This window comes from Micrococcus sp. EWR3.9.1 (genome assembly GCF_052615555.1).
In genome coordinates this window covers 1-57,671 of the sequence record NZ_JBQXFD010000002.1, presented here as the reverse complement: position 1 = coordinate 57,671, position 57,671 = coordinate 1, and the positions used below count along the sequence as shown (strand labels likewise).

At 72.5% G+C, this 57,671-nt stretch carries 46 protein-coding genes, 1 tRNA gene and 1 pseudogene (1 of these 48 running past the window's edge); 9 read left to right on the top strand and 39 right to left on the bottom strand.

Going from position 1 to position 57,671, the window contains the following annotated elements:
* The 5 genes in view from ACUJ8O_RS01860 to uvrA are tightly spaced (at most 40 nt apart) and all read right to left on the bottom strand, a layout consistent with a single transcriptional unit that may run on beyond the window.
* Positions 1-66: the beginning of a gluconeogenesis factor YvcK family protein gene (locus ACUJ8O_RS01860; protein WP_049147872.1), read on the bottom strand. The gene continues 981 nt to the left of window position 1, outside the view; 66 of the gene's 1,047 nt are visible here — the first part of the coding sequence; it begins with the start codon at positions 64-66; its stop codon lies off the left edge, out of view.
* On the bottom strand, positions 63-959 hold the full coding sequence (gene rapZ / locus ACUJ8O_RS01855; protein ID WP_036338578.1) for an RNase adapter RapZ: 897 nt from the start codon (positions 957-959) through the stop codon (positions 63-65). Before rapZ ends, ACUJ8O_RS01860 begins: the two co-directional genes overlap by 4 nt.
* On the bottom strand, positions 956-2,881 hold the full coding sequence (uvrC, locus tag ACUJ8O_RS01850) for an excinuclease ABC subunit UvrC (RefSeq protein ID WP_201749632.1): 1,926 nt from the start codon (positions 2,879-2,881) through the stop codon (positions 956-958). Before uvrC ends, rapZ begins: the two co-directional genes overlap by 4 nt.
* A complete protein-coding gene (locus ACUJ8O_RS01845; RefSeq protein ID WP_036315306.1) occupies positions 2,874-3,545 on the bottom strand; it encodes a lysophospholipid acyltransferase family protein in 672 nt (223 codons plus the stop codon). The genes uvrC and ACUJ8O_RS01845 overlap by 8 nt, the downstream gene beginning before the upstream one ends.
* Before the next feature lie 40 nt (positions 3,546-3,585).
* Positions 3,586-6,570, bottom strand: a complete 2,985-nt coding sequence (gene uvrA / locus ACUJ8O_RS01840) for an excinuclease ABC subunit UvrA (protein ID WP_144820062.1) — start codon at positions 6,568-6,570, stop codon at positions 3,586-3,588.
* 114 nt (positions 6,571-6,684) lie between these two features.
* On the opposite strand from uvrA, the gene ACUJ8O_RS01835 reads away from it, so the two are divergent.
* Positions 6,685-7,365, top strand: coding sequence for an MBL fold metallo-hydrolase (locus ACUJ8O_RS01835; RefSeq protein WP_036315309.1), 681 nt, complete (start codon positions 6,685-6,687; stop codon positions 7,363-7,365).
* Positions 7,366-7,395: 30 nt separating this feature from the next.
* Here ACUJ8O_RS01835 and ACUJ8O_RS01830 read toward each other — a convergent pair whose 3' ends face one another.
* Complete coding sequence (locus tag ACUJ8O_RS01830) at positions 7,396-8,319, bottom strand: methyltransferase domain-containing protein (protein ID WP_145950710.1); 924 nt, start codon at positions 8,317-8,319, stop codon at positions 7,396-7,398.
* Between the two features lie 42 nt (positions 8,320-8,361).
* Between ACUJ8O_RS01830 and ACUJ8O_RS01825 the strand changes: the two genes are divergently transcribed.
* Together ACUJ8O_RS01825 and ACUJ8O_RS01820 are read left to right on the top strand one after the other, a co-directional pair.
* On the top strand, positions 8,362-10,995 hold the full coding sequence (locus tag ACUJ8O_RS01825; protein ID WP_069941289.1) for a DEAD/DEAH box helicase: 2,634 nt from the start codon (positions 8,362-8,364) through the stop codon (positions 10,993-10,995).
* Positions 10,996-11,027: 32 nt separating this feature from the next.
* Complete coding sequence (locus tag ACUJ8O_RS01820; protein WP_036338593.1) at positions 11,028-12,494, top strand: alpha/beta fold hydrolase; 1,467 nt, start codon at positions 11,028-11,030, stop codon at positions 12,492-12,494.
* Positions 12,495-12,547: 53 nt separating this feature from the next.
* Here the strand turns inward: ACUJ8O_RS01820 and ACUJ8O_RS01815 are convergent, their stop codons facing one another.
* From ACUJ8O_RS01815 to coaE (ACUJ8O_RS01785), 7 genes are all read right to left on the bottom strand, one after another.
* The gene (locus tag ACUJ8O_RS01815; protein ID WP_036338596.1) at positions 12,548-13,807 is read right to left on the bottom strand and encodes a TerC family protein; all 1,260 of its coding nucleotides are present in this window, start codon (positions 13,805-13,807) and stop codon (positions 12,548-12,550) included.
* Positions 13,808-14,047: 240 nt separating this feature from the next.
* Complete coding sequence (locus ACUJ8O_RS01810) at positions 14,048-15,091, bottom strand: TerC family protein (protein ID WP_036338599.1); 1,044 nt, start codon at positions 15,089-15,091, stop codon at positions 14,048-14,050.
* 76 nt (positions 15,092-15,167) lie between these two features.
* Entirely contained in the window at positions 15,168-15,932 is a 765-nt protein-coding gene (locus ACUJ8O_RS01805; RefSeq protein ID WP_036338602.1) for a hypothetical protein, read from the bottom strand.
* A complete protein-coding gene (locus ACUJ8O_RS01800; protein WP_036338605.1) occupies positions 15,929-16,567 on the bottom strand; it encodes a SatD family protein in 639 nt (212 codons plus the stop codon). Before ACUJ8O_RS01800 ends, ACUJ8O_RS01805 begins: the two co-directional genes overlap by 4 nt.
* Before the next feature lie 77 nt (positions 16,568-16,644).
* On the bottom strand, positions 16,645-18,774 hold the full coding sequence (gene uvrB, locus ACUJ8O_RS01795; RefSeq protein WP_036338608.1) for an excinuclease ABC subunit UvrB: 2,130 nt from the start codon (positions 18,772-18,774) through the stop codon (positions 16,645-16,647).
* Positions 18,775-18,811: 37 nt separating this feature from the next.
* Entirely contained in the window at positions 18,812-19,459 is a 648-nt protein-coding gene (gene coaE / locus ACUJ8O_RS01790) for a dephospho-CoA kinase (protein ID WP_036315330.1), read from the bottom strand.
* Positions 19,456-21,825: a dephospho-CoA kinase gene (gene coaE / locus ACUJ8O_RS01785; RefSeq protein WP_036338611.1), complete on the bottom strand. Its 2,370-nt coding sequence runs from the start codon at positions 21,823-21,825 to the stop codon at positions 19,456-19,458. The genes coaE (ACUJ8O_RS01790) and coaE (ACUJ8O_RS01785) overlap by 4 nt, the downstream gene beginning before the upstream one ends.
* A 154-nt stretch (positions 21,826-21,979) precedes the next feature.
* On the opposite strand from coaE (ACUJ8O_RS01785), the gene ACUJ8O_RS01780 reads away from it, so the two are divergent.
* Both ACUJ8O_RS01780 and ACUJ8O_RS01775 read left to right on the top strand, forming a co-directional pair.
* Entirely contained in the window at positions 21,980-22,681 is a 702-nt protein-coding gene (locus ACUJ8O_RS01780; RefSeq protein WP_036338614.1) for an IMPACT family protein, read from the top strand.
* Complete coding sequence (locus ACUJ8O_RS01775; protein ID WP_235188161.1) at positions 22,674-23,891, top strand: class I SAM-dependent methyltransferase; 1,218 nt, start codon at positions 22,674-22,676, stop codon at positions 23,889-23,891. Before ACUJ8O_RS01780 ends, ACUJ8O_RS01775 begins: the two co-directional genes overlap by 8 nt.
* A 135-nt stretch (positions 23,892-24,026) precedes the next feature.
* On the opposite strand, the gene rpsA is transcribed toward ACUJ8O_RS01775, so the two are convergent.
* From rpsA to polA, 3 genes are all read right to left on the bottom strand, one after another.
* The gene (gene rpsA / locus ACUJ8O_RS01770) at positions 24,027-25,484 is read right to left on the bottom strand and encodes a 30S ribosomal protein S1 (protein ID WP_036315338.1); all 1,458 of its coding nucleotides are present in this window, start codon (positions 25,482-25,484) and stop codon (positions 24,027-24,029) included.
* A 142-nt stretch (positions 25,485-25,626) separates the two neighbouring features.
* Positions 25,627-27,000: a GNAT family N-acetyltransferase gene (locus ACUJ8O_RS01765; protein ID WP_036338617.1), complete on the bottom strand. Its 1,374-nt coding sequence runs from the start codon at positions 26,998-27,000 to the stop codon at positions 25,627-25,629.
* Positions 26,984-29,797 carry a DNA polymerase I gene (polA, locus tag ACUJ8O_RS01760; protein WP_095346668.1) on the bottom strand — a complete coding sequence of 938 codons (2,814 nt, stop codon included), beginning with the start codon at positions 29,795-29,797 and terminating at the stop codon, positions 26,984-26,986. The genes ACUJ8O_RS01765 and polA overlap by 17 nt, the downstream gene beginning before the upstream one ends.
* Before the next feature lie 67 nt (positions 29,798-29,864).
* On the opposite strand from polA, the gene ACUJ8O_RS01755 reads away from it, so the two are divergent.
* Positions 29,865-30,383, top strand: coding sequence for a PaaI family thioesterase (locus ACUJ8O_RS01755; protein ID WP_010078745.1), 519 nt, complete (start codon positions 29,865-29,867; stop codon positions 30,381-30,383).
* Between the two features lie 31 nt (positions 30,384-30,414).
* Here ACUJ8O_RS01755 and ACUJ8O_RS01750 read toward each other — a convergent pair whose 3' ends face one another.
* The 7 genes from ACUJ8O_RS01750 to ACUJ8O_RS01720 all read right to left on the bottom strand — a co-directional run bounded on the left by ACUJ8O_RS01750 (position 30,415) and on the right by ACUJ8O_RS01720 (position 36,680).
* On the bottom strand, positions 30,415-30,792 hold the full coding sequence (locus tag ACUJ8O_RS01750) for a cation:proton antiporter (RefSeq protein WP_445373099.1): 378 nt from the start codon (positions 30,790-30,792) through the stop codon (positions 30,415-30,417).
* A 13-nt stretch (positions 30,793-30,805) separates the two neighbouring features.
* Entirely contained in the window at positions 30,806-31,090 is a 285-nt protein-coding gene (locus ACUJ8O_RS01745; RefSeq protein WP_010078747.1) for a monovalent cation/H+ antiporter complex subunit F, read from the bottom strand.
* Positions 31,087-31,563, bottom strand: a complete 477-nt coding sequence (locus tag ACUJ8O_RS01740; protein WP_141117357.1) for a Na+/H+ antiporter subunit E — start codon at positions 31,561-31,563, stop codon at positions 31,087-31,089. Before ACUJ8O_RS01740 ends, ACUJ8O_RS01745 begins: the two co-directional genes overlap by 4 nt.
* Positions 31,560-33,230, bottom strand: a complete 1,671-nt coding sequence (locus tag ACUJ8O_RS01735; RefSeq protein ID WP_010078749.1) for a monovalent cation/H+ antiporter subunit D family protein — start codon at positions 33,228-33,230, stop codon at positions 31,560-31,562. The genes ACUJ8O_RS01740 and ACUJ8O_RS01735 overlap by 4 nt, the downstream gene beginning before the upstream one ends.
* The gene (locus tag ACUJ8O_RS01730; protein ID WP_010078750.1) at positions 33,227-33,658 is read right to left on the bottom strand and encodes a cation:proton antiporter subunit C; all 432 of its coding nucleotides are present in this window, start codon (positions 33,656-33,658) and stop codon (positions 33,227-33,229) included. The genes ACUJ8O_RS01735 and ACUJ8O_RS01730 overlap by 4 nt, the downstream gene beginning before the upstream one ends.
* The gene (locus ACUJ8O_RS01725) at positions 33,655-36,528 is read right to left on the bottom strand and encodes a DUF4040 family protein (protein WP_445373098.1); all 2,874 of its coding nucleotides are present in this window, start codon (positions 36,526-36,528) and stop codon (positions 33,655-33,657) included. The genes ACUJ8O_RS01730 and ACUJ8O_RS01725 overlap by 4 nt, the downstream gene beginning before the upstream one ends.
* Before the next feature lie 70 nt (positions 36,529-36,598).
* Positions 36,599-36,680: transfer RNA gene (locus ACUJ8O_RS01720), tRNA-Leu, on the bottom strand.
* Positions 36,681-36,856: 176 nt separating this feature from the next.
* Here ACUJ8O_RS01720 and ACUJ8O_RS01715 point away from each other — a divergent pair.
* A complete protein-coding gene (locus tag ACUJ8O_RS01715) occupies positions 36,857-37,453 on the top strand; it encodes an ANTAR domain-containing response regulator (protein WP_010078752.1) in 597 nt (198 codons plus the stop codon).
* An 18-nt stretch (positions 37,454-37,471) separates the two neighbouring features.
* Here ACUJ8O_RS01715 and pyk read toward each other — a convergent pair whose 3' ends face one another.
* The 14 genes from pyk to ACUJ8O_RS01645 form a co-directional block, all read right to left on the bottom strand.
* The gene (gene pyk / locus ACUJ8O_RS01710) at positions 37,472-38,959 is read right to left on the bottom strand and encodes a pyruvate kinase (RefSeq protein ID WP_036338629.1); all 1,488 of its coding nucleotides are present in this window, start codon (positions 38,957-38,959) and stop codon (positions 37,472-37,474) included.
* Positions 38,960-39,035: 76 nt separating this feature from the next.
* Complete coding sequence (locus ACUJ8O_RS01705) at positions 39,036-40,496, bottom strand: glutamate synthase subunit beta (RefSeq protein ID WP_158183747.1); 1,461 nt, start codon at positions 40,494-40,496, stop codon at positions 39,036-39,038.
* Positions 40,489-45,141 (bottom strand): glutamate synthase large subunit, encoded by a 4,653-nt coding sequence (gene gltB, locus ACUJ8O_RS01700; RefSeq protein WP_036338633.1) that lies wholly within the window; start codon positions 45,139-45,141, stop codon positions 40,489-40,491. The genes ACUJ8O_RS01705 and gltB overlap by 8 nt, the downstream gene beginning before the upstream one ends.
* Before the next feature lie 203 nt (positions 45,142-45,344).
* Positions 45,345-46,328, bottom strand: coding sequence for a prolipoprotein diacylglyceryl transferase (gene lgt / locus ACUJ8O_RS01695; RefSeq protein ID WP_069941449.1), 984 nt, complete (start codon positions 46,326-46,328; stop codon positions 45,345-45,347).
* 2 nt (positions 46,329-46,330) lie between these two features.
* On the bottom strand, positions 46,331-47,137 hold the full coding sequence (gene trpA / locus ACUJ8O_RS01690) for a tryptophan synthase subunit alpha (RefSeq protein ID WP_073116851.1): 807 nt from the start codon (positions 47,135-47,137) through the stop codon (positions 46,331-46,333).
* The gene (gene trpB / locus ACUJ8O_RS01685; RefSeq protein WP_371506554.1) at positions 47,134-48,459 is read right to left on the bottom strand and encodes a tryptophan synthase subunit beta; all 1,326 of its coding nucleotides are present in this window, start codon (positions 48,457-48,459) and stop codon (positions 47,134-47,136) included. The genes trpA and trpB overlap by 4 nt, the downstream gene beginning before the upstream one ends.
* Positions 48,460-48,488: 29 nt before the next feature.
* Positions 48,489-49,295 carry an indole-3-glycerol phosphate synthase TrpC gene (gene trpC / locus ACUJ8O_RS01680; protein ID WP_049146874.1) on the bottom strand — a complete coding sequence of 269 codons (807 nt, stop codon included), beginning with the start codon at positions 49,293-49,295 and terminating at the stop codon, positions 48,489-48,491.
* Positions 49,296-49,300: 5 nt separating this feature from the next.
* Positions 49,301-49,624, bottom strand: coding sequence for an HGxxPAAW family protein (locus ACUJ8O_RS01675; RefSeq protein WP_010078761.1), 324 nt, complete (start codon positions 49,622-49,624; stop codon positions 49,301-49,303).
* Between the two features lie 125 nt (positions 49,625-49,749).
* Complete coding sequence (locus ACUJ8O_RS01670; RefSeq protein ID WP_044658968.1) at positions 49,750-50,355, bottom strand: Trp biosynthesis-associated membrane protein; 606 nt, start codon at positions 50,353-50,355, stop codon at positions 49,750-49,752.
* Positions 50,355-51,905 carry a chorismate-binding protein gene (locus ACUJ8O_RS01665; protein ID WP_049146872.1) on the bottom strand — a complete coding sequence of 517 codons (1,551 nt, stop codon included), beginning with the start codon at positions 51,903-51,905 and terminating at the stop codon, positions 50,355-50,357. Before ACUJ8O_RS01665 ends, ACUJ8O_RS01670 begins: the two co-directional genes overlap by 1 nt.
* Complete coding sequence (gene hisI / locus ACUJ8O_RS01660) at positions 51,902-52,282, bottom strand: phosphoribosyl-AMP cyclohydrolase (protein WP_095346679.1); 381 nt, start codon at positions 52,280-52,282, stop codon at positions 51,902-51,904. The genes ACUJ8O_RS01665 and hisI overlap by 4 nt, the downstream gene beginning before the upstream one ends.
* A gap of 44 nt (positions 52,283-52,326) precedes the next feature.
* Complete coding sequence (gene hisF, locus ACUJ8O_RS01655) at positions 52,327-53,097, bottom strand: imidazole glycerol phosphate synthase subunit HisF (RefSeq protein WP_049146869.1); 771 nt, start codon at positions 53,095-53,097, stop codon at positions 52,327-52,329.
* Positions 53,098-53,143: 46 nt separating this feature from the next.
* Positions 53,144-53,992 (bottom strand): ATP phosphoribosyltransferase, encoded by an 849-nt coding sequence (hisG, locus tag ACUJ8O_RS01650; protein ID WP_049146867.1) that lies wholly within the window; start codon positions 53,990-53,992, stop codon positions 53,144-53,146.
* Between the two features lie 48 nt (positions 53,993-54,040).
* Entirely contained in the window at positions 54,041-54,304 is a 264-nt protein-coding gene (locus ACUJ8O_RS01645; protein ID WP_010078767.1) for a phosphoribosyl-ATP diphosphatase, read from the bottom strand.
* A gap of 1,166 nt (positions 54,305-55,470) precedes the next feature.
* Here ACUJ8O_RS01645 and ACUJ8O_RS01640 point away from each other — a divergent pair.
* Positions 55,471-55,668, top strand: a complete 198-nt coding sequence (locus ACUJ8O_RS01640; RefSeq protein WP_083908063.1) for a hypothetical protein — start codon at positions 55,471-55,473, stop codon at positions 55,666-55,668.
* A 74-nt stretch (positions 55,669-55,742) separates the two neighbouring features.
* Here the strand turns inward: ACUJ8O_RS01640 and ACUJ8O_RS01635 are convergent, their stop codons facing one another.
* Positions 55,743-56,003, bottom strand: coding sequence for a hypothetical protein (locus ACUJ8O_RS01635; RefSeq protein WP_020627976.1), 261 nt, complete (start codon positions 56,001-56,003; stop codon positions 55,743-55,745).
* Positions 56,004-56,049: 46 nt separating this feature from the next.
* Here ACUJ8O_RS01635 and ACUJ8O_RS01630 point away from each other — a divergent pair, with 46 nt between their 5' ends.
* A complete protein-coding gene (locus ACUJ8O_RS01630; RefSeq protein ID WP_020627977.1) occupies positions 56,050-56,904 on the top strand; it encodes an abortive infection family protein in 855 nt (284 codons plus the stop codon).
* Here the strand turns inward: ACUJ8O_RS01630 and ACUJ8O_RS01625 are convergent.
* Positions 56,901-57,671, bottom strand: a pseudogene (locus ACUJ8O_RS01625) (IS5 family transposase); the annotation flags it as partial. The gene ACUJ8O_RS01630 and the pseudogene ACUJ8O_RS01625 overlap by 4 nt on opposite strands.

Genomic DNA, 57,671 nt, shown 5'->3' with positions numbered 1-57,671 from the left:
CACCCCGCGCCCTTCCGAACCCATCCCGGGCGGCAGGGGCAGCTGGCCGGTGAGCGGGGACGTCATTCGCGCCCCATGTCCCGGTGCTGGACGTGCACCGTCACGTGGGGCACCTGGGCCAGGCGCCGGGCCAGCTCCTCGGCGACGGCCACGGAGCGGTGCTTGCCGCCCGTGCAGCCGATGGCGAGCGTGGCGTAGTGCTTGTTCTCCCGCCGGTAGCCCTCGAACACCGGCCCCAGCATGGCGACGTACGCGCGCAGGAAGTCCTCGACACCGGGGCGGGAGAGCACGTAGTCCGCGACCGCGGCCTCCGTGCCCGTGTGCGGACGCAGCGCCGGCACCCAGTGGGGGTTGGGGATGAAGCGCATGTCCGCCACGAAGTTCGCGTCCGCCGGGACGCCGTACTTGAACCCGAAGCTCATGATGGTCAGGCGCAGCGTGACGGGGCCGGACTCCGAGAACAGCTCGGTGATCTCCGTGGCCAGGCCGTGCACGTTCAGCTCGGTGGTGTCCACCACGACGTCGGCACGCGCCTTGAGCGGCTCGACGACGTCCCGCTCCGCGCGGATGCCGTCCAGCAGCCGGGCGTTGCCCTGCATCGGGTGGGGGCGGCGGCCGGCCTCGAAGCGTTGCAGGAGGACGTGGTCCTCCGCATCGAGGAACACGGTGCGATACTCCACTCCGCTGTTGGCCAGGTGCTGCAGGGCGGCGTACAGCTCCTCGAAGTAGGAGCGCGAGCGCACGTCCACCACGATCGCCAGGCGCGGGAACGCCTCCGGCGAGCGGGCGATGAGCTCGGCCAGCGTGCCGAACAGGGCCGGCGGCATGTTCTCCACCACGTCCCAGCCGTGGTCCTCGAGCGCGTGCGCGGCGGTGGTCCGTCCGGCGCCGGACATCCCGGCGATCACGAGCACCTCGGATGTCGGCGGCTTCTCCGGCTGGAGGGTCTCCTCGGTCATGACTCCACTGTATCCGCGGGCGTGTCGGCCGTGAGCGCCGTGTGGACGGCCTCGGCCAGCCGCGGCCCGATGCCGGCGACCTCGGTCAGCCGGTCCACGCCGGCGGCCCGGATCTCGGCGACGGAGCCGAAGTGGTTCAGCAGCGCGGTGCGCTTGGCCGGGCCCAGGCCCGGGATCCCGTCCAGGGCGGAGACGGTCATCGCCTTGGACCGCCGGCTGCGGTGGCCCGCGATCGCGAACCGGTGCGACTCGTCACGGATGCGCTGGAGCAGGTACAGGCCCTCCGAGGTGCGCGGCAGGACCACCGGGAACTCGTCGCCCGGCAGCCACACCTCCTCGAGCCGCTTGGCCAGCCCGACCACGGGCAGGTCGTCCAGGCCCAGCTCCGCGAGGACCGCCGCGGCCGCGGCCACCTGGGGCGGGCCGCCGTCGACCACCACGAGCGAGGGCGGGTACGCGAAGCGGTGCCCCGCCTCCTGATCGTCCCCCTCGACCTGACCGGAGAGCGGGGCGCCCTCCGCGCGCTCCTTGGCCAGGCGGGCGAAGCGGCGCCGCAGGACGTCGCGCAGGGACGCCGTGTCGTCCCGGGCGGCCTCCCCCGTGACGTTGAAGCGGCGGTAGTCCTTCTTCTTCGGCAGCCCGTCCTCCATGACGACCATCGAGCCGACCACGTTGGTGCCCTGGGAGTGGGAGATGTCGTAGCACTCGATGCGCAACAGGGGCTCGGTGACCTCCAGGGCCTCCTGCAGCTCCCGCAGGGCGGCGGAGCGGGTGGTGAGGTCCCCGGACCGCCGCGACTTGTGCAGCTTGAGGGCCATCTCCGCGTTCTCCCGGACGGTCTCCATGAGGTCCGCCTTCGAGCCCCGCCGGGGCACGCGCACGGCGACCCGGGACCCGCGCAGGCCCGAGAGCCACTCGGTGAGCTGCGCGGCGTCGTCGGGCTCGACCGGGACGAGGATCTCGTGCGGGATGCGCTCCGGCCCCTCGAGGTCGCCGTAGACCTGCTGGAGCAGGTGCGCGACCATCTCCGGCTCGGCGACGTCCTCCACGCGCTCCATGACCCAGCCGCGCTGGCCGCGGATGCGACCCTGCCGGACGTGGAACACCTGCACCGCGACCTCCAGCTCGTCCGCGTGCAGGGCGAAGATGTCCGCCTCCGTGTTCTCCGGCAGCACCACGGCGTTGCGCTCGAACACGCGGCGCAGCGCGGCGATGTCGTCCCGCAGCCGGGCCGCGTCCTCGTAGCGCAGCTCCTCGACGGCGCGGGCCATGGCCTTCTCCAGCTCGCGGATGAACCGGTTCGCATCCCCGGCCATGAAGTCGCAGAAGTCCTGGGCCAGCGCGCGATGGTCCGCCGGGCTGATCCGGCCCACGCAGGGCGCCGAGCACTTGCCGATGTAGCCGAGCAGGCACGGCCGGTCCTGGGCGCGGGCCCGCTTGAACACGCCGGCCGAGCACGTGCGGACCGGGAAGACGCGCAGCATCAGGTCCACGGTCTCCCGGATCGCCTTGGCCGGGTGGAACGGGCCGAAGTACTTCACGCCGGGCTTCCGGTCGCCGCGCATCACCTGGACGCGCGGGAACTGCTCGTTCATGGTCACGGCCAGGTAGGGGTACGACTTGTCGTCCCGGTACATGATGTTGAACCGGGGGCGATACTCCTTGATCCACGTGTACTCGAGCTGGAGCGCCTCCAGCTCGGAGCCGACGACGGTCCACTCGACCGCGGCCGCCGTGAACACCATGGCCCGGGTCTTGGTGGCCAGCCGGGCGGGGTCCTGGAAATAGGAGCTCAGGCGGGCGCGCAGGTTCTTCGCCTTGCCGACGTAGACGACGCGTCCGTCCGCGTCGCGGAAGCGGTAGACGCCGGGCGACGTGGAGATCTCGCCCGGAGCCGGGCGGTAGGAGGCCGGATCAGCCACGGGCACCCGGGGCGGCGTTGTAGGCGTCCACCCGCTCCTGCCCCGAGAGCGCGCCGATGGCGTCCATGATCGCCGCCGTCGCGTCGCGGCGCTGCGGCAGGGTGTGTCGACGCCCGGGGTGGCCGAAGTCCAGGGGCGCGCCCACGCGCACGGAGAACCGGTGGGGACGGAAGCCGTTCGTGTCCGGCGGCTGGAGGTGCTGCGTGCCGACGAGGCCCACGGGCACCACGGGTGCGCCGGTGGCCAGGGCCAGCCAGGCCGCACCGGTGCGGCCGCGGTAGAGGCGGCCGTCGCGGCTGCGGGTGCCCTCCGGGTAGATGCCGACGCCCTGGCCGGACTCGAGCAGGCCCACGAGGGACTCGAGCGCGGCCACGGAGGCGGCCTGCTCGCCCCGGCGGACGGGGACGGAGCCCACGGACTCGAAGAACCGCCGCCGGACGCGGCCCCGCAGGCCCGTGCCCGTGAAGTACTCCTCCTTGGCGAAGAAGTGGACCGGGCGGGGGGCGAGGGCCTGGAGGATCACCGAGTCGACGAAGGACAGGTGGTTGGAGGCCATGACGAAGGGGCCCCGCGCAGGGACGTGCTCCATGCCGACGACCTCGGGGCGGCAGGTGAGCCGCAGGAGCGCGGCGGCGCTCCTGCGCACGGGCTCCGACGTCGCCATGGCTCTCCTTCGTCCGCGTCCTGCGTGGGCGGGGTCCATGCTACGCGAGCAGTTCCGCGAGGAACCGGCCCGTGTGGCTCTCGGCGGCGCGCGCGACCTCCTCCGGCGTGCCCGTGGCCACGATCGTGCCGCCGCCGGAGCCGCCCTCGGGGCCGAGGTCGATCACGTGGTCGGCACTCTTGATCACGTCGAGGTTGTGCTCGATGGTGAGCACCGTGTTGCCCTTGTCCACGAGGGACTGGAGCACGTGCAGGAGCTTGCGGATGTCGTCGAAGTGCAGCCCCGTGGTCGGCTCGTCCAGCACGTAGATGGTGCGGCCGTTGGAGCGCTTCTGGAGCTCGGCCGCCAGCTTCACGCGCTGGGCCTCGCCGCCCGAGAGCGTGGTGGCGGGCTGGCCCAGGCGGACGTAGCCCAGACCGACGTCGACGAGCGTGTCCAGGTACCGCGAGATGCGGGTGTACGCGCTGAAGAAGTCCGCGGCCTCCTCGATCGGCATGTCGAGGACCTCGGCGATGTTCTTGCCCTTGTAGGTGACCTCGAGCGTCTCCCGGTTGTACCGGGCCCCGTGGCACACCTCGCACGGCACGTAGACGTCCGGCAGGAAGTTCATCTCGATCTTCAGCGTGCCGTCGCCCGCGCACGCCTCGCAGCGCCCGCCCTTGATGTTGAAGGAGAACCGGCCCTGCTGGTAGCCCCGGACCTTCGCCTCGGGGGTCTCCGCGAAGAGCTTGCGGATCGCGTCGAACACGCCCGTGTAGGTGGCGGGGTTGGAGCGTGGCGTGCGCCCGATGGGGCTCTGGTCCACGTGGACCACCTTGTCCAGGTGCTCGAGTCCCTCCACGGACCGGTGCCGGCCGGGCACGAGCTTGGCGCCGTTGAGCCGGTTGGCCAGGACCTTGTAGAGGATCTCGTTGATCAGCGTGGACTTGCCAGAGCCGGACACGCCCGTCACGGCCGTGAGGACCCCGAGCGGGACCTCCACCGAGACGTCCTTCAGGTTGTTCTCCTGGGCGCCGCGGACCGTCAGCACGCGCCCCTTCTCCGGGACGCGACGCCGCTCCGGCACCGCGATGGAGCGGCGGCCGGAGAGGTAGTCGCCGGTGACGGACCGCGTGTTCGCCTTGAGATCCGCCAGGGAGCCCGAGTGCACGACCTCGCCGCCGTGCTCGCCCGCGCGAGGGCCGATGTCCACGATCCAGTCCGCCTCGGCGATCGTGTCCTCGTCGTGCTCGACGACGATGAGGGTGTTGCCGAGGTCCCGCAAGCGCAGGAGGGTCTCGATGAGGCGGCGGTTGTCCCGCTGGTGCAGGCCGATGGACGGCTCGTCGAGGACGTAGAGGACGCCGACCAGCCCGGAGCCGATCTGTGTGGCCAGGCGGATGCGCTGGGCCTCGCCGCCGGAGAGGGTGCCGGCCGGCCGCTCGAGGTTGAGGTACTCGAGGCCGACGTCCAGCAGGAACGCCAGCCGGGCCAGGATCTCCTTGAGCACCTGGTCCGCGATCTGCCGCTCCCGGTCCGTCAGCCGCAGCCCCGAGAAGAACTCCATGGCCTCGCGCATGGGCAGGCGGGTGGCGTCCGCGATGGACAGGCCGCCCACGAGCACGTTCAGGACCGTGGGGTTGAGGCGGGCCCCGTGGCACGCCGGGCACGGGATCTCCCGCATGAACGACTCGTAGCGCTCGCGGGCGCCGTCCGACTCGGTCTCCCCGTGCTTGCGCATCACGTAGGGGATGACGCCCTCGAAGCCCGTGGTGTAGCGGCGCTCGCGGCCGAACCGGTTGCGGAACGTCACCTCCACCTTGAAGTCCTTGCCGTTCAGGACGGCGTCGCGCTCCGCCTCCGTCAGGTCCTTCCACGGGGTGTCCAGGGAGAAGCCCATCTCCTTGCCCAGCCCGCCGAGCACGCGCAGCCAGTAGTCCGAGGTGGACTTGCCCAGCGACCACGGCACGACGGCGCCCTCGCGCAGGGACAGCTCGTCGTTGGCGACGACGAGGTCCGGGTCCACCTGCAGGCGGGAGCCGATGCCGGTGCACTCGGGGCACGCGCCGAACGGGTTGTTGAAGGAGAACGAGCGCGGCTCGATCTCGTCCACGGTCTGCTCGTGCCCGTTGGGGCAGGAGAGCTTCTCGGAGAACGAGCGGTACCGGGGGTTGCCCTCGGCGTCCCGCCCGCCGAACTCCGCGGTGTTCTTCCTGCCCTTCTCGGCGACCGGCTCCACGTCCACGAACTCGGCGACGACGAGGCCGTCCGCCAGCTTCAGGGCGGTCTCCACCGAGTCGGTGAGGCGCTGGCGGATGCCCTCCTTCATGGCCAGGCGGTCCACGACGACGGCGATGGTGTGCTTGACCTGCTTCTTCAGCACGGGCGGGTCCGAGAGCTGGACGGTCTCCCCGTCCACGACGGCGCGGGCGAAGCCCTGCGTGGACAGGTCCTGGAACAGGTCCACGAACTCGCCCTTGCGGCCGCGGACCACGGGCGCGAGCACCTGGAAGCGGGTGCGCTCGGGCAGCTCCTCGAGCTGGTCCACGATCTGCTGCGGGGTCTGCCGGCTCACCGGCTCGCCGCACTGCGGGCAGTGCGGCACCCCGACGCGCGCCCAGAGCAGGCGCATGTAGTCGTAGATCTCGGTGATGGTCCCCACCGTGGAGCGCGGGTTGCGGTTGGTGGACTTCTGGTCGATGGACACGGCCGGGGACAGGCCCTCGATGAAGTCCACGTCCGGCTTGTCCACCCGGCCCAGGAACATGCGGGCGTAGGAGGAGAGCGACTCGACGTAGCGTCGCTGGCCCTCGGCGAAGATCGTGTCGAAGGCCAGGGAGGACTTGCCCGAGCCGGACAGGCCCGTGAACACGACCATGGCGTCCCGCGGGAAGCTGACGTCCACGTCCTTCAGGTTGTGCTCGCGGGCGCCCTGGACGACGATGCGGTCCCGCTCGCCCGAGCGCGCGCCGCCGGGGCCGGAGGCGAGGCCGCCGGGGTGGGCCTCGACGGCGGAGGAGACGGTGGTGGAGGAGTTCTTGGGCACGCGGCCAGCATAGGGGCGGGTACGGACACGACACCGGGGTCTCGCCTGTGGGCGAACCCACCGCGGGCCGGGCCCGCCCTGGCGCCTCACCGCCCCGTCCGTACACTGTTGCGCATGCCCGAGACCGCCCGGAACCGCCTCCTGCACGATCTGCCCGCCGTCACGGTGCGCACCTGCTCCGTGTCGGAGATGGACAACAACGTGTACCTGCTCACCTCCAAGACCACGGGGGCGCAGGTGCTGATCGACGCCGCCGCCGAGGCCGAGGCCATCCGCGACCTCATCGCCTCGGCCGCGGACGACACCCCGTGCGAGCCGCGCCTCGAGATGATCGTCACCACGCATCGACACTGGGACCACGTGCGCGCGTTGCCGGCGCTGGCCTCCCTGACCGGGGCCCGCACGGCGGCCGGCGAGGACGACGCCGACGCGATCGCCGAGGCCACGGGGGTCGCCCCCGACGTGCGCCTGCGCCACGGGGACACCGTGGGGGCGGACGGGCTCCGGCTCGAGGTGGTGGCCCTGCGCGGCCACACGCCCGGGTCCATCGCGCTGGTGTGCCGCCCCGAGGCGGACGAGCCGGCCGTGCTCTTCACCGGCGACTCCCTCTTCCCGGGCGGGGTGGGCAACACCGAGGGCGACGACGGCCGGTTCCGTCAGCTGTTCACGGACGTGAGCGATCGGATCTTCGACGCGTTCGACGACGACGTGGTGGTCCACCCCGGCCACGGCGCCTCCACGACCCTGGGCGCCGAGCGCCCCCACCTGCCGGAGTGGGCCGAGCGCGGCTGGTGACGGTGCGCCCGGGCGGTCCCGGGCCCGGCGTCAGGCCGGCTTCTGCCCCGCCATGAACAGGCGCCGGGCCGGGAAGATCGTGACCGGGCCGCCGTCGTCGGCCGTGACACCGGGCACCGGCGGGTACGCCTCGCGCATGGCGGCGCGGTACCGGTCCACGAACGCCTCGAGCAGCCCGGCGCCCTCGGCGGCGCCCTCCTCGGCGTCCCAGCGGGCCAGGGCCTGCAGGCTCGGTCGCAGGGCCGCGCTGGAGGTCCACCGGAACACCGGGTCCTCGCCCGTCAGCACCTGCTGGTACTCCGTCTCCCAGACGACCGGGGACCACCCCGCCTCGAGGAACAGCCGCGTGTACTCCTCGGGCGGCGCCACGGTGCGGGTCGTCGCCACCCCGTGCAGCGGCTCGGAGAAAGCCGGGTCCTCCGCCAGCGCCACGATCGCCGCGTGGGAGGGCTGCTCGTAGGGCCGCGGGATCTGCGCCGCGAACCACGCCCCCGGCGTGAGGTCCCCGAGCCAGCGCCGGATCAGGCGACGGTGCGTCGGGATCCACTGGAGCATCGCGTTGGACACCACGACGTCCGTCGCCCCCGACGGGCGCCACTGCGAGGCGTCGACCGCCTCGAAGCGCAGGTTGGCGGGGGCGCCCGTGCGGGCCGCCTGCTCCCGGGCCCGCTCCAGCATGGCGGGCGAGTCGTCCAGACCGATCACCTCGGCGTCCGGCCAGCGCTCGGCCAGCGTCCGGGTCAGGGTCCCCGGGCCGCAGCCCAGGTCCACCACGACGCGCGGGGCCTCGGCGCGCACGCGCCCCACCAGGTCGTGGAAGGGGCGGGCGCGGTGTTCGGCGAAGCCCTCGTACTGCGCGGGATCCCAGGTGAACCCCCCGCCCTGTCGGCCGGTGACGTCCCCCACGACGGCGTCGGTGTCCGGGTGCGGGCTCTCGGGCGCGATCTGACTCATGGCGGCACCGTATCGCGCGGAGCGGCCGATACCCTGGGGGCGATGACTTCTGCCGCCACGAACCCGCCCTCGCTGACCGACCGCATCGACGCGCTCCCGCCGGCCCCGGACGCCGACGACGTCTTCGGGGCCTTCGCGGCCTGGACCGAGGACCGCGGGATCTCGCTCTACCCCGCCCAGGAGGAGGCCGCCCTCGAGCTCGTCCAGGGCCGGCACGTGATCCTGGCGACGCCCACCGGCTCCGGCAAGTCCCTGGTGGCGCTGGCCGCGCACGCCGACGCGCTCGCCCACGACGCCGTCTCCTATTACACGGCGCCGATCAAGGCGCTCGTCTCGGAGAAGTTCTTCGCGCTGGTGGACGTGTTCGGCGCGGAGAACGTCGGCATGGTCACGGGCGACTCCACCGTCAACGGTGACGCGCCCATCATCTGCTGCACCGCCGAGATCCTCGCCAACCGCGCGCTGCGCGAGGGCTCGGGCATGGAGATCGGCACCGTGGTGATGGACGAGTTCCACTACTACGCAGACCCCTCCCGCGGCTGGGCCTGGCAGGTGCCCCTCCTCGAGCTGCCGCAGGCCCGGTTCCTGCTGATGTCGGCCACCCTCGGCGACACCGCCCGCCTCGAGGCGGACCTGACCGAGCGCACCGGGCGCGAGGTCGCCGTCGTCGCCCACGCGCAGCGCCCCATCCCGCTGACGTTCGAGTGGTCCGAGGTGCCGCTGCAGGAGAAGGTCGAGGAGCTCGTGAGCACCCACCAGGCACCGGTGTACATCGTGCACTTCTCGCAGCTGGACGCCGTGGAGACGGCCCAGGGTCTGTCCTCGATCTCGGTGACGTCCAGGGAGGAGAAGGAGGCGATCGCCGCGCGGATCGCCGGCTTCCGCTTCTCCGCGGGCTTCGGGCACACCCTGAACCGCCTTGTCCGGGCGGGCATCGGCGTGCACCACGCGGGCATGCTGCCCAAGTACCGCCGCCTCGTGGAGAAGCTGGCCCAGGACGGGCTGCTCAAGGTCATCTGCGGCACGGACACGCTCGGCGTCGGGATCAACGTGCCGATCCGCACCGTGCTGCTCACCGCGCTGTCCAAGTTCGACGGCGAGAAGACCCGTCTGCTCCAGGCCCGCGAGTTCCACCAGATCGCCGGCCGGGCGGGCCGGGCCGGCTTCGACACCTCCGGCACCGTGGTGGTCCAGGCCCCCGAGCACGTGATCGAGAACAAGGCGGCCGAGCGCAAGGCCGCGGCGAAGTTCGCGAACGTCAAGGACGAGGCCGAGCGGGCCAAGCGCATGAAGCAGTCCGTGAAGTCCGGCAAGCGCAAGACCCCGCCGGCCGGCTTCGTCTCGTGGGGGCCGGCGACGTTCGAGCGCCTCGTCTCCGCCGAGCCGGAGCCGCTGGTCTCCCGCATGCGGATCACGCACTCGATGCTGCTGAACATCCTCGACCGGCCCGGCGACCCGGTCATCGCGGTCCGGCGCCTGCTGCGCGGCACCCACGAGACCCCGGCCCGCCAGGCGGTGCTCATGCGCCGCGCGCTCGGGATCTTCCGGGAGCTGCTGGCCACGGGCGTCGTCGAGCGTCTGCCCGAGCCGGACGCCGAGGGCCGCACCGTGGACCTCACGGTGGACCTGCAGCCGGACTTCGCGCTCAACCAGCCGCTCTCCCCCTTCGCCCTCGCCGCGCTCGACCTGCTGGACCCGGCCGATCCCGACCACGCGCTCGACGTGGTCTCCGTGATCGAGGCGACCCTCGACCCGCCGCGCCAGGTGCTCTCCGCCCAGGTCAAGCACGCCAAGGGCGAGGCCGTGGCCGCCATGAAGGCCGAGGGCATGGACTACAACGACCGCATGCGGGCCCTCGACGAGATCACCCACCCGCGGCCGCTGGCCGAGCTCCTCGAGCAGCAGTTCGAGCTCTACCGGCAGGACGCCCCGTGGCTCGCGGAGTTCGAGCTGACCCCCAAGTCCGTGGTGCGCGACATGTTCGAGCGGGCCATGGGCTTCGGCGACTACGTGCGGTTCTACGGGATCGCCCGGTCCGAGGGCGTGCTGCTGCGCTACCTCACGGACGCGGTCAAGGCGCTGCGCCACACGGTGCCCGAGGCGGCCCGCACCGAGGATCTCCAGGTGCTGCTGGACTGGCTCGACGAGATGGTGAAGCAGACCGACTCGTCCCTCCTGGAGGAGTGGGAGGACCTGGTGGCCGGGGACATCGACGAGCTGCGCCGGGACATGGAGGCGCTCGAGCCGCCGGCGCCGCCTCGCCTGACGGACAACGAGCCCGTGTTCCGGGTGATGGTCCGCAACGCGATGTTCCAGCGGGTGCGCCTGTTCGGCGACGAGCGGGACGAGGCGCTCGCGCGCCTGTCCGGCGAGCTGTCCGCCGACGACTGGGCCGACGCCCTCGACGCCTACTTCGACGACCACGAGGACATCGACGACGGCCCCGCCGCGCGCGGCCCCGAGCTGTTCCGCGTGGCCGCGGCCCCCGACGTCGCCGCCCCGCTGGAGCTGGCCGGCCCGCGCTGGTGGGCGGTGCGGCAGGTCCTGAAGGACCCGGACGGGGACCTGGACCACGGGATCAACGCCGTGGTCGACCTGGACGCCTCCGACGAGGCGGGCCATCCCGTGATCCGGGTGGTCTCCGTGGGCGCGCCCGAGTCCGGGTGGGGCCTGTGAGCGCCGGGGACGCTCGGGCGGCAGGACGGCCCGTGGCGGGCGACCCGCGCGGCTTCGCTCCCCTCGAGCCGGCCCGCCACCGCGTGGGCGAGCGCACCGAGCTCTACGACGGCACCGTCACGGTGGACCACTGGTTCTCGGTGCCGATCGACCACGCGCTGGGCCTCGCCGAGGCCGAGGCGCAGGACGCGGCGGGCACCGGCGTCGGGCCGCACGGGCGCGGCACGCTGACCGTCTTCGCCCGCGAGATCCGGGCGAAGGACGACCCCGAGGGCGAGCGCCCCTGGGCCCTGTACCTCCAGGGTGGCCCCGGCAGTGCCGGGCCCCGCCCGGCGCGCCTGAGCGGCTGGCTCGGCGCGCTGGCCGAGAGCCACCGCGTGCTGCTGCTGGACCAGCGCGGCACGGGGCGTTCGACCCCGGCCACCGTGGCGACCCTGACCGCCCCGGGCGCCTTCGCCACGGACGAGGCGCGCGCCGAGCACCTGGTGCACCTGCGGGCGCCCTCGATCGTGCGGGACGCCGAGATGCTGCGCCTCGCCCTCGGCGCCGGGCCGTGGACCACACTGGGCCAGAGCTTCGGCGGGTTCTGCACGCTGAGCTATCTCTCCTTCCACCCGGAGGGCCTGCAGCGCAGCCTGGTGACCGGCGGCCTCGCCCCGCTCACCGGCCACGCCGACCGGGTCTACCGGGCCACCTACGCCCGGATGCGCGCCCGCACCGAGGAGTTCTTCGACCGGCACCCGGCCGACCGCGACGCGTGGTCGGAGGCCGTGGGGCTGATCCGCGCCGCCGAGGCCGCGGGCGCCCCGATCCCCCTGCCCGGCGGCGGGCCGCTCACCGTGGGACGGGCCCAGGGTCTGGGCATGCTGCTGGGCGGCAACACCCGCGTGGACCGCCTGCACTGGGTCCTCGCCGAGGCCGTGGACCGCACCGGCCCCGCGCCGCGCCTGTCCGAGACGTTCCTGGCCGCCGTCGCCGACCAGGACGACCGCCTCGTCAACCCGCTCTACACCGTGCTGCACGAAGCGATCTACGCGCAGCCGGCGGACCTGGCCGGCGGCCGGGCGGACACCGGCTGGTCGGCATCCCGGATGCTCGTCGAGCACCCGGACTTCGACCCGGAGGCGACCGCGGTCCCGCTGCCCACGGGCGAGCACGTCATGCCCTGGTCCGTCGAGGTCGACCCCCGACTGCGACCCCTGGCCGGCACGGCGCGGCTGCTCGCCGAGCGCACGCAGTGGGGCCCGCTGTACGACGTGGCCGCCCTGGCGCAGAACACCGTCCCCGTGGCCGCCGCCGTCTACGCGGACGACGTGTACGTGGACCGGGACCTCTCGCTCGAGACGGCGCGGCGCGTCCGCGGCCTGCAGGTGTGGGAGACCGACGCCTTCCACCACGACGGCATCGCCGACGACGGGCCGGCGATCCTCGACCGGCTCCTGGCGATGACCGCGCCGGACGGCGCCGGGACGACGACGGCCCCCGACCCGGTCGACTGACCGGCCCGGGGGCCCGGGCGTCGGCGGAGCACTCCCCCGGCGCCGTGATCGGCTCAGACGGTGGGCCCGTCCTGCCGCACGATCTGCTCGGAGACCCCGCGCGCGTCGTCGTCACGGGGATCGGCGAGCCGGGTCTCGTGGGCCGTGCGGATGATGGCCGACCACGCGTCCTTGTGCTCGAGCAGCTGGTCGCGCCAGCGCTGGTCCAGGGCCTCGGCCCGGGCCGTCCAGCGGTCCATCAGGGCGGCGGCGCGCTCGCGCTCGGCCGGGTCGGCGTCCTCGGGCAGCTTCGAGTAGCGGTACGAGTACTTCTCGGCGTTCTGCAGCGCCCGCAGGGCCTGGCCCTTCGGCGAGGCCAGGGAGATCGCCACGGTGATGGCCAGGATCACGACGACGACCACGAGGGACAGCGTCGTGGGGATCTCGACGACGGGCACGTTCTCGCCGCCGTTGATGAACGGCAGGTTGTTCTCGTGCAGGGCGTGCAGGATCAGCTTCACGCCGATGAACGCCAGCAGCGCGGAGAGCCCGTAGGCCAGGTAGACGAGGCGGTCGAGCAGGCCGTCGATCAGGAAGTACAGCTGGCGCAGGCCCATGAGCGAGAACGCCGTGGCGGTGAAGACGATGTACGCCTCCTGGGTCACGCCGAAGATCGCGGGGATGGAGTCGAAGGCGAAGAGGATGTCCGTGGCGCCGATCGCGATCATCACGAGGAGCATCGGCGTCATGAGGCGCTTGCCGTCCACCGTCGTGAAGAGGCGGTCGCCGTCGAACTGCTCGGAGGCGGGCAGGAACCGCTTGACGAGGCGGACCATCACGTTGTCCGCCTCGTCCTGGGCGCCCTCGGCGTCGCCGGACATCTCGCCCTTGAGCTGGCCGCCGGCGATGATCAGCAGGAACAGGCCGAAGAGGTAGAACACGTCCGACCACGCGGCGATGACGGCGGCGCCCAGCAGGATGAACAAGGTGCGCGAGATCAGCGCGAACGTGATGCCGAACAGCAGCACCTTCTGCTGGTAGTCGCGGGGCACGCGGAAGCTGGCCATGATCACCAGGAAGACGAACAGGTTGTCGACGCTGAGCGCCTTCTCCAGCAGGTAGCCGGTGTAGTACTCGACCGCGTGCTGGGTGTCGCCGAAGGCGAAGAACACGAGGCCGAAGACGAGCGCGAGGCCGACGTAGACGCCGGACCAGATCGCGGCCTCCCGGATCGACGGCGTGTGCGCCTTGCGGACATGGGCGAAGTAGTCGAACGCGAGGAGCCCGACGATCAGCGCGATCGTCAGGCCCCAGGTCAGGCCGTTGATTTCCACGGGTCACCTCTCGGCGTCAGGGGTCGGGACGGTGCCGCAAGTCTCTCCGCCCGCCGCGACCGCGGCCCGGGCCCCTGTGTCCGGCCGGCGGCGCGCTCTCGGCGGCCGCGGCGTGCTGACGTCCACAGTGTTCGGGATACTCCCCTACGTCGCCGGTCAGTCTACCCGGTCGCACGACGACGCCCCGACCCGCGGCGGGCGGAGCGGGGCGTCGTCGGGCCCGCTGGTGCGGGCCGCGGGTCAGCGGTCGTCGCGGCGGGCCCGGTCGGCGTAGTCCTCCATGCGCTGGATCTCACCGGTGAACGGGGAGTCGGACGCCCGGTCCGCGCGGCCCCAGATCAGCGACGCCACGGTGGCCAGCACCAGGGTGCCGACGATGACGCCGAGGGAGACGAACGTGGAGATCTCCGGGACGGCCGTCACCGGGTGGCCGCCGTTGATGAAGGGCAGCTCGTTCTCGTGCAGGGCGTGGAAGACGAGCTTGACGCCGATGAAGGCGAGGATGAACGCGAGCCCGTGCTTGAGGAACACGAGACGGTCCATCAGCCCACCCAGCAGGAAATAGAGCTGGCGCAGGCCCATGAGGGCGAAGATGTTGGCGGTCAGGACGATGAACCAGTTCTGGGTGAGGCCGAAGATCGCCGGGATGGAGTCCACCGCGAACATCACGTCCGTCAGGCCGATCGTGATGAACACGACCACCATGGGGGTGAACATGCGCCGGCCGTCCACGGTGGTGCGCAGTCGGTTGCCGTCGTAGTCCGGCGCCACGTTGAGGCGGCGGGTCAGGCGGGCCACGACGCCCGGCTCGGACTCCTCGTCCCCGCCGTCGTCCTTGAGCTGCTGCCAGGCGGTCCAGAGCAGGAAGGCGCCGAAGATGTAGAACACCCACGTCAGGTGCTCGATGGCGACGGCGCCGACCGCGATGAACACCGCGCGGGCGATCAGCGCGATGATGATGCCCACCATCAGCACCTCCTGCTGGTAGCGGCGGGGCACCTGGAACTTGGCCATGATGATGAGGAACACGAACAGGTTGTCCACGCTGAGGCTGTACTCGGTGACCCAGCCGGCGAGGAACTCGGTGCCGTGCTGCGCATCGCCCAGGGCGAAGAGCAGCCCCGCGAAGACCAGCGCCAGCGCCACGTAGAACCCGATCCACAGGCCGGCCTCCTTCATGGAGGGCTCGTGGGGGCGGCGCGCGACGTACAGCAGGTCAAGCAGGAGGATGACGCCGAGGACCACAAGGGTCGTGGTCTCGAAGGCGGGACTGAGCACGTCCATGGAGGGGTTCCTCTCGTGGGGGCCGCGCAAGTCTAGACGGGCGCGGTCCCGCGCGCGGACGCGGGTGGGCCCGCTCTCAGGCTGCGCCGGGGGCGGTCAGGCCCAGGGCGAGCCAGACGACGACGGCACCGGCGGCGGCCAGGCCCCAGCTGGCGAGGGAGCCGATGAGGAACTCCTCCGCGCGCGAGCCGGCGCCGCGGTCCGCCGAGATCTCCGGGAAGCGCACGATGCCCTTGGCCGCCATCAGGGCCGCGATCACCGGGTAGGCCTGCGCGAGCCCCAGGACGACCATGAGCAGCCGCTCCATGGGCCCGATGTAACGGCCGCCGCGCAGGCCGTCGGCCGCGGGGTCCGTGGGCGCGGCGGACGGCACGGTCGTGGGCTCCGCCGCGGGGTCCTCCGCCTCCTCGTCGCCCCCGTCGGCGGACCGGCCCGCCAGGGCGAGGACCGCGCGGGTGACCCGGTTGCCGGTCTCGGTCAGCGCCACCGCCACCGCCGGCAGCGTGAGGGCCGGTGGCGCGGAGCGCAGGCCCGCGGGCGCCAGGGTCGACTCGAGCACGGCCACCAGGCCGACCGTGGCCACCACCGCGACCACCCCGAGCGGCCGGTCCGGATGCAGCCACGTCCAGCCCATCAGCAGGCCGAGGGCCACCAGGCCGCCGCCCACCGCGACGGACATGCCGGTCGGCGCCAGGACGGCCACCAGCACCGCGGCGAGGACGGCGGCCACGGCCGCACCGGCCCGGGCCAGCCACCGCCGCCGGGGGGCGGGCCAGGCGCCGGGCAGGACGGCGTCGAGCAGGTCGTGCAGCCCCAGGGCGAGCAGTGCGAGGGCGGTCACGGCGCGACCTCCGTCGCCGCGGCGGCGAGCTCGGCGTCCAGCTCGAGCACCCGGTCGATCCCGGACCGCGCGACGGCCTGCGACACCGCGGACTGCGTGATCCGCTCCGCCCGTGCCGCCTCCGCCTGGGTCGCCCCGCCCAGCAGGGCGGCGGCGATCCGGCGTTCGCGGGCCTTGAGTCGGCCGAGGACATGGTCGCGCAGCAGGACGAGCCCGTCCACGGCGGCGGTGAGGGACGGGTCCGCGGCGCGGAAGGCGGTCGCGGCTCCGACAGCCCGCTCATGCGCGCGCTCGACGGCCTCGCGGGCCCGATACCAGGCCGGTCCGTCCTCGATGCCGTCTCCGCCGGCGTCCAGGGCCCGCCGCTGCCCCAGGCCGATCCCGAAGCGCAGGTCCAGGCCCGGGGGCAGGGCGAGCGTGACGCGGACGGTCAGCCGGAGCGCGTCCGGCCAGGTGCGGTGCAGCGCCTGGAACTCGTCGCCGACGCTGGCCCAGGCGGGACGCAGCGGCGGGACGTCCTGTTCCGCGGCCGCGAAGGCGGCCAGGATCTGCTCCTGCGCGCGGTCCCGGTCCGGGAGGGCGCGGGAGCCGACGATGTCCGCGATCACGGCCGCGACCGGGGGTGCTGCGCTCATGGCGTCACACTATCACTGATATGAAGATATTCATCAGTGTTTTCATAACACCCCGGGGCGCGGAACGCGCCGGGCGGTCACTGCTCCCGCTTCATCTGCCGCAGCTCCTTCTTGAGCTCGCCGACCTCATCGCGCAGGCGGGCCGCGAGCTCGAACTGCAGGTCCGCCGCCGCCTGGTGCATCTGCTGCGACATCTGCTCGATCAGATCGGCCAGGTCCTTGGCGGGCAGCGACGCCGGGTCCACCGCCGGGGCCTCGGCACCCTCCCCCGTGGCCGGGGCCCGGTCCAGCGAGCTGAGGCCGCGGTGGCCCATGCCGAAGTCGAACCCGGACTTCACGCCCCCCATGCCCTTGAGGAAGTCGGCGGTGTCCGCGTCCTCCCGGGCCAGCTGGTCCGTGATGTCCGCGATGCGCTTGCGCAGGGGCTGGGGGTCGATCCCGTGCTCCTCGTTGTAGGCGATCTGCACGGCCCGGCGCCGCTCGGTCTCCTCGATCGCCCGGCGCATGGAGTCGGTGACGTTGTCCGCGTACATGTGGACCTCGCCGGACACGTTGCGGGCGGCGCGGCCGATGGTCTGGATGAGGGAGGTGGTGGAGCGCAGGAAGCCCTCCTTGTCCGCGTCCAGGATCGCCACGAGCGAGACCTCGGGCAGGTCCAGGCCCTCGCGCAGCAGGTTGATGCCCACCAGCACGTCGAAGGTGCCCTTGCGCAGCTCCCGCAGCAGCTCCACGCGGCGCAGCGTGTCCACATCCGAGTGGAGGTACTCGACCTTCACCCCCGCCTCGAGCAGATAGTCCGTGAGGTCCTCGGCCATGCGCTTGGTCAGCGTGGTCACCAGGACGCGCTCGTCCTTGGCCGTGCGCACGCGGATCTGCTCGAGCAGGTCGTCGATCTGGCCCTCGGTCGGCTTGACCACCACCTGCGGGTCCACGAGGCCGGTGGGCCGGATGATCTGCTCGACGTAGCCGTCCGCCTGGCCGAGCTCGTAGGCGCCCGGCGTCGCGGAGAGGTACACGGTCTGCCCGATCCGCTCGAGGAACTCGTCCCACTTCAGCGGGCGGTTGTCCATGGCCGAGGGCAGGCGGAAGCCGTGTTCCACGAGGGTGCGCTTGCGGGACATGTCCCCCTCGTACATCGCGCCGATCTGCGGGATGGTCACGTGGGACTCGTCCACCACGAGCAGGAAGTCGTCCGGGAAGTAGTCCAGCAGGCAGTGCGGGGCGGAGCCGGCGGGACGGCCGTCGATGTGGCGCGAGTAGTTCTCGATGCCGTTGCAGTAGCCCATCTGCTGCATCATCTCGAGGTCGTACGTGGTGCGCATGCGCAGCCGCTGCGCCTCGAGCAGCTTGTCCTGGGACTCCAGCTCCTGCAGCCGCTCCCGCAGCTCGTCCTCGATGCTGGTGATCGCCCGGCCCATGCGCTCGTCGCCGGCCACGTAGTGCGAAGCCGGGAAGATGTACATCTCCTCCTCCTCGCGCACCACCTGGCCGGTGAGCGGGTGCAGGGTCTGGATGGACTCGATCTCGTCCCCGAAGAACTCGATGCGCACCGCGAGCTCCTCGTACATGGGGATGATCTCCACGGTGTCCCCCCGCACCCGGAAGGTGCCGCGGTGGAAGTCGACGTCGTTGCGCACGTACTGCATCTGCACGAACCGCCGCAGGAGCGCGTCCCGGTCCATCTCCGCACCGCGGCGCAGGGTGACCATCTGGTCGATGTACTCCTCGGGCGTGCCGAGGCCGTAGATGCAGGAGACCGTGGCCACCACGATCACGTCCCGCCGGGTCAGCAGCGCGTTCGTGGCCGAGTGGCGCAGCCGCTCGACCTCCTCGTTGATGGAGGAGTCCTTCTCGATGAAGGTGTCCGTCTGGGGGACGTACGCCTCGGGCTGGTAATAGTCGTAGTAGGAGACGAAGTACTCGACCGCGTTGTGGGGCAGCAGCTCGCGGAACTCGTTGGCCAGCTGCGCGGCGAGCGTCTTGTTCTGCACCATCACCAGCGTGGGCCGCTGGAGGCGCTCGACGAGCCACGCCGTCGTCGCCGACTTGCCCGTGCCGGTGGCGCCCATCAGGACGACGTCCTTCTCCCCCGCCTCCACGCGCTCGGCGAGCTCGGCGATGGCCTTCGGCTGGTCACCGGAGGGCTGGTAGGGGGAGATGACCTCGAACGGGGCGACGATGCGGTTGATCTTCTGGGCCAGGCTCATGGCAGAACCCTACGTCGCGCCCCGGACACCCCGGCGGTCAGTCCGCCGAGGGCTCAGCCGCGCCGGGGGCGAGGAACCGGTCCCACACCTGGTTCGCCACGGACGCGAGCCGCTCGAGGTCGGCGTCGTTGACGATGACCACGTCCGCGACGGCGCGCCGCTGCTCGTCCGTGGCCTGGGCCGCGATCCGCGCCTCGGCGTCCGCGCGGCTCATGCCGCGGTCCTCCACCATCCGGCGCAGGCGCTCCTCGAGCGGGGCCTCCACCACGATCACGAGGTCGAACGCGTCCGCCTGCCCGGTCTCCACCAGCAGCGGCACGTCCTGGACCACGACGGCGTCCGGCCCGGCCTCGGCGACGATGCGCCGGGCCGCAGCCCGGATCCGGGGGTGCACGATGCGGTTCAGGCGCTGTCGGGCGCCCTCGTCCCCGAAGACGATGCGGGCCATCTCGACGCGGTCGAGCTCACCGTCCGCGGTGATGACGCGGTCCCCGAACTCGTCCTGGACGGCGGCCAGCCCGTCGGTGCCCTTCTCGAGGACCAGCCGGGCGAGGGCGTCCGAGTCCACCAGGAGCGCGCCACGCTCCTGCAGGACACGGGCCACCGCGGACTTGCCGGCGGCGATCCCGCCGGTCAGGCCCACATGGACGCGCGGCCGTTCGGCCACCGGGTCGGTCTCGGTCATACGCGCTCTCCTCGGGCGGCCTCGAGCTGAGGCTGGATCTTGGCCTCCCAGTATGCCCGGACGGCCTCCTGCAGGTCCTCGAGCGAGCCGTCGTTCTCGATCACGGTGTCCGCGATCTCGGCCCGCTCCTCGTCCGCCGCCTCCTCGTCGATGAAGGCCCAGGCCCGCTCGCGGGTCATGTCGTGGGACTCCATGAGCCGGGCGACGCGCACCTCGGCGGGAGCGGAGACGGCCAGCACCTGGTCGAAGTCGTGCTCGGAGCCGGTCTCGGCCAGCAGGGCCAGGTCGACCACCAGCACGGAGTCCTCGCCGATCTCGCGGGCCCGGCGGTTCGCCTCGTCGCGCACCGCCGGGGAGACGATCTCGTACATGCGCGTCCGGGCGGTCGAGCTCTCGGTGGTGAGCCGGTTGAGGGTGCGCGCGTCCAGGGTGCCGTCCGCGCGGACGATGTCGTCGCCGAAGACCGAGCGGAGCTCCTCGAGCACGGGGTTGCCGGGCACGAGGATCTCCCCCATCAGGTCGTCGAACTCCACGACGACGGCGCCCAGCCGCTCGAGCTCCGCGCCGACCTCGGTGCGGCCCGCGGCGATGCCGCCGGTCAGGCCGACGGTGACGAGGGCCTTGGCCGCGTCGATGCGCTGCTGGTGCCACGTCTTCGGGGTGTGCGTGTCGTTCTCCGGCTCGGTGCCGACCTCGAACTCGGGGCGGATCACGAAGTCCGAGACGTCCACGCCGTCCTCGGTGGCGCGGCGGCGGTACTCCTCGACCGGCAGCACCTGCTTCCACTGGCGGGTCCGCATGGGCCGCGCGGCACCCGCGTCCTCGCGCAGGGCCTGCAGCAGCAGTGCGGCCTGCGTGACGGTGATGAGCAGGATGGGCAGGCCGATCACGATGATGACCTCCTGCAGCGCCGCCAGGCCGTTCTCGCCCGCGGTGAGGATGATGGCCGCGCAGACCGCGCCGATGGACACGGCCCAGAACACGGACTGGCGGCGGGGCGCCGCATCCTCGTGGCCGTTGGCCATCGCGTCCATCACGAGCGCACCCGAGTCGATCGAGGTGATGAAGAACAGCGTGATGACCACGAGCGCCACGACCGCGGCCACCGTGTAGAGCGGCATGCCCTGCAGGTGCTGGAACAGGGCGGCCTGGACGTTGCCGTCGGTGACGATCGTCTGCGTGAGGTCGCCGCCCTGGCCCGGCGCCGGCGCGGTGGCGCGGTCCGACTGGAACGCGGAGTAGCCGTAGATGCCCATCCAGATGATGACGAACGCCGTGGGCAGGCCCAGGCCGGCCACGATGAAGGAGCGGATGGTGCGGCCGCGCGAGATGCGGGCGAAGAACATCCCCACGAAGGGCGCCCACGTGACGGTCCAGGCCCAGTAGAAGACGGTCCAGTCACCGGACCACTGGCCCGAGTTGTACGTGTCGTTGTAGGTGGAGAGCACGGGCAGCATGGAGGCGTACTCGCCGATCGCCTGCACGGTGCCGCGGATGACGTCCATGCTGGAGACGGCCCACATCAGGACGTACACGAGCAGGGCGATCGCCAGCAGGATGTTGGCGTAGGACAGCCGCTTGACGCCCTTGTCCATGCCGACCAGCACGGAGGCCGTGCCCACGGCGGTGACGACGGCCAGGATGAGCGCCTGGACCCAGCCGGCCACGGGGGTGCCCAGCACGTAGTTCATGCCCGCGTTGATCTGCAGGGCGCCCAGGCCCACGGACACGCCGAGGCCGAACACGGTGGAGACCACGGCGATGATGTCGATCGTCTTGCCGATGGGGCCGTGGATGCGATCGCCGAGGAGGGGCTGGAAGGCGGAGGACACGCGCGGGGGCAGCTTGCGCTTGTACGTGAAGTAGCCGAAGCACAGGCCCGGGACGAGCAGGATCGCCCACATGTGGATGCCGAAGTGGAAGTTCGCGATCGCCATGGCCTCCGAGGCCGCGCGGTCGGAGAACGGCTCCGTCCCCGCCATGGGCGGGTTGGCGTAGTGGTTCATCGGCTCCGCGATGCCCCAGAACATCAGCACCGCGCCGACGCCGGCGGCGAACATCATGCCGAACCAGGTCAGGCCGGAGTACTCCGGCACCGCGTCGTCGTCGCCGAGCTTGACCCGGCCGTACCGGGTCACGGCGAGGATGAACAGGAACGCCACCAGCAGGGTCAGGCTGAGGGTGTAGATCCAGCCGACGTCGTAGCGCAGCCAGCTCGAGACCACGCCGAAGGCCGCCTGGACCGGGCCAGGGAACAGGCCCATCGCGGCGGTGAAGAGCACGACCGCGGCGGCCGAGCCGAAGAAGATCGCCGGACTCGTGCGGAGCCCCAACGTGTCGTGCAGGCGAGTGAGCGGGGAAGTCATGAGTCTCCCGGGACAGGGTCGTGGGAGGCCCGCGGCGGCACGCGTGCACGCTCACCGGTGGGCCGGTGCCGGGTGGCACGGTCGCCCACTGTACCGAAGCTCACGTCCGGGCTCGACGGCGTGCCCGTCCTCGGCCAGCCCCTAGGGTGGGGTCATGCCCGATCCCGCCCCCGCCCCGACCGCGCGCTGCACGGTCCTGCCGGCGTCCGCCCGCGACCCCGACGGCTGGCTGGAACGGGAGGTGGAGACCCGCCGCAGCCGCTTCCTCACCTACCTCGGGCGCGTCGATGACGAGGCGCAGGCCCGCGAGATGGTCGCCGTCCTGCGGCGCCGGCACCACGACGCGCGGCACGTGTGCAGCGCGTTCGTCCTCGGCCCCGCCCGGGACCGGATGCGTTCCAGCGACGACGGCGAGCCCGCCGGCACGGCCGGCGTCCCCATGCTCGAGGCCCTCGTCCAGCGCGAGACCGCGCCGGGGCGGACCGACCTGACGGACGTGTGCGCCGTCGTCGTGCGCTGGTTCGGGGGGATCAAGCTGGGCGCCGGGGGCCTGGTGCGCGCCTACTCGGACTCGGTGTCCGGGGCGCTCGACGCCGCCCCGCTGCGCACCCGCTCCCGGCTGGCCCTGCTCGCGGTGGAGGCGCCCCACACCGACGCCGGCCGGTGGGAGAACGAGCTGCGCGCGGCGGGCGTGTCGGTGCTGGAGGCGAGCTACGGCGCCGCGGCGGTACGCCTGACGGTCGGCGTGCCGGACACCGAGGAGGCCCGCGCGGCGTTCGCGGAGCGGCTCGCGGACGTCACGGCTGGCGCGGGGCGTGCGGAACGGATCGGAGAGGACTGGGTGGACCATGAGTGAGCCGCTGCCCCGGGGGGTCACCCCCGATGTCGCCCACGGCGGGCTGCCGGACGACCTCACCGCGGGCGTGGACTTCGCGGCGCTGGATCGGTGGCCGCTGCCGCCCGAGCCCGACCGCCAGGCCCACGACGCGGCGGACCTGCTCCTGCTCGACACCCTGGCCGGGTGGATCGCGAGCGGGCACGTCCCCGGCCCGGTGGCCGTCCTGGAGGACCGACACGGCGCCCTGACCCTGCCCCTGCTCACGGCCGGCCACGACGTGCGGGTCCACCAGGACGACGCCTCCGCCGAGCGCTCGCTGGACGCGAACCTCGCCGCGTGGCGCGCCACTGGTCGCCTCGGCGGGGAGGCGGGCGAGCTCGAGCGGTCGGCCACGCCCGAGGACGCGGCCCGGGGCGCCCGGACGGTCCTGCTGCCGCTGCCCCGCTCGCTCGACGAGCTCGACCGGCTGTCCCGGATCGTGGCGGCCGCGGCCGACCCCGGCGTGGTCCTGCTGGCCGGCGGCCGCGACAAGCACATGAGCCCGCGCATGAACGCGGTGCTCGGCGCGGCCTTCGAGGACGTCGTCGCCGGACGGGGCCGCCGCAAGGCGCGCGTGCTCACGGCCCGGGGCCCGCGTCCCGGCGTGACCCCCCGGCCACCGGAGGAGGCCGACCGCGACGTCCCCGGCGTGGGGAGCCTGCACCTGGTAGCCCACGCCGGCGCCTTCGGCGGAGCCGCCGCCGACCCGGGCTCCCGTCTGCTGCTCGCCTCGCTCGCCGACGACCCGCGCCCGCCCGGGCGCGTCGTGGACCTGGGCTGCGGCAACGGGCTGCTCTCGGTCGGGGCGGCGCGGCTGTGGCCGCACGTCACCGTGCTGGCCACCGACCAGTCCGCCGTGGCGGTGGCCTCGACGCTGGCCACGGCCCGCGCGAACCGCGTGGCGGACCGCGTCCGGGCCGTGCGCGACGACGCCCTGGCCACGTGGCCGGACGGGACGGAGGAGTGCGTTCTCCTGAATCCCCCGTTCCACGACGGCAACGCCGTGGACCCCTCCGTGGCCCACCGGCTGGTGGCGGCCGCGGCGCGGGTGCTGCAGCCGGGCGGCCGGCTGTGGTGCGTCTGGAACTCTCACCTGCGGTACCGGCCGGTGCTGGAGGACCTCGTCGGGCCGACGCGGCAGACGGCGCGCGACCGCACGTTCACCGTGACGGTCTCCGAGCGCCGCTGAGCGCGGCCGTCGGGTCCCGTCCGCGCCCCCACGGCCAGCCCCCCGGGACGCGACGACGCCCCGCCCCTCCGGAGGGAGGGACGGGGCGTCGGGTGCTCGGCGCGGGCCGTCAGGGACGGTCACGCACCGCGGCGATCAGTTGCCGGTGAGCTTCTCGCGCAGGGCGGCGAGGGCCTCGTCGGAGGCCAGGGTGCCTCCGTCCGAGGACGGGGCCTCGGAGGAGTAGGACGAGCCGCCCAGGCCCGCACCGGCGTCGGCGCCGGCGGTGGCCTCCTCCTGGAGGGATCGGCGCACCTGCTCCTTGTGGGCCTCCCAGCGGGCCTGAGCGTCGGCGTACTGCTGCTCCCAGGCGGCGCGCTCGGTCTCGAAGCCCTCCATCCACTCGTTGGTCTCGACGTCGAAGCCCTCGGGGTACTTGTAGTTGCCCTCCTCGTCGTACTCCGCGGCCATGCCGTAGAGCGCCGGGTCGAACTCGGTGCCCTCGGGGTCCACGCCCTCGTTGGCCTGCTTGAGGGACAGGGAGATGCGGCGACGCTCGAGGTCGATGTCGATGACCTTGACGAACAGCTCGTCGTTGACCGACACGACCTGCTCGGCGGTGTCGATGTGGCGCGAGGCCAGCTCCGAGATGTGCACGAGGCCCTCGATGCCGTCCTCCACGCGGACGAACGCACCGAACGGCACGAGCTTGGTGACCTTGCCCGGCACGACCTGGCCGAGGGCGTGGGTGCGGGCGAAGAGCTGCCACGGGTCCTCCTGGGTCGCCTTCAGCGACAGGGAGACACGCTCGCGGTCCATGTCCACCTCGAGGACCTCGACGGTGACCTCCTGGCCCACCTCGACGACCTCGGACGGGTGGTCGATGTGCTTCCAGGACAGCTCGGAGACGTGCACGAGGCCGTCCACGCCGCCCAGGTCCACGAAGGCGCCGAAGTTGACGATGGAGGACACGGTGCCGTTGCGGACCTGGCCCTTCTCCAGCTTGTGGAGGAAGTTGGAGCGGACCTCGGACTGGGTCTGCTCGAGCCAGGCGCGGCGGGACAGGACCACGTTGTTGCGGTTCTTGTCCAGCTCGATGATCTTCGCCTCGAGCTTCTGGCCGATGTAGGGGGCCAGGTCGCGCACGCGGCGCATCTCCACGAGGGAGGCCGGGAGGAAGCCGCGCAGGCCGATGTCGAGGATGAGGCCGCCCTTGACCACCTCGATGACGGTGCCCTCGACGACGCCGTCCTCCTCCTTGATCTTCTCGATGTCGCCCCAGGCGCGCTCGTACTGGGCGCGCTTCTTCGAGAGGATCAGGCGACCCTCCTTGTCCTCCTTGGTGAGGACCAGGGCCTCGACGGTGTCGCCCACGGCCACGACCTCGTCCGGGTCCACGTCGTGCTTGATGGACAGCTCGCGGGACGGGATGACGCCCTCGGTCTTGTAGCCGATGTCGAGCAGGACCTCGTCGCGGTCCACCTTGACGACGGTGCCCTCGACGAGGTCGCCATCGTTGAAGTACTTGATGGTCGCGTCGATGGCGGCGAGCAGGTCCTCGGCAGAGCCGATGTCGTTGATGGCGACCTGCGGGGCGTTGGAAGTGGTGGTCATGTAGGAGGGACTCCGTTGGGATCGGGGGTCACGTCGGGATCGATGCCGCCGGTGGGCGGCATCCGGGCACCAGAGGGGCCCCACCCGGCGTGGGTCGTGATGGACATGTATCAAATGCGCACGAATGTGCTCGTCCAGCGTATCAGAAGCCGACGAGGGTGTGCAGGGGTCGGCTGGGTCGCACAAGCCCGTCGAACGCCTCCGCCGCGCCGGCCCGCAGCTCCGCCACGACACCGGCCTCCGCCAGCACCGCGGCGCCGGCCCCGCGGGAGTGCCCGCCGAGCCAGAGCGCGGAGAACCGGGCCGCGTCGAGCCGGAGTCCCGCGCCCAGGCCCACGGCGTCGGCCGCGGGGCCCAACCGCTCGGCGGCGCCGCGCCCCTGGCGGACGGTGAGCCGCCACGTCCCGTCGATCGCGCCGAGCGCGTCCTCGACGGCGACGACGACCTCCCCGTCGCCCGCCCAGCCACGGGCCGCCATGGCGGCGGGCAGGTTCAGGACCCGCAGGTACAGGTCGTCGGAGCCGCGGTGCCGACTCACCCGCCGCTCGTCGACGAAGAGCGCCTCGAGCCAACCGGGCTCGGGCGCGCGGCCCCACTCGATCCGCTCGACCAGGTCCAGTCGGGCCAGGTGGTGGACGAGCCCGCGCCGCGCGTCGGCGGTCGCCGCGAGGAACGCGGTGACGGTGATCGTGGGCGGCTCCTTCTCCCAGCCCTCGAACCGATACAGCGCGACGCCCTGGACCCGCCCGTCGTCGTCGCGGTGGACCGCCGCGTACAGCCCCGAGCCGCGCCCCTCGTTCCGACTCGCCTCGCGGTCCTCCCAGCGAGGCACGCTGAACGAGGTCCGCTGGACCGAGCCCGGGGTGGCCGGCAGCACCCGCCCGTACAGCTCGTCGACGAGGCCGGGCATCTCCCGCGGCTCCTCGACCGTGACCCGCCCGCCGGCCGGGGCACCCGTGAGCGCGGGGGCGCCCGAGACGTCGATCCGCACGGCGTGCCACCGGGTGGCGGCCCCGAAGCCGAAGCGGCCGTAGATGGCGGCCTCGGTCGCGGTCAGGGCGGCCGCGCACAGGCCGGCGTCGCGGGCGTCCGCGAGGGACCTGAGCATCATGGCCCGCAGCACGCCGCGCCGGCGGGCGTCCGGCGAGACGGTCACGTCGGTGATCAGCCACGCGTCGACGGCGCGGCCGGGCCACGTGGTCAACGGCTGCACGAAGTCCTCGAAGGTGGCGGCGGGGCGGCGGGCCGCCGGGTCCTCCCCCGGCGCGTAGACGCCGAGCCGGCGCCGTCCGTCGGCCGCGTGGGCCTCGAGCTGCTGGCGGAGCGCGGCGCCCGTGGGCACCGTCTCGTAGAAGCCCCGTTCGACCGCGGCCGCGAAGTGCGATGCGGCGGGGTCCTCGGGGCCGAGGACCCCGAGGTCGCGCAGCGCGAGGCCGTGCTCGCCGAGCCGGGCCTCGGCGGCGTCGGCCAGCCGCCGCAGCGACGGACCCTCCGGTGTGTCAGTGTGCGGCGTCATGCCAGCTCCTTCCCCGGCCGACGTGCACGTCGAGCGGCACGGAGAGCTCGGCCGCCCGGCCCATCCGCTCCTTCAGGAGCGCCGTGGCCTGCTCGAGCTCGGCGGCCGGGACCTCGAGGATGAGCTCGTCATGGACCTGCAGCAGCAGCCGCGAGGCCAGCCCGTGCTCCTCGAGGCCGGCCTGCACATCGAGCATCGCGCGCTTGATGATGTCCGCGGCCGAGCCCTGGATGGGGGCGTTGAGCGCGGCGCGCTCGGCCATGTCCCGCAGCTGACGGTTGTCCGAGCTGAGGTCCGGCAGGTAGCGGCGGCGCCCCTCGATCGTCGAGGTGTACCCGTCCTGCCGGGCCTGCGCGACGACGTCGCGCAGGTAGTCGCGCACGCCGCCGAAGCGGTCGAAGTAGCCCTTCATGAGGCCGCGCGCCTCATCCACCGAGATCTTCAGCTGCTTGGACAGCCCGAAGGAGGACAGCCCGTAGGCCAGGCCGTAGCTCATCGCCTTCACCTTGGCACGCTGCTCGGCGGTGACGTCGTCCGGGTCCACGCCGAACACCTGCGAGCCGACGAACGAGTGCAGGTCCTCGCCCTCGCGGAAGGCCTGGATCAGCCCCTCGTCCTCGGACAGGTGCGCCATGATGCGCATCTCGATCTGGGAGTAGTCGGCCGAGAGCAGCACGGCCTGCTCGCCGGCCACCTCGTCCGCCACGAACACCTCACGGATGCGGCGGCCCGCCTCGGTGCGCACCGGGATGTTCTGGAGGTTCGGGTGCAGCGAGGACAGCCGGCCCGTGGCGGCGGCGGTCTGCGAGTAGGTGGTGTGGATGCGGCCGTCCGGGGCGACGGTCTCGAGCAGCCCCTCCACGGTCTGCCGGAGCTTCGTGGCGTCACGGTGGGCCATCAGGTTCTCGAGGAACGGGTGCCGGGTCTGCTCGAGCAGGTCCTGCAGCGAGTCCACGTCCGTGGAGTAGCCGGTCTTCGTCTTGCGCGTGCGCGGCATGTTGAGCCGCTCGAACAGCACCTCCTGCAGCTGCTTGGGCGAGCCGAGGTTGACCTGCATCCCGCCGGTCTCCTCCGCGACGGACGCCCACGCGGACTCCTTGGCGGCGTCGGCGGCGTCGGTGAAGTCCTCGCGCAGGCCGGTCAGGGCGTCGACGTCGACGGCGATGCCGGTCAGCTCCATCCGGGCGAGCAGCCGCGAGAGCGGGATCTCGAGCTCTTGCAGCAGCCGCTGGGCCCCGCGGTCGAGCACCTGGGGCGTGAACTGGGTGGAGAGACGGCGCACCACCCAGGCGGCCCGCACGGCGTCCGCGGCGCGGTCCGCGCGTTCGGCGGCGGCCTGCCCGCCGTCGAGGTCGAACGTTCCCTGCGCCCGCTGCTGCGCGGGCTCGCGCGGGGCGGTGAGGGGGGTGTGCAGATGCGCCTCCGCCAGCGCCTCGAGCGAGGTGTCCCGCCGGTCCGGCTGGATCAGGTAGGCCGAAAGCAGCACGTCGTCCACCACGCCATCCAGGGCCGCGTCCCGGCCGAGCCCGTCCCCCTCGGTGGGCGCGGCCAGCGCCTTGAGCGTGCGCTTGAGGTCGTGCACGGCCTTGGCGAGTCCGCCCTCGCCGAGGGCCTCGCGCACGGCGCCGACCAGCGCCGGGTCCGGGGCGTCGCCGTCGAGGCTCACGTGCAGGCCCGCGTGCTCGCCCACCAGCGCGACGCCGACGGGCGTGCCGAACGTGCCGGGCACGGGCACCTTGCGGCGGGGCAGCAGGGCCGGGCCCTCGACGTCCACGTGGACGCCGAGCAGGTTGCCGGCCTCGGCGGCGAGGAAGGCACGCACGTCCTCGGCCGTCGTCGCCTCGGTGAACTCCGGGGCGGCCTCGACCTCGGGGGGCGGCGCGTCCTCGCCCACCCGCTCACCGAACACCTCGAACACGCGCTCCCGGATGCGGTTGAACTGCAACGCGTCGAACAGCTCCTCCACGGGCTCGCGCTCCGGCATCTCGAGCCGCATCGCCTCGAGCCCGATCGGCAGGTCGAGGTCGCGCACGAGGGCGTTGAGGCGGCGGTTGCGGCGCACGTCCTCGAGATGCTCGCGCAGCGCCTCCCCCTTCTTGCCCGTGATCTCGTGCGCGTGCGCGAGCACGCCGTCGAGGTCCCCGTACTGCTTCAGCCACTTCGCGGCGAACCCGGGGCCGACGCCGGGCACTCCGGGCAGGTTGTCCGCGGCCTCGCCGACGAGGGCCGCGAGCTCGGGGTACTGGGCGGGGGCGACCCCGTACTTGGCCATGACGGCGTCCGCATCCATCGGCGGGATGTCGGAGACGCCCTTCTTGGGGTAGAGCACGGTGGTGCGCTCGGAGATGAGCTGGAACGCGTCCCGGTCACCGGAGACGACGACGGCCTCCCACCCCGCCTCCTCGGCGCGCGCGGACAGTGTGGCCACGATGTCGTCGGCCTCGTAGCCCTCCAGCGTGAGCGTGGGGATGCCCAGGGCCTCCATGACCTTCACGGTCAGCTCGATCTGGCCCGCGAACTCCGCGGGCGTCTCGGAGCGGCCGGCCTTGTACTCCCCGTACTCCTCGGAGCGGAACGTGGGCCCGGAGAGGTCGAACGCCACGGCCACGTGCGTGGGCCGCTGCTGCCGGATCATGGTCAGGAGCATGGCGGTGAAGCCATACACGGCGTTCGTGTGCTGGCCCGTGTCCGTGGCGAAGTTCTCGGCGGGCAGCGCGTAGAACGCGCGGAACGCCATCGAGTGCCCGTCCAGGACCAGCAGCCGCTGTGGGGCCTCTGGGGTCGGATCTGCCGCCATGGGTGCTCACGTCTCCTCTCGGCGCGCGGCGCGGGGCGCACCGGTCGCGTGTGCCAGCCTAGTGCTCATGAGTGAGCACACCGCGACCACCCCCGCCGCCTCCGACCGCGTGTACCGCCCCGGCGTCACCCCCGAGCTGAGCCCCGCCGAGCTGGCGGCGGCCTGCGCCGAGGCCGGTCTGACGCCCGAGCTCGTCGCCGCGCTCGGCGGCGCGGCGATCAGCCCCCTGGCCCAGAAGATGGGCCTGCGCTTCCTCGAGCTCACGGCCGAGCGCGCCGTCGCCACCCTGCCCGTGGCAGGCAACGAGCAGCCCGTCGGGCTGCTGCACGGCGGCGCCCACCTCGTCCTCGCCGAGTCCCTGGGCTCGATGGCCGCGAAGATCCACGCCGGGCCGGACCGCAACGTCGTCGGGGTCGAGATCAGCGCCACGCACCACCGGGCCGTCCGCTCGGGCCTCGTGACCGGCACCGCGACCGCCGTCCACCTGGGCGGCACCCTCGTCACCCATGAGGTGGTGATGACGGACGAGCAGGGCCGGCGGCTCTCGACCGTGCGCATGACGAACATGCTCCTCGACGCGCGCTGAGGCACGCCGCCCGGGCGGGCCGGCCCGTGCCTCAGTCCATGTCCGGAAGGCGCGGGGCCGCTCGGCCACCCTCGCGGCCGGGGGTATCCTCGGCGAGCTCGTCGTAGTGCCCCGGATTCATGGGCACCCCAGTGAGGTAGGCCGAGCGGCCCAGGGCCATGGTGGCCACCGAGGCCGAGCCCAGCTGCAGCACCACGATCAGGGCCACCTTCACGAACGCGGCCACCCCCGGGGCCAGTAGCAGGGCGCCCACCACGATCAGGATCGTCCCGACGCCGCCGGCGGTGCCCACGGCGGAGACGCGGGTGTAAGGGTCGGGGAACCGGATCAGACCGAGTCCCGCGGTGACGAACGCAAGGGCTCCGATCACCACGAGCACGGAGCCGGCGGCGGTCAGGACGACGTCCACGGGTGCGACCTCCTCAACGCTTGCCGCGCGTGAGCGCGCGGGCCAGGGACATGCCGGACAGGAAGGCCACGACCGCGGCGATCAGGACCAAGTCGAACGTCCACGGGTTGTCCGCCCGGACGCCGAACAGCACGAGCATCCCGAGCACGCTGAACGTGAGCAGGTCGCCCGAGACCGCGCGGTCCGCGTCGAGCGGGCCCACCACGATCCGGTACGCGGACACGAGCGCCGACACGGTCAGCAGCGCGATGGCCAGGTCGATCCCCACCAGGGACCAGTCGTAGGCGAAGGGCATCATGCCACCCCCGTCTTCCGCATCGCGTGGAGCATGCGCGCCTCCATGTCGTGGATCTCCGCGCGGAGGGCGTCGGCGTCGTCAGCGTACAGGCCGTGCACGTAGAGCAGGCGCCGCGCGTCCGGGTCACCGTCCTCGTCACCGACGGCGCCGGCACGCCGGGTGCCCAGCGTCAACGTGCCGGGCGTCAGGGTGATCAGCGCCGAGAGCAGGGTGACCTCGGCGTCCGTGCGGCAGTTGCTGCGCACGCGGGCGATGCCCGAGCGCGCCTGGACGCCGGGGGTGACGAGGTCCTTGATGACCGCCTTCGAAGAGGTCACCAGGGCCCACGCGTACCAGCACCAGAACACGAGCCACCGCCAAGGCCAGGACACGGCGGAGGCCGTGCCGGGCGCCAGGTCGACGGTCCCGTCGGCGGGGGCGACGGTGTGCATGGGGGCGTCTCCTTCCGGAGGCTGCGGGAGTGCGGTGCTCATGGGTTGAGCACCGCCTCGATGTACCTGCTGGGGTCCATCAGGCCCTGAGCCGCGAGGTCGGTGACGGTCCACAGGGCCTGACCGCCGAGCCCGAGGGCGAGGGTGGCCATAGCTAGGACGACGGCGGGGGCGGCCAGCCGGCCTGGGATGCGGGAGCGCGTGACGTCCTCGTCCGGATCCACGGTCACCGGCAGCACGCCCGTGGGCGGATCGAGGGTCTCCTGCGAGGCCCACGACTCGGTGCGCTCGTGGTCGGTGCTCGAGCCGCGGCCGGAGGGCGACGGCACGGAGCCCGCCCGGCCCACGATGGGCATGGCCGCGGTGGCCAGGCGCTCGCGGTGCCCGTGTGGGGCCGTCGGAGCGCCCCAGAACCAGGCGTCCCACACCCGCAGCAGAGCCCACAGGCTCACCAGGGAGGCGCCCAGCACCAGCGCAGCGGTGACACCGCGGCCGGCGTCCAGGCCGGCGCTGACGAGCATGAGCTTGCCCACGAACCCGGAGAAGGGCGGGATGCCGACCAGGGAGAGCAGGCCCACGAAGAAGGCGACGGCGATCAGCGGCTCGCGCCGGGCCAGGCCCTGCAGGTCCGCGAGACGGCCGGTGCCGTAGCGCACCTCGATCGCGCCGGCGGCCATCAGGAGGCAGCCCATCGCCACCATGTGGTGCACGAGGTAGAACAGGCCCGCCGCGAGACCCAGGCGCGTGGAGAGCCCGAGTCCGACGAGGATGCCGCCGATGCCGCTCACCATCTGCCACGACAACACGGCGCGCACACCGTGCTCACCGACCGAGGCGAGCGCACCCACCACGAGGGTGGCGAGGGACAGGACCAGGATGAGCGGCAGCAGACGCGCATCGCCGTCGTACATGACGGAGTAGATCCGGTAGAGCCCGTACACGGCGACCTTGGTGTGCAGGGCGGCGAAGAGGGCCGTCACCGCCGGGGAGGTCGAGGAGTACGCCCAGGCCAGCCAGCCGTGCAGCGGGGCCACCGAGGCCTTGATGGACAGTGCGAACAGCACCATGCCCGCGGCGATCGCGATGCGTGGGTCCGCCGCGGCGGACCCGGCGAGCATCGCGAGGTTCACCGAGCCGGTCAGCCCGTAGACGAAGCCGACGCCGACCAGGAGGATCGTGGAGGTTAGCAGGTTGAGGGTGACGTACAGCCGCGCCCCGTCCACTCGGCGCAGGGGCTCACGGCGGTTGGCGGAGAGGACGTAGAGGCCGTAGCTGGGCACCAACATGACCTCGATGAACACGAACAGGTTGAACAGGTCCGCCGTCAGCAGGGCGCCGTTGACTCCGCCGATGAGGATCAGGAGCAGCGGGGCGAAGAACTGGGAGTTAGCGACGCGGGAGCCGTAGGCGAACGCCGCGCCCACGATCGTGAGGGCGCTCGTGAGCACGAGCATCAGGGCGGACAGCATGTCCGCTGCGAAGCCGATCCCGATGCCCCCGGGCCAGCCGCCCAGCGAGGTGGCGAGCACGGACCCGTCGAGGGCGTGGACGCCCAGGGCCAGCCCGCCGGTGGTGACGAGTCCGAGCACCGCGAACAGGACTGCCCGGTGGAGGCGGGGACGCTCCCCCGCCAGCACGAGCAGACCGGCGGACAGCAGCGGGACGGCGGCGAAGAGGGGCAGCAACTGGCCCAGCGGGACGGCGCTCATCGACGCACCTCCGGGCCCTGGCCGGCGTAGTGCTGCGCGATCCGGCCGGCCGCGGCGTGCCGCTCCTCGCGCGGGAAGCGTGCGTCGGCGGCGGCCTGCTCCAGGGAGTCGCGGGTCTCCCCCGGCGAGGCCACCGCGTCGTCCGCGCGCCCGGTGACGGCCAGCGCGAGCAGCAGCACGGTGATCGCGAAGGCGATCACGATAGCGGTCAGGACGAAGGCCTGCGGCAGGGCATCGGCCTGCACCTCGACGTCTGAGGTCCCCGCGAAGGGCAGCCCGCGGCGGTCGGTGCCGCCCGCGGCGATGATGGCCAGGTTGGCGGCGTGGCCCAGCAGGACCATGCCGAGGATCACGCGCAGCAGCTCGCGCTTGGAGAACAGGTAGAACGCGCCGAAGGTCAGAAGTCCCACGGTAAGGGCGACGGTCATCGGGTGACCTCCTCTCGTGCAGTCGTGGTGGTCGGGGCCGAGGGATCGGAGGACGGGGCCGCCGGCGCGACGCCGGGGTCACGGCTCGAGGCGCGGAGCGGGTCCTCACCCGGCCGCTCGGGGCCGAGCAGGGAGAACGCGGCCACGATCAGGCCGATCACGGCCAGGTACACGCCCATGTCGAACGCGAGCGTGGTGGAGAGCCCGTAGTCCAGGACCTTCACTCCCGCGGCTCCGAGGAAGCCCTTGCCGGTGAGGTAACCGACGATCCCCGTCGCGGTGCCGACGGCGATGCCCGAGCCGATGAAGGCCAGGTACGGCCACCGCAACTCCGGGGCCGTGTCCGAGTCGGCGGCCAGGTAGAGCAGGGCGTAGCCGGCACCGGCGACCAGTGCGGCGATGAAGCCGCCGCCGGGCTCGTAGTGCCCGCGCAGCAGCAGGAACGCGGACAGCAGGATGATCAGCACGCCGAAGACACGGCCGAACACCCGGATGTGGACGAGGTTCTCGCGCACGTGGGCGAGTGGGGAGCGCATGTCCACGGCGGAGGGCTGTGGAGGCGTCGGCCGACGGTTGAGCAACAGGGCCGCGATGGTCAGCGCCGTCGCCCCGAGCACGGTCATCTCGCCCCACGTGTCCACGGCGCGGAAGTCCACGAGGATCACGTTCACCACGTTGGTCCCCCCAGCCTGGGCATAGCTCTGGGTCAGGTAGAAGTGGGCGATCTCCGACATGCTGGAGCGGCCGGTGAACGCGAACACGCCCAGGGTCGCGGCGACGCCGGCGACGGAGGCGGCGAGGACCGCCTGCATCCTGCGCGGGGTCGGCTCGTCGCTGAAGCGGGCGGGCAGGCGGCGCAGCAGCAGCACCATGACGCACACCGTGAGCACCTCGACCATCAGCTGGGTCAGGGCCACGTCCACGGCGCCGAGGGTGAGGAACCACAGGGTCATGCCGAACCCTACGACGCCGACCACCACCATGGCGGCGATGCGCGTCTTGGCGCGGATGGTGGCGATCACGCCGGCACCCACCAGGACGACCAGCACCCAGTCGTGCCAGCGCGAGGGCTGGCCGACGACGGCAGGCAAATCCTCGATCGTGGCGACACCGGCCACGGCGAGGAGCCCCAGGACCAGGGCGGGGATGAGGAGGTGGGGGCGGGGAGCCAGGGTGCCGGAGGCGCGCGAGACGACCGCGCCGACGCCGATCAGCCGGTGCCGAACCTCGTCCACCGCATCCAGGGCGGAGAACGGCAGGGCGGCGTGGGAGGCCACGCGCTCCACCGGGCGGCGCAAGGCCACCAGCAGCAGACCGAGCACGATGATGGCGGCGGAGACGAGCAGGGCCGTGTTCACGCCGTGCCACAGCGCCAGGTGCGCGTGCACCTCCGCGCCGGAGGCGGCCTCGGCCGCGTAGGAGACGGGGGTGTCCAGCACACCGGGCAGCAGGCCCAGGGCCACGCCCGCGGCCGCGGCCAGCACGGGCACGCCCCAGAAGGTGGCAGAAGCCTCGTGGACCTCGTCCTCCCGGCCGGTCGGCCACGAATGGGCGGCCCCGTCCGGGCTTGGACCCCAGAGGCCCAGGGCGCCGAGCACGAGACGGCCGGAGTAGGCCACGGTGAACACGGAGGTCAGGGCGATGCCGGCGGTGACGAGGACGGGGAGCCATGCGGGACCGGGGGTCCCGAGAGCGGCCTCGACCAGGCCCTCCTTGGAGATGAAGCCGAACAGCGGCGGGATGCCCGCCATCGACAGGGCGGCGACGGCGATCGCCGTGCCGGTGACCGGCATGCGCACGTGGCGGGCCGCGAGCTCTCGCAGGTCGCGGGTGCCGGCCTCGTGGTCGACCACGCCGATCAGCATGAACAGCGCCGACTTGAACAGCGCGTGCGCCACGGTGTGCACGATCGCCGCGGTAAGCGCGACGGGGGTGCCGATGCCGATGGCGGTCACCAGCAGGCCCAACTGGCTCATCGTGGAGTAGGCCAGCAGACCCTTGAGGTCGTGGCGACGGATCGCGGAGACGGCGCCCAGCAGGGCCGTGATGAGGCCCGAGCCGATCAACAGCGCGGACCACACCGGGTTCCCGGCCAGGACCGGGCTGAACACCAGCAGCAGGAAGATGCCGGCCTTGACCATCGCCGCGGCGTGCAGGTAGGCGGAGACCGGGGAGATGGCCACCATGGAGTCCGGCAGCCACGCCTGGAACGGGAACTGGGCGGACTTGGTGAACGCGGCCACCGCCAGCAGGACGGCGACCGTGGTGGTGAAGCCCGCCTCGGACCACACGTCCGAGGCCAACACCCCGGACAGCGAGGCAGTGCCGGTCCGCACGGCCATGAGGGCGACGGCGGCCAGCAGCGCGAGGCCGCCGCCCACGGTCACGAGCAGGGTCCGGATCGCGGGGTCGCGGGCATGGTCCCCCGAGCGCCCGATGAGGAAGAAGGAGGTGAAGGAGGTGAACTCCCACGCGACGAAGAGGACCACGATGTTGTCGGCGAGCACCAGCAGCAGCATCGACGCCGCGAACGCGGTCATCAGCAGGTAGAAGGAGCCGGGTCGGCTCTCCGTGCGGTCCCGACTGAGGTACCGGCTGGAGTAGGCGAGGATCGCGGCGCCGATGACGAGGACGATCATGGCGAACACCAGGGCCAGGCCGTTCAGCCGGAGGTCGAGGTCCACCCCGACCGCGGGGATCCACGGATGGTGCTCCGTCCGGACGTCGCCCGTCCACGCCGCGATCAGCACGCCGGCCGCGGCCAGCAGGGGTGCGGCCAGGACCCAGCCCGCGTCCCTGCCCAGCGCCCGGGAGGCCGGGACGGCCGCCACCACCGAGAGGAGGGTCAGCAGGAGGCTGGTCAGGAGCACAGGACACCACTCATCTCGGGTCGATCGGTCACGGACACGGCGCCCACGGCGGGTGGCCGCGCGCCGACGGTGCCCGAAGTGGGACTCGAACCCACACGCCTCTCGGCACCGCATTTTGAGTGCGGCGTGTCTACCGATTCCACCATTCGGGCAGTGCCGCCCGGAGGCGGGACTCGATCACCCTATCAGCGCCCCGACCCGGCGTCCCCGGCCTTCCGGCGGGGGGTCACCGCCGCCGCGCCCGCGCCGCACTCATCGCGCACGGTAGCCTGGTGGACCACCAGCGGCGCCGCACCGACGCCGTCCCGGCCCGCGCGAAGGAGCTGCCGTGTCCACGCTGACGCCTCCCGAGGAGACCGGCCTGCGGGCCGTCGTCGCCGAGGACGAGACCCTCATCCGCCTCGACCTGGTGGAGGTGCTCACCGGGGCGGGCTACCGGGTGGTCGCCGAGGCCGGCGACGGCCGCGCCGCCGTCGAGGCCGTGCGCGAGCACCGCCCGGACATCGTGGTGATGGACGTGAAGATGCCCGTGATGGACGGCATCGCGGCTGCGGGCGAGATCGCCGGGGAACGGCTCGCCCCCGTGGTCATGCTGACCGCCTTCAGCCAGCGCGAGCTGGTGGAGCGCGCCCGGACGGCCGGGGCCATGGCCTACGTGGTCAAGCCCTTCACCGAGGCCGACCTGGTCCCCGCCATCGAACTGGCCGTGGCCCGCTTCGACGAGCTGCGCAGCCTCGAGGCCGAGGTGCGGGACCTGGGCGACCGCCTGGAGACCCGCAAGATCGTGGACCGGGCCAAGGCGCTGCTCCAGGAGCGGATGCGCCTGACCGAGGCCGAGTCCTTCCGCTGGATCCAGAAGACCTCCATGGACCGGCGCCTGACCATGCGGGAGGTCGCGCAGGCCGTCATCGACCAGGTCGGCTGAGCGGCGCCCGCGCGCTCGTCAGAGCGGGGAGCGGGCCGGCCAGAAGCCGACGGGCTCGCGCGTCTGCGGCGACGCCGCGGACGAGCCGCCCGCGGCGTCGTCGCCCACGCGGTGCACACGCAGCGTGTTCGTGGAGCCCACGGCCCCGGGAGGGGACCCGGCGGCGATCACCACGAGGTCGCCGTGCTCGGCGATGCCCTCCGACGTGAGCGACTGCTCGACCTGGAGGGTCATCTTGTCCGTGGAGTCCTGGAACGGGACCATCTTCGGGTAGACGCCCCACGTCAGGCACAGGATGTTGTGCGTGTGCTCGTGGTGGGTGAACGCGTAGATCGGCTGACGCGGCCGCAGGCGGCTGAGCCGACGGGCCGAGTCGCCGGACTCGGTGAACGTGGCGAGGAACGGGATCTCGAGCTGGTTCGCGACCTCGACGGCGGCCCGGGTGATCGCGCCGCCGCGCGTGCGGGGACGCGAGCCGAGCGGGTGGATGAGTTCGAGGCCGTGGGTCTCGGTGGACTCGATGATCCGGGCCATCGTCTGGACCGTCTCGACTGGATACGCGCCCACTGAGGTCTCGCCCGAGAGCATGACGGCGTCCGCGCCGTCGAGCACGGCGTTGGCGCAGTCCGAGGCCTCGGCGCGCGTCGGGCGCGGGCTGTCGATCATCGACTCGAGCACCTGGGTGGCCACGATGACCGGCTTCGCCCACCGGCGGGCGAGGTCCACCGCACGCTTCTGCACCACGGGCACGTCCTCGAGCGGCAGCTCCACACCGAGGTCGCCGCGGGCCACCATGATGGCGTCGAACGCGTCCACGATGGCCTCGAGGTTCTCCACCGCCTGGGGCTTCTCGATCTTGGCGATGACCGGGACTCGGCGCTCCTCCTCGTCCATGATCTCGTGCACCCGGTCCACGTCCGCGGCGTCCCGCACGAAGGACAGCGCCACCATGTCCACGCCGGTGCGCAGCGCCCAGCGCAGGTCCCGCTCGTCCTTCTCGGACAGGGCGGGCACGTTCACCGCCACGCCGGGCAGGTTGATCCCCTTGTTGTCCGAGACCATGCCCGGCACCTCGACCTCGGCCAGCACGTCCGTGTCCGTGACCTCGACGGCGCGCAGGCGCACCTTGCCGTCGTCCACCAGGAGCACGTCACCGGGGGCGACGTCCCCGGGCAGCCCCTTGTGGGTGGTGCCGACCAGCTCGCGGGTCCCGGGCACGTCCCGGGTGGTGATGGTGATCCGATCGCCCCTCTCGAGCAGATGCGGGCCGTCGGTGAAGCGGCCGAGGCGGATCTTGGGGCCCTGGAGGTCCGCGAAGATCGCGACCGGGCGCCGCTCCTCCACGCTGAGCCGGCGCACCCGCTCGAAGGAGGCCGCGTGCACCTCGTGGTCCCCGTGGCTCATGTTGAGGCGGACCACGTCCGCCCCCGCCCGGATGATCGAGCGGGTGGTCTCGTCGGAGTCGGTGGCGGGCCCGAAGGTGGCGATGATCTTGGCGTGTCGCATGCGACCCACGATAGGGGGCGGGCCCGCCCTCGGTGGAGGGCGGGCCCGCGTGGCGTCGGAAGATGAGACGGAGGACTCAGCCGAGGACGAGGCCGCGGTCGTCCGGGTCCACGGGGTGCGGCAGTCGGGACCAGCGCTCGAGCGACTCGTCGACCTCCTGCGCGCACGCACGCCCCTCGGCGATGGCCCAGACCACCAGGGAGGCGCCGCGCCCGGCGTCGCCGCACGCGAACACGCCCGGCTCGTCGGTCTCGTACCCGTCCTTCCGGGCCACGAGCCCGCGTGTCACGTGCACGCCGAGCTGCTGCGTGAGCAGCCCCTCCTCGATGCCGGTGAAGCCCAGCGCCAGCAGCACCAGGTCCGCCTGGACCTCGCGCTCGGTGCCCGCCTTGGGCCCGCGCGTGCCGTCCTCGCGGTACTCGGTCTCCGCCACGCGCAGGGCGCGCACGCGGCCGTGCTCGTCGCCGAGGAACTCGACCGTGGAGGCAAGGTGCGCGCGGGCGCCGCCCTCGGCGTCGGCCGTGGTCTGCCGGTGGACCTTGGGGATCGTGGGCCACGGCTGGTGGACGGGGCGCTCGACCGGCAGCTGCTGGCCGATCGCCAGCGTCGTCACGGACGCCGCCCCCTGGCGGTGCGCGGTGCCGATGCAGTCCGCGCCAGTGTCGCCGCCGCCGAGGATCACCACGTGGCGCCCCTCGGCGGAGATCTGGTCCGGGACCTCGTCGCCGGCGACCGCGCGGTTGGACTGCACGAGGTAGTCCATGGCGAGGTGGATCCCGTCGAGGCCGCGGCCGGGGACGGGCAGCTCGCGGGCCACGGGGGCGCCGGTCGCCACGATCACGGCGTCGAAGCGGGCCTTGAGCTGGTCCCAGGGCAGGTCGACGCCGATCTCCACGCCGGTGCGGAACCGGGTGCCCTCGGCCTCCATCTGCGCCAGGCGCCGGTCCAGGACGTCCTTCTCCAGCTTGAAGTCCGGGATGCCCAGCCGCAGCAGGCCGCCGAGGCGCTCGTCGCGCTCGTAGACCACCACGGTGAAGCCGGCGCGGGTGAGCTGCTGCGCCGCGGCCAGTCCCGCCGGGCCCGAGCCGACGACGGCCACGGTGTGGCCGTTCAGGCGGGCCGGCACGACCGGCTCGAGCCAGTCGTTGTCGAAGATCTGCTCCGCGATCGCCACCTCGGTCTGCTTGATGGTGACCGCGGGCTGGTTGATGCCCAGGGTGCAGGAGTCCTCGCACGGGGCGGGGCAGATCCGCCCGGTGACCTCGGGGAAGTTGTTGGTCGAGTGCAGTCGCGCGGCGGCCTCGGCCCAGCGTCCCCGCCGGACCAGGTCGTTCCACTCCGGGATGAGGTTGCCCAGCGGGCACCCGGAGTGGCAGAACGGGATGCCGCAGTCCATGCACCGGCCGGCCTGGGTGCGCACGATCGCCTCGTCCTGGCGGACGTACACGTCCTTGAAGTCCATGATGCGCACCGGCACCGGACGCGTGGGGCGCTCGACGCGCTCCCGGTTCTTCAGGAATCCGCGCGGATCAGCCACGGGTCACCTCCAGCAGTCGGTCCCAGACGGCCTCCCCGTCCGGGTCGAGTCCCTCGGCCGTCGCGGCCTGACGGGTGCGCAGCACGAGGTCGTACTGCCGGGGCAGGACGGTCGTGAAGCGGTCCCACGCGGCGTCGGCGGCGTCCCCGCCGGCCCGCAGGTCGGCGAGCAGCGCGGCGGCGACGGCGGAGCCCGTCTCCGCGCGGTGCAGCTCCAGCAGCTCGGCGATCCGCAGCCGGTCCTGCGCGGACGGCGCCTCGAGGATCAGGGCGTCCTCGCGGACGGCGAGTGGGTTCAGGTCCTCCCGGTCCAGGTCCAGCACCCAGGCCCGCCCGCCGGACATGCCGGCGGCGAGGTTGCGGCCGGTCTCGCCGAGGATCAGCGCCTCACCGCCGGTCATGTACTCCAGGCCGTGGTCGCCGATGCCCTCGGCCACCGCGGTGGCGCCGGAGTTGCGCACGAGGAACCGCTCCCCCACGCGGCCGCGCAGGAACAGCTGGCCCGAGGTGGCGCCGTAGCCGATCACGTTGCCGGCCACGGTGTTCTCCTCGGCCACGAACGGGGCCTCGGCGTCGGGGCGGACGATCACGCGTCCCCCCGACAGGCCCTTGCCGACGTAGTCGTTGGCGTCGCCCGAGAGCCGCAGGGTGACGCCGGCGGGCAGGAAGGCGCCGAGGGACTGGCCGGCCTCGCCCGTCAGGCGCACGGTGATCGTGTCGTCGTCCAGCTCGTCGGCGAGCCGCGTGCTCGTGACGTGGTAGCCCAGCAGCGTGCCCACGGACCGGTCCGTGTTCACGACGGCCTCGTCCATCACGACGGGCGTGCCCGTCGTGAGCGTGTCCCCCAGCCGGGCGATGAACCGGTGGTCGATGTGGGAGGCGAGGTCGTGGTCCTGCTCGGTGGTGCGGCGCATGGGCGCGTCCTCGTGGCCCGGACGCCGGCCGACGGAGGGGTCCGCGAGGATGCCCGAGAGGTCCAGGCCCTCGGACTTCCAGTGGTGCAGGGCCGCGTCCACGTCGAGCAGCTCGCGGTGGCCGATCGCCTCGTCGAGCGTGCGGAAGCCCAGCTGCGAGAGCAGCTCGCGGACCTCCTGCGCGATGAACTCGAAGAAGTTGACGACGAACTCGGGCTTGCCCGTGAAGCGCGCGCGCAGCTCGGGGTTCTGGGTGGCCACGCCCACGGGGCACGTGTCCAGGTGGCACACGCGCATCATGATGCAGCCGGAGACCACGAGCGGGGCGGTCGCGAAGCCGAACTCCTCGGCCCCGAGCAGTGCGGCGATCACGACGTCCCGGCCGGTCTTGAGCTGCCCGTCCACCTGGACGGTGACGCGCTCGCGCAGGCCGTTGAGCATGAGCGTCTGCTGCGCCTCGGCCAGGCCGATCTCCCACGGGGTGCCCGCGTGCTTGAGGGAGTTCAGCGGGGAGGCGCCCGTTCCGCCGTCGTGGCCGGAGATGAGCACGACGTCGGCGCGCGCCTTGGCGACGCCCGCGGCCACCGTGCCCACGCCGGACTCGGAGACGAGCTTGACGTGGACCCGCGCGGTCGGGTTGGCCCGCTTGAGGTCGTGGATCAGCTGCGCCAGGTCCTCGATCGAGTAGATGTCGTGGTGCGGCGGCGGCGACACCAGGGAGACGCCCGGGGTCGAGTGCCGCGTGCGGGCGACCCACGGGTACACCTTGGTCCCCATCAGCTGGCCGCCCTCGCCGGGTTTGGCGCCCTGGGCCATCTTGATCTGCAGGTCGGTCGCGGTGGCCAGGTACAGGCTGGTGACGCCGAACCGGCCCGAGGCGATCTGCTTGATCTTCGAGCGGCGCTCCGGGTCCAGCAGGCGCTCGGGGTCCTCGCCGCCCTCGCCCGAGTTCGAGCGGGCGCCGAGGCGGTTCATGGCGATCGCGAGGGTCTCGTGCGCCTCCTGCGAGATGGAGCCGTAGGACATCGCGCCGGTGGAGAAGCGGCGCACGATCGACTCGACGGGCTCCACCTCGGAGACGGGCACCGGCGGCCGCTCGCCCGTACGCAGGCGCATGAGCCCGCGCAGGGTCATGAGCTCCTCCGCCTGGTCGTCCACGCGACGCGTGTAGTCCTTGAAGACGTCGTAGCGCCGCTCCCGCGTGGAGTGCTGGAGGCGGAACACGGTCTCGGGGTTGAACAGGTGCGGCGCGCCCTCGCGCCGCCACTGGTACTCGCCGCCCACCTCGAGCTCGCGGTACGGGTTGATGTCGTTGCCGTCCGGCGGATACGCGAACTCGTGGCGCGCCTGGATCTCGGCGGCGACGACGTCGATGCCCACGCCGTCGAGCGGGCTCGTGGTGCCCACGAAGTAGCGGTCCACGAAGCGCCGGGACAGGCCGAGCGCCTCGAACGTCTGGGCGCCGGTGTAGGAGGCGACCGTGGAGATGCCCATTTTGGACATGATCTTCTGGACGCCCTTGCCGAGCGCCTTGATCAGGTTCGCCACGGCCTGCTCGGCGGTGACGCCCGAGACCTCCCCCGTGCGCACGAGCTCCTCGGCGGACTCCATGGCCAGGTACGGGTTGACCGCGGAGGCCCCGTAGCCGAGCAGGACGGCCACATGGTGGACCTCGCGCACGTCGCCCGCCTCGACGATCAGCGAGCTCTTGGTGCGGTTGGCCGAGGCCAGCAGGTGGTGGTGCACGGCGGAGGTCAGCAGCAGGGACGGGATCGGCGCCCACTGGGCGGTGGCGCCGCGGTCGGACAGCACCACGTACTCCACGCCGCGGTTGACGGCGGCCGAGACCTGCTCGCAGATCGCCTTCAGCTGGGCGCGGAGCTCCTCGACGCCTCCGGCCACCCGGTACACGCCGTTCACCTTGAGGGTCAGGCGGGTGCCGTCGGCGTCGCGCAGGTGCTGGATGCGGGCCAGCTGGTCGTTGTCGATCACGGGGAACGGGACGTCGACCTGGCGGGTGCGCACCTGCTCGAGGGAGAGCACGTTGCCCTGCGGGCCGATCGCGGTGCGCATCGAGGTCACCTGCTCCTCGCGGATCGCGTCGAGCGGCGGGTTCGTCACCTGGGCGAAGGACTGCACGAAGTAGTCGAAGAGCAGCCGGGGCCGCTTGGCGAGGACGGCGATGGGCGTGTCCGTGCCCATCGCACCGAGCGGCTCGGCGCCCGTCTGGGCCATCGGCCCGACGAGGATGCGCAGCTCCTCCGAGGTGTACCCGAAGATGCGCTGACGCTGCAGGATCGACTCGGAGGTGTGGCGGACGTGCTCGCGCTCGGGGAGCGACTCCAGGTCCAGGAGGTTCTGGCGCACCCAGTCCTCCCACGGCTGGGCGGAGGCGACCTCGGCCTTGATCTCGTCGTCGCCGATGATCCGGCCCTGCTCGGTGTCCACGAGGAACATGCGCCCCGGGGCCACGCGCCCCTTGCGCACCACCGCCGAGGGCTCGATCGGCACGACGCCGACCTCGGAGGCCAGGACGACGAGGCCGTCGTCGGTGACCCACCAGCGGGCGGGGCGCAGGCCGTTGCGGTCCAGCACGGCGCCCACCTGGGTGCCGTCGGAGAAGGCGACGGCGGCCGGTCCGTCCCAGGGCTCCATGAGCATGGAGTGGTACTGGTAGAAGGCGCGGCGGGCCGGGTCCATGGTCGCGTGGTTCTCCCACGCCTCCGGGATAATCATCATGATCGCCTGGGTGAGCGGGCGCCCGGAGAGCATGAGCAGCTCCGCGACCTCGTCGAAGGAGGCCGAGTCCGAGCCGATGGGGCTGATCAGCGGGAACAGGTCCTCGGGGACCTCGCCGAGCATCGGGTGCTTGAGCTGGCCCTGACGGGCGCGCATCCAGTTGCGGTTGCCCTTGACCGTGTTGATCTCGCCGTTGTGCGCGATGGTGCGGAACGGCTGGGCCAGCGGCCACGAGGGGAACGTGTTGGTGGAGAACCGCGAGTGGACCACGCCCAGCCGGGTGGTGAACCGCTCGTCGGAGAGGTCCGGGTAGAACGGCTCCAGCTGGGCCGTCGTCAGCATGCCCTTGTAGACGATCGTCTGGGACGAGAGCGAGGGGAAATAGACGCCGGCGCGGGACTGGGCGCGGCGGCGCACCCGCCACGCCCGCACGTCCAGCGACTGCCCCGGCTCGGTGCCGTCCTGACCGTCCGCCAGGGACAGGAACAGCTGCTCGAACGCGGGCATGGCCGCCCGGGAGCCGACGCCCAGGGCCGAGGGGTCGGTGGGCACCTCGCGCCACGCCAGGACCTGCAGCCCCTCCTCCTCGGCCAGCCGCTCGACGGCCTCCTTCGCCTCGGCGCGCTCGCCGTCGACGGGCGGCAGGAAGGCGGTGCCGGCGACGTACTCGCCCACGGGGGGCAGCTCGGCGTCGACGACGGCACGGAACAGCTCGTCGGGGATCTGGGTCAGCAGGCCGGCGCCGTCGCCGGTGCCCTCGTCGGCGCCCACCGCCCCGCGGTGCTCGAGCGCGCGCAGGGCGGTCAGCGCGTGCTGGACGATGTCGTGGCCCGGGGTGCCCCGCAGGGTGGCGATGACGGCGAGGCCGCAGTTCTCGGTCTCCCGGGACGGGTCGTAGAGGCCCTGGGCGGCGGGGACGTCCGCATAGCGGACGAAGGGATCCACCGGTCCCCCCGCGCGGGGGGCCGAGGCGGGCGAGGATGCCACGGGCATGGTGCCGTCCTTTCCGGAGAGCAGGGGCTCGGACGGGGACGGCGCTGGCCCCGACGCTCGGGGCCGACGGCCCCGAGGTGGAAGAGACGCTACCGGGCGCGACGTCCCACTGTGCGGAACCGGACGTTCTGTGACACGCCGAATGTCCACCATGTGGGACACCGGGGCCCCGGGCGCCCCTCGCGGGCGCGCCGGGGAGCGGGTCAGCGCCGGACGGCGTCGTCCTCCGCCGCGCCCACGGCGTGGGACCCGGAGCGGCCCGCGGCGACGGCGACGCCGTCGTCGCCCTCGGGGGCGTGCCCGGCGCGCCACACGCTCTGGTGGGCGTGGGGGCCGGCGGCCGCGCCGCGATGGCGCAGCAGGATCCCGACGATGAACGCGAGGGCGATGACGAACACCAGCAGGGACGTCCACACGTTGAGCCGCTGGGTGACGCCGAAGAGCGTGACCATCTCGGCGTCGTCGATGCGCAGCATCTCGATCCACGTGCGGCCCGCGGTGTACCAGGCGACGTAGGACCACAGCATGAGGCCGTGGCGCAGGTGCAGCGCGCGGTCCACGAGGAGCAGCAGCGCGACCCCGGCCAGGTTCCACAGGCACTCGTAGAGGAACGTGGGGTGGAACAGCGTGTCCGGGGCGTAGCCGGCCGGGAAGTTCGGGCTGGCCGGGTCGACCTCGAGCCCCCAGGGCAGGGTCGTCGGGCCGCCGAAGAGCTCCTGGTTGAACCAGTTGCCCCACCGGCCGATGGCCTGGGCCAGCAGGATGCCCGGCGCGACGACGTCGCCGAAGGCCGTCAGCCGCAGCCCGTAGCGGCGGCACGCGATCCACGCGCCCACGGCGCCGAGGGCGATCGCGCCCCAGATGCCCAGTCCACCGTTCCACACGTACAGGATCTGGATCGGGTCGCCCGTGCCGTCGAAGCCGGGCCCGAAGTACCGGTCCGGTGAGGAGAACACGTGGTAGAGCCGACCGCCCACGAAGCCGAACGGGATGGCCCACAGGGCGATGTCGAGCACACGGTCCTCGGGGCCGCCGCGGGCGCGCCACCGACGCTCGGCGAGCCACAGCGCCAGGACGATGCCCAGGATGATGCACAGCGCGTACGCGTGGATCTTCACCGGGCCCAGCTGGAACCCGTCCCACCCGGGGGCGGGGAAGGCGGCGAGCGGGGCCAGGGCGGCGGTCACCCTCAGCCCTCTCGGACCGTGCCGGCGGCGAGCTCGCGGGTCAGCGTGCCCACGGCCTGCGGCCCGCCGTCCGTCAGCGCGCGCACCAGGGCCGTGCCGACGATCGCGCCGTCGGCGTAGGCGCCGATCTCGCGGACGTGCGCCGCCTGGGAGACGCCGAGGCCGACGCACACGTGCTCCGCCCCGGCATCCTGAGCCCGGCGGACCACGGTCTCGGCGACGGTGGACACCGCGTCGCGGGTGCCGGTGACGCCCATGACCGACACGGCGTACACGAAGCCGCGGGAGGAGTCGACGGTGAGGCGCACCCGCTCGTCCGTGGACGAGGGCGCGGTGAGGAACACGCGGTCCAGGCCGTGACGGTCCGAGGCCTCCATCCAGGCGCCGGCCTCCTCGGGCACGAGGTCAGGGGTGACGAGACCGGCGCCCCCGGCCTCCGCGAGGCGGCGCGCGAACTCGTCGACGCCCATGCGGTCCACGAGGTTCCAGTAGGTCATCACCAGCACCGCGGCGTCGGTGCGCTGGGTCACCCGTCGGATGATGTCGAAGACGTCGGCCACGCGGAAACCCGCCTGTAGCGCCGTCTGGGTCGCGGCCTGGATCACGGGGCCGTCCATCACGGGGTCCGTGTAGGGCAGGCCCAGCTCGATGACGTCGGCGCCGTTCTCCGCGGCGGCGACGACGGCCTCGACGCACTCGTCCACGGACGGGTAGCCGGCCGGCAGGAAGGCGACGAGGCCGGTGCGGCCGGCCGCCTTCGCGGCGTCCAGGGCCGCGGCGGTCTTGGAGTGCACGGTCATGCCGGTCACTGCTCCTCTCCGGGGGTCATCTCCTCGAGCGGGTCCTTCTCCTCCGCGGCCGTGCCGAGGCCGAACCAGGCCGCCGCCGTGGCGACGTCCTTGTCCCCGCGGCCGGAGAGGTTCACGATGATGATCCGCTCCTCCCCCTCCGGGGCGTCCGGCCCCACGAGGCCCTCGTCCGCCCAGCGGCGGGCCAGGCGCAGCGCACCGGCCAGGGCGTGGGCCGACTCGATGGCGGGCGTGATGCCCTCGGTGCGCGTGAGCCGGAGGAAGGCGTCCATGCACTCGGTGTCCGAGACCGGCTCGTAGACGGCGCGGCCCGTGTCGTGCAGGAAGGCGTGCTCCGGGCCGACGGCCGGGTAGTCCAGGCCGGCGGAGATCGAGTGGGAGTCGATCGTCTGCCCGTCCTCGTCCTGCATCAGGTACGTGCGGGCGCCGTGCAGCACGCCGGTGCGTCCGAGCGTGATGGACGCGGCGTGGCGACCGGTCTCGAGGCCCTCGCCCCCGGCCTCGAAGCCGTAGAGCTCCACCTCAGGGTCGTCGAGGAAGCCGTGGAACAGGCCCATCGCGTTGGACCCGCCGCCCACGCACGCCGCGACGGCGTCCGGCAGGCGGCCGGCCTGCGCCAGGATCTGCTCGCGGGCCTCCTCGCCGATCACGGAGTGGAAGTAGCGCACCATGGCGGGGAACGGGTGCGGGCCCGTGACCGTGCCCATCAGGTAATGCGTGGTGTCCACGGAGGCGACCCAGTCCCGCAGGGCCTCGTTGATCGCGTCCTTCAGGGTGCGGGCGCCGATCGCCACGGGCACCACCTCGGCGCCGAGCATCTGCATGCGCGCCACGTTCAGGGCCTGGCGGCGGGTGTCCTCCTCCCCCATGTACACGGTGCACTCCATGCCGAACAGCGCGGCCGCCGTCGCCGTGGCCACGCCGTGCTGGCCGGCGCCGGTCTCCGCGATCAGACGCGTCTTGCCCATGCGACGGGCGAGCAGCGCCTGGCCGATCACGTTGTTGATCTTGTGCGAGCCGGTGTGGTTGAGGTCCTCGCGCTTGAGGAAGATGCGCACCCCGGGGGTGTCCGCGGCGAACCGCGGCACCTCGCTCAGCAGGGAGGGCCGGTTCACGTAGTCCCGGAACAGGGTCCGCAGCTCGGCCTCGAAGGCGGGGTCCTGCCGCGCCTGCTCGTAGGTGCGGGTGAGCTCCTGCAGCGCGGCCACGAGGGACTCGGGCATCCACTGCCCGCCGTAGTCGCCGAAGTAGGGTCCGGCCTGACCCTGATAGGGCCCCTCGAACTCGATCGCGGGCTCGGTGCTCGGACGGTCGGCGCTCATGGCGACCACGCTCCTCGGGTCTGGTTCGGTCAGCGGACGGTGAGGGACGCGGCGCGGAACGCGCGCAGCGCCTCCTCGGGGGCGCCGTGGCGCACGAGGGCCTCGCCCACGAGCACGACGTCGGCGCCCGCGGCGGCGTAGGCCTTGATCTGCTCCTCGGACTCGACGCCCGACTCGGCGACCCGGACGACGTCCTCGGGCAGCCCGTCGGCCAGCGCTGCGTAGCGGGCCGGGTCGACGTCCAGGGTCTTGAGGTTGCGCACGTTGACGCCGAGGATGCGGGCGCCGGCGGCGACGCCGCGCTCGATCTCCTCGGGCGTGTGGGCCTCCACGAGGGCGTGCATGCCCAGGGACTCGGTGAGCTGCAGGAAGCCGGCCAGCTCGGCGTCGTCGAGGGCGGCCACGATCAGCAGGACCAGGTCGGCCCCGTGGGCGCGGGCCTCGTGGATCTGGTACTCGGTGACGGTGAAGTCCTTGCGCAGGACCGGCAGATCGACGGCGGCGCGCACGGCGTCCAGGTCGGCCAGGCTGCCGCCGAAGCGGCGGGCCTCGGTGAGCACGGAGACGGCGCTGGCGCCGCCGCGCTCGTACGCGCGGGCCAGGGTGGCCGGCTCGGGGATCTCGGCGAGCGCGCCCTTGGAGGGGCTCGCCCGCTTCACCTCGGAGATCACCCGGATCCCCGCGGGGTCGGTGCGTCCGCCGTGCAGGGCCGCGTGGGCGTCACGCGGCGCGGGGGCGGCGGCCACCAGCTCGGCCAGGCGCGCCTCGGGCAGGGCACGGCGACGTGGCTCGAGGTCCTCACGGACGCCGTCGATGATCTCCTGGAGGACGGACACGCGGATCAGTGACCGTGCTGGCCGCGACCCGCGCCGGCCTTGCCGGCGACGATGCCCACGACGACGCCCACGGCCATCAGGGCGAGCCCGATCCACACGACGACGCTCCAGTCGGCGAGCAGGCCGACGCAGCCGGCCACGAAGCCGACGAGCACGAGCGCCACCATGGCCCACGCGCCGGGCGAGTTGCCGTGGCCCGGCAGCTCGAGGTGGGTCGGGTCGTTGAGCACCAGGCCGTCCTCGGTGACGACGACGTCCTCGACGGCGCCGCGGCGGGCGGCGCGACGGGTGGTGGGCTCGGTGTGCGCGGTGTTCGCGGTGTGGCTCATGGCTGTCCCTCACTGGTGCGTGGTGTACATGACGACTGTCCCTCATTGTGCCATGCGGGCACGGGACCGGGCCCGCGTGACCCGGGACGACCCGGGCGGTGCGGGGCGGTCCGAGAGACGGGCGCTCACGTGGGGTCGTTGCCGCGGGACAGCTCGTCCCACGCGTCCATCTGGTCCACGCGCCGGCGCTGGGCCGCCTCGCGGGCGGACTGCGCGGGCTGCTCCCCGGCGGCGGCCGGGCCGGGCTCGGAGGCCGCAGGCGCCTTCTCGTAGCGCCGGGACGAACGCCAGCCACGGCCCGCCAGTGCCGCCACGACGCCGCACAGCGCCGCGAGCACGCCGCCGGCCGCCGCGACCCACGGCCACGCCGTCACGGCGTAGTCCTGCGCGAGCGCAGTGGTCCCGGTCGCGTCGGCGACCGCGGCGGCCGCCGTCGTCGCCGGATCCAGGGCGGCGGTGACCGAGGTCGAGGCGATCACGACCCCAGCCAGCGCCATGAGCACGCCGACGATCACGGCGCCGAGGCGCCGGGCGGTGGTCAGGGCGAGGGCACCGGCCATCACGACCAGGGCCATGGCGGTGGCGACGGGCGCGGCGGCGCCGCCCGACGTCGTCGCCTCGGAGGCGATCCCGCCGGACAGGCCCGTGGCGGTCACCCAGGTGCGGCCCGCCGTGAGCAGCACGAGCCCGCCGGCGGCCAGCGCGGCGAGGACCACGGTGCGGCGGCGCATCACGCCTGCCCCAGCTCGCCCGCGGTCAGCACGGACCGCAGCGGCGCCGTCGCCTTGGTGACGGTCTCGGCGGTCTCGGCGTCGGGATCGGAGTCGGCGACGATGCCGGCGCCGGCCTGCACGTGCGCCTGGCCGCGGTGCAGCGTGGCCGAGCGGATGTTGATCGCCATGTCCATGTTGCCCGCCAGGTCGAAGTAGCCGACGACGCCGCCGTAGGGCCCGCGCTCGGTCGGCTCCCACTCGTCCAGCAGCTGCAGAGCGCGGGGCTTCGGGGCGCCGGACAGCGTGCCGGCGGGGAAGGCGGCGCGGAGGACGTCGAGCGCGTCGACATCGTCGCGCATGCGGCCCTCCACGTGGGAGACCAGGTGGAGGATGTGGCTGAACGCCTCGAGCTCCATGAACTGGGTGACCTCGACGGTGCCGGGGCGGCACACGCGCGAGAGGTCGTTGCGGGAGAGGTCCACGAGCATGAGGTGTTCGGCCCGCTCCTTCTCGTCCTCCAGCAGGTCCTTGCCGAGGAGGCGGTCGTCCTCCGCGGTGGCCCCGCGCCGCCGTGAGCCGGCGATCGGATGGGTGACCACGCGGCGGTCCCGCACGGTGACGAGCGCCTCGGGCGAGGAGCCCACGATCTCGTACGGCTCCCCGTCCGGGGTCTCGAAGGAGAAGAGGTACATGTAGGGGCTCGGGTTCACCATGCGCAGGACGCGGTACACGTCCAGACCGGTGGCGTCCGTGGTGACCGAGAGGCGGCGGGAGACGACGGCCTGGAACACCTCGCCGTCGCGGATCGCCCGCTGGGCCTTCCCGACGGCCTCCCGGAAGCCTTCGGCGCCCCACCGGTCCTCGGCCTGGGCGGCGACCTCGTCCGCGTCCGCCTCGAGCCAGCGGCGCGGGACGTCGCTGACCGGGTCCGCGGCCGGGGCGGTCAGGCGCTCGACCATGGCGTCCAGACGGGCGAGCGCGTCGTCGTAGGCGCGGTCCGCGCCGGTGGCCAGGCCGTTGCCGTTCACCGCGTTGGCGATCAGCGTCACGGTGCCGTCCAGGGCGTCGTGCACGGCCAGGTCGGTGACGAGGTTCATCGCGAGGTCGGGCAGGCCGAGGTGGTCCTCGGGCGGGTGCGGCAGGCGCTCCCACGCGCGGACCGTGTTCCACCCCAGGAAGCCGGCCATGCCGGAGACGAGATGCGGCAGGACGCCTCCGACCTCGGCGCGCACGTCCGTGCTCAGCAGGCGCAGGCACGCCGCGAGCACGTCCAGGGCGCGGCCCTGCGTGGGCAGCCCCTCGGGCGGGGTGCCCTGCCAGTGCGCCTCGCCGTCCCGCGAGGTCAGGGTGACGGCGGAGCCGGCCCCGATGAAGCTGTACCGGGACCACGCCGCGCCCGGGGTGGCGGACTCCATCAGGAAGGTGCCGGGGCGGGAGCCGGCCAGGCGCCGATGGATCGCCAGCGGCGTGAGGCCGTCCGCCAGCACCGTGCGGACCACGGGGATCACGCGGGCGGTGTCCGCCAGACGCAGGAACTCCGCACGGGAGGGAGTGGTGGCGGCGGTCATCGGGCGGCCTCCTCAGGGTCGACGGCGGCCGGCGGCATGACGAGCTCGCGGCCGGTGAAGCAGGTGCGGGTGCCCGTGTGGCAGGCGGGGCCGGTCTGGTCCACGGTGAGCAGCAGGGTGTCGCCGTCGCAGTCCGCGTGGACCGCGCGCACCCGCTGCAGGTGGCCCGAGGTCTCCCCCTTGCGCCACAGCTCGCCGCGCGAGCGGGACCAGTAGGTGGCCCAGCCGGTCTCGAGCGTCGCGCGCAGGGACTCCGCGTTCATCCACGCCATCATGAGCACCTCGCCGGTGCCCTCCTGCTGGGCGATGGCGGGCACCAGGCCCCGGTCGTCGAAGGTCACGGTGGCCACGAGGTCGTCGGGCGGGGAGATGCTCATGGAGGTCCAGTCTAGGGAGCCGGAGCGGGGCGTGGCCGCCGGGGTCAGCGGACGGTGTGCCCCGCCTGCCGCAGGGCGTCCTTGACGCGGGCGAGCATGTCGTCCGGGCCGAAGTGGAACAGGGAGGCGGCGAGCACCGCGTCCGCACCGGCCGCGACGGCGGGCGGGAAGTGCTCGGGCTCGCCGGCGCCGCCGGAGGCGATCAGCGGCACCCGCGTCACGGCGCGCACGTCCCGGATCATCTCCAGGTCGAAGCCCTCGCGGGTGCCGTCCGCGTCGATCGAGTTGAGCAGGATCTCCCCCACCCCGCGCTCGGAGGCCTCCCGGCACCAGGCGACGGTGTCGATGCCGGTGCCCCGGCGGCCGCCGTGGGTGGTGACCTCATAGCCGGAAGCGCATCCCGGGTCCTCCGTGCGCCGGGCGTCGAGGGAGAGCACGAGGACCTGGGACCCGAAGCGCCGGGTGATCTCCGTGATCACCTCGGGCCGGGCCACGGCCGCGGTGTTGACGGAGACCTTGTCCGCCCCCGTGCGCAGCAGCCGGTCCACGTCCTCGACGGTGCGCACGCCGCCGCCCACGGTCAGCGGGATGAAGACCTCCTCTGCCGTGCGGGTCACGACGTCGTAGGTCGTGGCGCGGTCCGAGGTGGAGGCGGTGACGTCGAGGAACGTGATCTCGTCGGCGCCCGCGGCGTTGTAGCGGCGAGCGAGCTCGACCGGGTCGCCCGCGTCCCTCAGGTTCTCGAAGTTCACGCCCTTGACCACGCGCCCGGCGTCCACGTCCAGGCAGGGGATGACACGCACGGCGAGGCTCACGTCGGCTCCTTCGTCTCGGGGGGCTCGGGCGGGACGGCGCGGGCCGTCAGAGGCGGATCGCGTGGATCGCGGAGATCAGGATGCCGCGGGCGCCCAGGGCGTACAGCTCGTCCATGACGCGGTTGGCGTCCAGCTTGCGGACCATGGAGCGCACGGCGACCATCGTCTCGTCCCGCAGCGGGGAGACCGTCGGTGACTCCAGCCCCGGGGTGACCGCGGTGGCCGCCTCCAGCAGGTCACGGCGGATGTCGTAGTCGATCATGACCCAGCGGCGGGCCACGAGCACGCCCTTGAGGCGGCGCAGCAACACGTCGAGGCCCTCGGGGCGCTCCCCCGCGCGGCCGATCAGCACGGCCTCCGAGTCGAGGATGGGCTCGCCGAAGACCTCCATGCCGGCGGCGCGCAGAGTGCTGCCGGTCTCCACGACGTCGGCGATCGCGTCCGCCACGCCGAGCTTGACGGAGGACTCCACGGCGCCGTCGAGGTGGACCACCTCCGCGTCGAGGCCGGTGCGCTCCAGGTAGGCGTGCAGCAGCCCGTCGTAGCTGGTGGCGATGCGCCTGCCGGCCAGCTCGGACTCGGAGGAGAACGTGCCCACGGGCGCGGCCAGTCGGAACACGGACCGGCCGAAGCCGAGCGCCATGATCTCCTCCGCTGTGCCCTCGACCTGGGCGTCGCGGAACAGGTCCCGCCCGGTGAGGCCGACGTCGAGGGTGCCCTTGCCCACGTACACCGCGATGTCTCGGGGACGCAGGTAGAAGAACTCCACCTGGTTCTCGGGGTCCACGAGCACCAGCTCGCGGGAGTCGCGGCGCTGGCGGTAGCCGGCTTCCTGCAGGATCTCACGGGCGGCCTCGGCGAGGGCGCCCTTGTTCGGAACGGCGATGCGCAGCACGCGTCGGTCTCCTCGGGGTGCGGTGGGCGGGGAACGGGGCCGGCGGCCTCAGAGGTGGCGGTAGACGTCCTCGAGGCTGATGCCGCGGGCGATCATCATGGTCTGCACGTGGTACAGCAGCTGAGAGATCTCCTCGGCGGCGGCCTCATCCGACTCGTACTCGGCGGCCATCCAGACCTCGGCCGCCTCCTCGACGACCTTCTTGCCGATCGCATGGACGCCGGCGTCGATCTGGGCCACGGTGCCGGAGCCCTCGGGGCGCTCTTGCACCTTGCGCGTCAGTTCCGCGTACAGCTCGTCGAAGGTCTTCACGGGACCACCCTAGCGACCCTGCCCCTCCAGCCCAGACCGGAGTCGGTCATTGTGACGTACGGGACGGCGGGGTCTTCGCCACGCGCTGCACCTACGGGCCCACGTGGGACGTGCCGGCCGCTCAGCGTCCTCCCCCTCCCATGTCTGCACGTTCCTTCACTCCCATCGGGGCACGCGCGCGAGGCGGCCGTGGACGTGGGGATGACGGGCTGAACGTGCCCGTCCGGTCCGCACGCATGTCCCGGGCGACCTCCGACAGGTGGGCACGACACGCTCGTTTCTGACCCCAGCGACGACACCGCTCCTTGCACACCTGAGACACCACCAGGTCGATCACTGCCCCGAACCCCGCCCGGGCCCACCGCACCAGATCTCTTCCGCGACGCACACATCCATCTCGTCGACTGTCCACGCGTCCGGGCCTCGGGTCCAGGCCCTGGAGGTCACCGGCGGGCGGCGCGGCCGCGCCCACGTCGCCGACGGGGAACAGGAATGATGCGGCGAGAGGATCTGGGGGTAGCCGTCGTGGCCCTCCTCCCCTTCCCGGACGAGGAGCAGAGCCCCGCGCTCGGACCCGCGAACTGGAGCATGACCCACCACGATGAAGGCGACCCATCCCGTCCCGCACACCGAGTGAGCGCCCGGTTGCAGCGAGCGCAGAAGATCCTCTCCCGCTGGCGGGTGGCCACGGGCAATGCGGTGGAAGGCATGGAATGGGAGCGGGATCCCGGTGATGCGCAGCTCGTGGAGATGGCTCGGCTGCCCAGCAGTGCCGAGCTGCCCAGCGCTGGAGCCTGGCTTCCGGGGCTGGAGATCCTCATGGGCCTTCGTCGCAGACCTGGTGCCGGGCCCCCTCAACCACCGGCTCGCCACGTGCTCGTTCTATCGGGAGAAGGCTTCGGCGCCCGTCCCCTCGGCGCGTCGCCATGCTCGCCCTGACGTGAGCCGACGTTCGTGGGTGCGGGGCGTCGGCCGACTCCCACGGGGGTGGCCTCACACGCACCCGACGGTCTGTCCCACCACGTCTCAGACCCTCCGACACTTCTGTCCAACAGCTCGGTTTGGGACCGTTTCTGACGTGATGCTCTCGTGGGCGGACGGGGCGTGTAAAGGGGTATACCCGCATAGACATATCGCCACCTTCCAGAATCGGTCATAGTTGGCCCATGAACTACACAGTCAACGGTGCATGGGAAGGCTGGAAGGGTGAGACGCTCGTCGAGATGACGGATGGCTCAATCTGGAAGCAGGCGGAGTACCACTACGAGTACCACTATGCCTACCGCCCTCAAGCTCGAGTAGTAGACGACAAGATGACAGTGGAAGGCATGAGCCGGGCAGTACGGGTCCGCCGCCTGCGTTAGAGGCCCACGGGCACAGCATCGGCTAAGGGCCCGCAATATTGGTGGCCTCTGTCGTGCCGGATACGCGTCGAAAGTCACGACGGAGGGGAGCCCGGCTCGGGGAACGGCCAGTCCTCAGGGAAGGCGTACGGGGTCACGACGACCTGGACGTCGTCCTCGTAGTGGATGTGGCCAGGGTGCGTTGAGCGCAGCTCCACCCATGGGCACGAGTACCGGTCGAGCAGCCCTAAGTAGAACTGGGTTCGCTCGATCAGGTGCAGCCCGCCGTCCGTCTTGAACCACGCTGCCGCACCCGGGCGCACGTCGGCGTCGTAGCAATCTGGGCCCCTGGACATCACAGCAAACGTGACCAGCCTTCTGAAAGCCCGCTAATATGCGGACATGGCGCAGTTCACTCCGAAGGTGCTACGGCTGTTGATCGACTACCTGACGGGCGTCGAAATGCGTCAGATTGAGGCGCTGTTCGAGGACAACGGGATTGCCTTGGGCCCCGTCCAGGACGATCGCGGCGACACAAGCGTTCGCCGAAGCCTAGTGCGCCGATACCTCGCAGGTGTCAACCTCGATTCCATCGAGGGTAGGGCGAAGCTAACCGACGTATTGAGCGACGTCATGCAGGAGATCGGCCTTCGCGCGAAGAGCGGCGACGACTACTACGACTTGCAACCCGTCATGGAAAAGTGGACAACCACCCTGAAGAGAGCCGGGTTCGACGTCGGCAAGTGGACGTATGCAGTCACCGACCGCGCGGCGGGTCTCAATGCCCCATCGGTGAGTGCCGCCGCGTTAGCGGCGTTGGACGATCCGTCGGCGATCCTCGACCACTTAAATCGCTTGGCGGAATCGGTAGACACTGATCCGCGGCTCGCGGTCAGCACAGCGAAAGCACTCATTGAGTCGACCGCCAAGTGCGTGTTGTCCAAGCGGGCCATCGAGTATTCAAGGACAGCTAAGATACCTGCCCTAGTGAACGACGCACAGACGGCCCTCTCGCTGACCCCCAAGGGGGTTAGCGAGGAGGACAAGTCGTTGCGCCAGGTTTTGCAGTCCTTGGTGTCGCTGACGCAGGGCGTCACCGAAATCCGCAACAAGGTCGGCGTCGATCATGGTGCCGAGAGTGTGCCGACATGGGTGCGGCCGCGTCACGCGCGCCTTGTGGTCGGGGCAGCCCAGGTGTGGTGCACATTGATGCTGGAGACGCTCGCGGATCCCGGGGCCCCGTGGAGGAAGGCCTAGGGCGTGTCTGACAATAGTTTCGACCACGCGATGACCGCGTTCAGGAGCACGGCGGCCCGGTAGACGATCGCGTACTTGTCATACCTGGTCGCCAGGCCCCGCCATTGCTTCAGGTGCGCGTACTGGCGCTCGATGACGTTGCGGCCCTTGTAGACCTGCGTGTCCAGGCCCACGGGGCGGCCGCCGCGGGAACCGCGGCGTGTGCGGTGGCCCTGCTGGTCCGCCGGCTCCGGGATGACAGCCTTGATCCCACGGGCGCGCAGATGGGCGCGGATCGGGCGGGAGGAGTACGCCTTGTCGCCCAGCACCGCGTCCGGGCGGGTGCATGGTCGGCCTGCCGGGCGGTCCACGCGCAACTGTCCTAGCAGGGGCAGCAGCATGGGTGAGTCTCCGGCTTGGCCGGGGGCGGTCAGGCTGGCCAACGGCGGCCCTACCCCGTCGACGAGCTGATGGATCTTCGTGCTCAACCCGCCCCGGGATCGGCCGACCCCGTGATCGTCGGGCTCAACCCGCGGATTCTTGTAGTCCGATCCAGCCCCGAAGTGTGGCGGGTGGTGTTCGTGGCGTGCTGATGGGCGCGGGCGATCGTGGAGTCCGCTTCAGATGGACCAGTCCACGAGCCCTTGGGCGTCCGCTGCGGCGGTCAGCTTCTCCAACACCTTGTCCCAGGTGCCCTCGGCGGCCATGCGCCGGCGCCAGGTCCACACGTCTCTGCCAGAGCCCGTAGACCTCGGGCAGATCCCGCCACGGGATTCCGCATCGGTATC

Bases quoted from the DNA above. Each gene is read 5' to 3' on its own strand.
- ACUJ8O_RS01640 (WP_083908063.1), top strand. From the start codon at position 55,471: ATGAACTACACAGTCAACGGTGCATGGGAAGGCTGGAAGGGTGAGACG.
- ACUJ8O_RS01740 (WP_141117357.1), bottom strand. From the start codon at position 31,563: ATGAGCACCGCACTCCCGCAGCCTCCGGAAGGAGACGCCCCCATGCAC.
- ACUJ8O_RS01825 (WP_069941289.1), top strand. From the start codon at position 8,362: ATGACTTCTGCCGCCACGAACCCGCCCTCGCTGACCGACCGCATCGAC.
- ACUJ8O_RS01675 (WP_010078761.1), bottom strand. From the start codon at position 49,624: ATGAGCCACACCGCGAACACCGCGCACACCGAGCCCACCACCCGTCGC.
- ACUJ8O_RS01800 (WP_036338605.1), bottom strand. From the start codon at position 16,567: ATGAGCGCAGCACCCCCGGTCGCGGCCGTGATCGCGGACATCGTCGGC.
- ACUJ8O_RS01745 (WP_010078747.1), bottom strand. From the start codon at position 31,090: ATGATGCCCTTCGCCTACGACTGGTCCCTGGTGGGGATCGACCTGGCC.
- ACUJ8O_RS01670 (WP_044658968.1), bottom strand. From the start codon at position 50,355: ATGCGCCGCCGCACCGTGGTCCTCGCCGCGCTGGCCGCCGGCGGGCTC.
- coaE (WP_036315330.1), bottom strand. From the start codon at position 19,459: ATGACCGAGACCGACCCGGTGGCCGAACGGCCGCGCGTCCATGTGGGC.
- ACUJ8O_RS01665 (WP_049146872.1), bottom strand. From the start codon at position 51,905: ATGACCGCCGCCACCACTCCCTCCCGTGCGGAGTTCCTGCGTCTGGCG.
- ACUJ8O_RS01630 (WP_020627977.1), top strand. From the start codon at position 56,050: ATGGCGCAGTTCACTCCGAAGGTGCTACGGCTGTTGATCGACTACCTG.
- ACUJ8O_RS01830 (WP_145950710.1), bottom strand. From the start codon at position 8,319: ATGAGTCAGATCGCGCCCGAGAGCCCGCACCCGGACACCGACGCCGTC.
- ACUJ8O_RS01635 (WP_020627976.1), bottom strand. From the start codon at position 56,003: ATGTCCAGGGGCCCAGATTGCTACGACGCCGACGTGCGCCCGGGTGCG.
- ACUJ8O_RS01780 (WP_036338614.1), top strand. From the start codon at position 21,980: ATGCCCGATCCCGCCCCCGCCCCGACCGCGCGCTGCACGGTCCTGCCG.
- ACUJ8O_RS01845 (WP_036315306.1), bottom strand. From the start codon at position 3,545: ATGGCGACGTCGGAGCCCGTGCGCAGGAGCGCCGCCGCGCTCCTGCGG.
- hisI (WP_095346679.1), bottom strand. From the start codon at position 52,282: ATGAGCATCTCCCCGCCCGACGACCTCGTGGCCACCGTGACCTTCGAC.
- coaE (WP_036338611.1), bottom strand. From the start codon at position 21,825: ATGACTTCCCCGCTCACTCGCCTGCACGACACGTTGGGGCTCCGCACG.
- pyk (WP_036338629.1), bottom strand. From the start codon at position 38,959: ATGCGACACGCCAAGATCATCGCCACCTTCGGGCCCGCCACCGACTCC.
- gltB (WP_036338633.1), bottom strand. From the start codon at position 45,141: ATGCCCGTGGCATCCTCGCCCGCCTCGGCCCCCCGCGCGGGGGGACCG.
- trpB (WP_371506554.1), bottom strand. From the start codon at position 48,459: ATGAGCGCCGACCGTCCGAGCACCGAGCCCGCGATCGAGTTCGAGGGG.
- polA (WP_095346668.1), bottom strand. From the start codon at position 29,797: ATGGCGGCAGATCCGACCCCAGAGGCCCCACAGCGGCTGCTGGTCCTG.
- ACUJ8O_RS01835 (WP_036315309.1), top strand. From the start codon at position 6,685: ATGCCCGAGACCGCCCGGAACCGCCTCCTGCACGATCTGCCCGCCGTC.
- uvrB (WP_036338608.1), bottom strand. From the start codon at position 18,774: ATGAGCCTGGCCCAGAAGATCAACCGCATCGTCGCCCCGTTCGAGGTC.
- ACUJ8O_RS01765 (WP_036338617.1), bottom strand. From the start codon at position 27,000: ATGACGCCGCACACTGACACACCGGAGGGTCCGTCGCTGCGGCGGCTG.
- ACUJ8O_RS01775 (WP_235188161.1), top strand. From the start codon at position 22,674: ATGAGTGAGCCGCTGCCCCGGGGGGTCACCCCCGATGTCGCCCACGGC.
- rapZ (WP_036338578.1), bottom strand. From the start codon at position 959: ATGACCGAGGAGACCCTCCAGCCGGAGAAGCCGCCGACATCCGAGGTG.
- rpsA (WP_036315338.1), bottom strand. From the start codon at position 25,484: ATGACCACCACTTCCAACGCCCCGCAGGTCGCCATCAACGACATCGGC.
- ACUJ8O_RS01755 (WP_010078745.1), top strand. From the start codon at position 29,865: ATGAGTGAGCACACCGCGACCACCCCCGCCGCCTCCGACCGCGTGTAC.
- ACUJ8O_RS01730 (WP_010078750.1), bottom strand. From the start codon at position 33,658: ATGACCGTCGCCCTTACCGTGGGACTTCTGACCTTCGGCGCGTTCTAC.
- ACUJ8O_RS01810 (WP_036338599.1), bottom strand. From the start codon at position 15,091: ATGGACGTGCTCAGTCCCGCCTTCGAGACCACGACCCTTGTGGTCCTC.
- ACUJ8O_RS01735 (WP_010078749.1), bottom strand. From the start codon at position 33,230: ATGAGCGCCGTCCCGCTGGGCCAGTTGCTGCCCCTCTTCGCCGCCGTC.